This window comes from Sporosarcina sp. P25, from assembly GCF_002743235.1.
GTDB lineage: Bacteria > Bacillota > Bacilli > Bacillales_A > Planococcaceae > Sporosarcina > Sporosarcina ureae_B.
Window position 1 is genome coordinate 1 of record NZ_PDYV01000013.1, and the last position, 57,671, is coordinate 57,671.

General features: G+C 40.9%; 52 protein-coding genes, 5 tRNA genes and 1 pseudogene (1 of these 58 running past the window's edge). 44 read left to right on the forward strand and 14 right to left on the reverse strand.

Features of this window, described 5'->3' with window-relative positions:
• The first annotated feature begins 91 nt into the window (after window positions 1–91).
• Together CSV70_RS11560 and CSV70_RS11565 are read left to right on the forward strand one after the other, a co-directional pair.
• Window positions 92–1,552, forward strand: a pseudogene (locus tag CSV70_RS11560) (IS1182 family transposase).
• Window positions 1,553–1,711: 159 nt separating this feature from the next.
• Window positions 1,712–2,074 (forward strand): DUF3889 domain-containing protein, encoded by a 363-nt coding sequence (locus tag CSV70_RS11565; protein ID WP_099629172.1) that lies wholly within the window; start codon window positions 1,712–1,714, stop codon window positions 2,072–2,074.
• 43 nt (window positions 2,075–2,117) lie between these two features.
• Here the strand turns inward: CSV70_RS11565 and CSV70_RS11570 are convergent, their stop codons facing one another.
• Both CSV70_RS11570 and hpaB read right to left on the reverse strand, forming a co-directional pair.
• The gene (locus CSV70_RS11570) at window positions 2,118–3,215 is read right to left on the reverse strand and encodes a nitric oxide synthase oxygenase (RefSeq protein ID WP_199171621.1); all 1,098 of its coding nucleotides are present in this window, start codon (window positions 3,213–3,215) and stop codon (window positions 2,118–2,120) included.
• Window positions 3,216–3,297: 82 nt separating this feature from the next.
• Window positions 3,298–4,737 (reverse strand): 4-hydroxyphenylacetate 3-monooxygenase, oxygenase component, encoded by a 1,440-nt coding sequence (gene hpaB, locus CSV70_RS11575; protein ID WP_099629174.1) that lies wholly within the window; start codon window positions 4,735–4,737, stop codon window positions 3,298–3,300.
• A 156-nt stretch (window positions 4,738–4,893) separates the two neighbouring features.
• Here hpaB and CSV70_RS11580 point away from each other — a divergent pair, with 156 nt between their 5' ends.
• The 4 genes from CSV70_RS11580 (at window position 4,894) to CSV70_RS11595 (ending at window position 7,916) form a co-directional block, all read left to right on the forward strand.
• Complete coding sequence (locus CSV70_RS11580; RefSeq protein WP_099629175.1) at window positions 4,894–5,484, forward strand: hypothetical protein; 591 nt, start codon at window positions 4,894–4,896, stop codon at window positions 5,482–5,484.
• Between the two features lie 78 nt (window positions 5,485–5,562).
• Window positions 5,563–5,865, forward strand: coding sequence for a rhodanese-like domain-containing protein (locus CSV70_RS11585; RefSeq protein ID WP_085131982.1), 303 nt, complete (start codon window positions 5,563–5,565; stop codon window positions 5,863–5,865).
• Between the two features lie 202 nt (window positions 5,866–6,067).
• On the forward strand, window positions 6,068–6,781 hold the full coding sequence (locus tag CSV70_RS11590) for an N-acetylmuramoyl-L-alanine amidase (protein ID WP_099626734.1): 714 nt from the start codon (window positions 6,068–6,070) through the stop codon (window positions 6,779–6,781).
• 76 nt (window positions 6,782–6,857) lie between these two features.
• On the forward strand, window positions 6,858–7,916 hold the full coding sequence (locus CSV70_RS11595; RefSeq protein WP_085131980.1) for an Mrp/NBP35 family ATP-binding protein: 1,059 nt from the start codon (window positions 6,858–6,860) through the stop codon (window positions 7,914–7,916).
• A gap of 22 nt (window positions 7,917–7,938) precedes the next feature.
• On the opposite strand, the gene gerD is transcribed toward CSV70_RS11595, so the two are convergent.
• Window positions 7,939–8,526, reverse strand: coding sequence for a spore germination lipoprotein GerD (gene gerD / locus CSV70_RS11600; RefSeq protein WP_085131979.1), 588 nt, complete (start codon window positions 8,524–8,526; stop codon window positions 7,939–7,941).
• A 138-nt stretch (window positions 8,527–8,664) separates the two neighbouring features.
• Here gerD and CSV70_RS11605 point away from each other — a divergent pair, with 138 nt between their 5' ends.
• Window positions 8,665–9,354, forward strand: coding sequence for a KinB-signaling pathway activation protein (locus CSV70_RS11605; RefSeq protein ID WP_099629176.1), 690 nt, complete (start codon window positions 8,665–8,667; stop codon window positions 9,352–9,354).
• 26 nt (window positions 9,355–9,380) lie between these two features.
• Here CSV70_RS11605 and CSV70_RS11610 read toward each other — a convergent pair whose 3' ends face one another.
• Window positions 9,381–10,046, reverse strand: a complete 666-nt coding sequence (locus CSV70_RS11610; protein ID WP_099629177.1) for a polysaccharide deacetylase family protein — start codon at window positions 10,044–10,046, stop codon at window positions 9,381–9,383.
• Window positions 10,047–10,220: 174 nt separating this feature from the next.
• Here CSV70_RS11610 and CSV70_RS11615 point away from each other — a divergent pair.
• The 14 genes from CSV70_RS11615 (at window position 10,221) to CSV70_RS11680 (ending at window position 20,833) form a co-directional block, all read left to right on the forward strand.
• Window positions 10,221–10,292: transfer RNA gene (locus CSV70_RS11615), tRNA-Asn, on the forward strand.
• Between the two features lie 12 nt (window positions 10,293–10,304).
• Window positions 10,305–10,380, forward strand: a tRNA-Thr gene (locus CSV70_RS11620).
• Between the two features lie 13 nt (window positions 10,381–10,393).
• Window positions 10,394–10,468 (forward strand) — tRNA-Glu (locus CSV70_RS11625).
• Window positions 10,469–10,507: 39 nt separating this feature from the next.
• Window positions 10,508–10,592: transfer RNA gene (locus tag CSV70_RS11630), tRNA-Tyr, on the forward strand.
• 39 nt (window positions 10,593–10,631) lie between these two features.
• Window positions 10,632–10,706: transfer RNA gene (locus tag CSV70_RS11635), tRNA-Gln, on the forward strand.
• Between the two features lie 201 nt (window positions 10,707–10,907).
• A complete protein-coding gene (locus CSV70_RS11640) occupies window positions 10,908–12,995 on the forward strand; it encodes a sensor domain-containing protein (RefSeq protein WP_099629178.1) in 2,088 nt (695 codons plus the stop codon).
• 48 nt (window positions 12,996–13,043) lie between these two features.
• Window positions 13,044–13,949 (forward strand): arginase, encoded by a 906-nt coding sequence (rocF, locus tag CSV70_RS11645; protein ID WP_085131975.1) that lies wholly within the window; start codon window positions 13,044–13,046, stop codon window positions 13,947–13,949.
• Between the two features lie 182 nt (window positions 13,950–14,131).
• Window positions 14,132–14,695 (forward strand): RNA polymerase sigma factor SigW, encoded by a 564-nt coding sequence (gene sigW, locus CSV70_RS11650; protein WP_085131974.1) that lies wholly within the window; start codon window positions 14,132–14,134, stop codon window positions 14,693–14,695.
• Between the two features lie 12 nt (window positions 14,696–14,707).
• A complete protein-coding gene (locus CSV70_RS11655) occupies window positions 14,708–15,343 on the forward strand; it encodes an anti-sigma factor family protein (RefSeq protein WP_085131973.1) in 636 nt (211 codons plus the stop codon).
• A gap of 154 nt (window positions 15,344–15,497) precedes the next feature.
• Window positions 15,498–16,334 (forward strand): diadenylate cyclase CdaA, encoded by an 837-nt coding sequence (cdaA, locus tag CSV70_RS11660; RefSeq protein ID WP_085131972.1) that lies wholly within the window; start codon window positions 15,498–15,500, stop codon window positions 16,332–16,334.
• The gene (locus CSV70_RS11665; protein ID WP_085131971.1) at window positions 16,327–17,307 is read left to right on the forward strand and encodes a CdaR family protein; all 981 of its coding nucleotides are present in this window, start codon (window positions 16,327–16,329) and stop codon (window positions 17,305–17,307) included. Before cdaA ends, CSV70_RS11665 begins: the two co-directional genes overlap by 8 nt.
• A gap of 49 nt (window positions 17,308–17,356) precedes the next feature.
• Window positions 17,357–18,706, forward strand: coding sequence for a phosphoglucosamine mutase (glmM, locus tag CSV70_RS11670; protein WP_085131970.1), 1,350 nt, complete (start codon window positions 17,357–17,359; stop codon window positions 18,704–18,706).
• A gap of 126 nt (window positions 18,707–18,832) precedes the next feature.
• On the forward strand, window positions 18,833–20,452 hold the full coding sequence (locus CSV70_RS11675) for a diguanylate cyclase (RefSeq protein WP_099629179.1): 1,620 nt from the start codon (window positions 18,833–18,835) through the stop codon (window positions 20,450–20,452).
• Window positions 20,453–20,467: 15 nt separating this feature from the next.
• A complete protein-coding gene (locus CSV70_RS11680) occupies window positions 20,468–20,833 on the forward strand; it encodes a response regulator transcription factor (protein WP_085131968.1) in 366 nt (121 codons plus the stop codon).
• A gap of 53 nt (window positions 20,834–20,886) precedes the next feature.
• Here CSV70_RS11680 and CSV70_RS11685 read toward each other — a convergent pair whose 3' ends face one another.
• The gene (locus tag CSV70_RS11685; protein ID WP_099629181.1) at window positions 20,887–23,718 is read right to left on the reverse strand and encodes an ATP-binding protein; all 2,832 of its coding nucleotides are present in this window, start codon (window positions 23,716–23,718) and stop codon (window positions 20,887–20,889) included.
• A 234-nt stretch (window positions 23,719–23,952) separates the two neighbouring features.
• A complete protein-coding gene (locus CSV70_RS11690) occupies window positions 23,953–24,393 on the reverse strand; it encodes a YtoQ family protein (RefSeq protein ID WP_085131965.1) in 441 nt (146 codons plus the stop codon).
• Window positions 24,394–24,517: 124 nt separating this feature from the next.
• Here CSV70_RS11690 and CSV70_RS11695 point away from each other — a divergent pair, with 124 nt between their 5' ends.
• Window positions 24,518–24,712, forward strand: coding sequence for a YwbE family protein (locus CSV70_RS11695; RefSeq protein ID WP_085131964.1), 195 nt, complete (start codon window positions 24,518–24,520; stop codon window positions 24,710–24,712).
• A gap of 43 nt (window positions 24,713–24,755) precedes the next feature.
• Here CSV70_RS11695 and CSV70_RS11700 read toward each other — a convergent pair whose 3' ends face one another.
• Window positions 24,756–25,079 (reverse strand): YbjQ family protein, encoded by a 324-nt coding sequence (locus CSV70_RS11700; protein WP_085131963.1) that lies wholly within the window; start codon window positions 25,077–25,079, stop codon window positions 24,756–24,758.
• A gap of 227 nt (window positions 25,080–25,306) precedes the next feature.
• Here CSV70_RS11700 and putP point away from each other — a divergent pair, with 227 nt between their 5' ends.
• The gene (gene putP / locus CSV70_RS11705; protein ID WP_099629182.1) at window positions 25,307–26,788 is read left to right on the forward strand and encodes a sodium/proline symporter PutP; all 1,482 of its coding nucleotides are present in this window, start codon (window positions 25,307–25,309) and stop codon (window positions 26,786–26,788) included.
• A gap of 61 nt (window positions 26,789–26,849) precedes the next feature.
• On the opposite strand, the gene CSV70_RS11710 is transcribed toward putP, so the two are convergent.
• Complete coding sequence (locus tag CSV70_RS11710; RefSeq protein WP_158232376.1) at window positions 26,850–29,078, reverse strand: S-layer homology domain-containing protein; 2,229 nt, start codon at window positions 29,076–29,078, stop codon at window positions 26,850–26,852.
• Window positions 29,079–29,224: 146 nt separating this feature from the next.
• Between CSV70_RS11710 and CSV70_RS11715 the strand changes: the two genes are divergently transcribed.
• Window positions 29,225–30,409, forward strand: a complete 1,185-nt coding sequence (locus tag CSV70_RS11715) for a MalY/PatB family protein (RefSeq protein ID WP_085131960.1) — start codon at window positions 29,225–29,227, stop codon at window positions 30,407–30,409.
• A gap of 59 nt (window positions 30,410–30,468) precedes the next feature.
• Here the strand turns inward: CSV70_RS11715 and CSV70_RS11720 are convergent, their stop codons facing one another.
• Together CSV70_RS11720 and nfsA are read right to left on the reverse strand one after the other, a co-directional pair.
• The gene (locus CSV70_RS11720; RefSeq protein ID WP_099626743.1) at window positions 30,469–31,662 is read right to left on the reverse strand and encodes a class I SAM-dependent methyltransferase; all 1,194 of its coding nucleotides are present in this window, start codon (window positions 31,660–31,662) and stop codon (window positions 30,469–30,471) included.
• Window positions 31,663–31,684: 22 nt separating this feature from the next.
• Window positions 31,685–32,416: an oxygen-insensitive NADPH nitroreductase gene (gene nfsA / locus CSV70_RS11725; protein ID WP_099629184.1), complete on the reverse strand. Its 732-nt coding sequence runs from the start codon at window positions 32,414–32,416 to the stop codon at window positions 31,685–31,687.
• Between the two features lie 200 nt (window positions 32,417–32,616).
• Here nfsA and CSV70_RS11730 point away from each other — a divergent pair, with 200 nt between their 5' ends.
• The 12 genes from CSV70_RS11730 to CSV70_RS11785 all read left to right on the forward strand — a co-directional run bounded on the left by CSV70_RS11730 (window position 32,617) and on the right by CSV70_RS11785 (window position 45,502).
• Window positions 32,617–33,321, forward strand: a complete 705-nt coding sequence (locus tag CSV70_RS11730; RefSeq protein ID WP_099629185.1) for a VOC family protein — start codon at window positions 32,617–32,619, stop codon at window positions 33,319–33,321.
• Window positions 33,322–33,372: 51 nt separating this feature from the next.
• A complete protein-coding gene (gene hflX / locus CSV70_RS11735; protein ID WP_099629186.1) occupies window positions 33,373–34,641 on the forward strand; it encodes a GTPase HflX in 1,269 nt (422 codons plus the stop codon).
• A 281-nt stretch (window positions 34,642–34,922) separates the two neighbouring features.
• On the forward strand, window positions 34,923–35,771 hold the full coding sequence (locus CSV70_RS11740) for a DUF6612 family protein (protein WP_099629187.1): 849 nt from the start codon (window positions 34,923–34,925) through the stop codon (window positions 35,769–35,771).
• Window positions 35,772–36,002: 231 nt separating this feature from the next.
• Window positions 36,003–36,953 carry an ABC transporter permease gene (locus CSV70_RS11745; protein ID WP_085131954.1) on the forward strand — a complete coding sequence of 317 codons (951 nt, stop codon included), beginning with the start codon at window positions 36,003–36,005 and terminating at the stop codon, window positions 36,951–36,953.
• The gene (locus CSV70_RS11750) at window positions 36,946–37,896 is read left to right on the forward strand and encodes an iron chelate uptake ABC transporter family permease subunit (RefSeq protein ID WP_085131953.1); all 951 of its coding nucleotides are present in this window, start codon (window positions 36,946–36,948) and stop codon (window positions 37,894–37,896) included. Before CSV70_RS11745 ends, CSV70_RS11750 begins: the two co-directional genes overlap by 8 nt.
• The gene (locus CSV70_RS11755) at window positions 37,893–38,654 is read left to right on the forward strand and encodes an iron ABC transporter ATP-binding protein (RefSeq protein WP_085131952.1); all 762 of its coding nucleotides are present in this window, start codon (window positions 37,893–37,895) and stop codon (window positions 38,652–38,654) included. The genes CSV70_RS11750 and CSV70_RS11755 overlap by 4 nt, the downstream gene beginning before the upstream one ends.
• A 33-nt stretch (window positions 38,655–38,687) precedes the next feature.
• Entirely contained in the window at window positions 38,688–39,650 is a 963-nt protein-coding gene (locus CSV70_RS11760) for a siderophore ABC transporter substrate-binding protein (RefSeq protein ID WP_099626750.1), read from the forward strand.
• Window positions 39,651–40,112: 462 nt separating this feature from the next.
• Complete coding sequence (locus CSV70_RS11765) at window positions 40,113–41,255, forward strand: MFS transporter (RefSeq protein ID WP_198166116.1); 1,143 nt, start codon at window positions 40,113–40,115, stop codon at window positions 41,253–41,255.
• A gap of 108 nt (window positions 41,256–41,363) precedes the next feature.
• A complete protein-coding gene (locus CSV70_RS11770) occupies window positions 41,364–42,026 on the forward strand; it encodes a uracil-DNA glycosylase (RefSeq protein ID WP_099629188.1) in 663 nt (220 codons plus the stop codon).
• Between the two features lie 20 nt (window positions 42,027–42,046).
• Window positions 42,047–43,783, forward strand: a complete 1,737-nt coding sequence (locus CSV70_RS11775) for an ABC transporter ATP-binding protein (protein WP_099629189.1) — start codon at window positions 42,047–42,049, stop codon at window positions 43,781–43,783.
• Between the two features lie 21 nt (window positions 43,784–43,804).
• Window positions 43,805–44,401: a DNA-3-methyladenine glycosylase gene (locus CSV70_RS11780; protein ID WP_085131947.1), complete on the forward strand. Its 597-nt coding sequence runs from the start codon at window positions 43,805–43,807 to the stop codon at window positions 44,399–44,401.
• 51 nt (window positions 44,402–44,452) lie between these two features.
• The gene (locus CSV70_RS11785; protein ID WP_099629190.1) at window positions 44,453–45,502 is read left to right on the forward strand and encodes a YkvI family membrane protein; all 1,050 of its coding nucleotides are present in this window, start codon (window positions 44,453–44,455) and stop codon (window positions 45,500–45,502) included.
• Window positions 45,503–45,545: 43 nt separating this feature from the next.
• Here CSV70_RS11785 and hmpA read toward each other — a convergent pair whose 3' ends face one another.
• Window positions 45,546–46,757, reverse strand: coding sequence for an NO-inducible flavohemoprotein (gene hmpA, locus CSV70_RS11790; protein ID WP_369822359.1), 1,212 nt, complete (start codon window positions 46,755–46,757; stop codon window positions 45,546–45,548).
• A 190-nt stretch (window positions 46,758–46,947) separates the two neighbouring features.
• Here hmpA and CSV70_RS11795 point away from each other — a divergent pair, with 190 nt between their 5' ends.
• The gene (locus CSV70_RS11795) at window positions 46,948–47,394 is read left to right on the forward strand and encodes an RrF2 family transcriptional regulator (RefSeq protein ID WP_085131944.1); all 447 of its coding nucleotides are present in this window, start codon (window positions 46,948–46,950) and stop codon (window positions 47,392–47,394) included.
• Window positions 47,395–47,446: 52 nt separating this feature from the next.
• Window positions 47,447–48,373 carry a manganese-dependent inorganic pyrophosphatase gene (locus CSV70_RS11800; protein ID WP_085131943.1) on the forward strand — a complete coding sequence of 309 codons (927 nt, stop codon included), beginning with the start codon at window positions 47,447–47,449 and terminating at the stop codon, window positions 48,371–48,373.
• A 50-nt stretch (window positions 48,374–48,423) separates the two neighbouring features.
• On the opposite strand, the gene CSV70_RS11805 is transcribed toward CSV70_RS11800, so the two are convergent.
• Window positions 48,424–49,803 (reverse strand): FAD-dependent oxidoreductase, encoded by a 1,380-nt coding sequence (locus tag CSV70_RS11805; protein ID WP_085131942.1) that lies wholly within the window; start codon window positions 49,801–49,803, stop codon window positions 48,424–48,426.
• 98 nt (window positions 49,804–49,901) lie between these two features.
• Between CSV70_RS11805 and CSV70_RS11810 the strand changes: the two genes are divergently transcribed.
• The gene (locus tag CSV70_RS11810) at window positions 49,902–50,612 is read left to right on the forward strand and encodes a DsbA family oxidoreductase (protein ID WP_099626753.1); all 711 of its coding nucleotides are present in this window, start codon (window positions 49,902–49,904) and stop codon (window positions 50,610–50,612) included.
• Window positions 50,613–50,780: 168 nt separating this feature from the next.
• Here CSV70_RS11810 and CSV70_RS11815 read toward each other — a convergent pair whose 3' ends face one another.
• On the reverse strand, window positions 50,781–51,299 hold the full coding sequence (locus CSV70_RS11815) for a YceI family protein (protein WP_099629192.1): 519 nt from the start codon (window positions 51,297–51,299) through the stop codon (window positions 50,781–50,783).
• A gap of 166 nt (window positions 51,300–51,465) precedes the next feature.
• Between CSV70_RS11815 and murB the strand changes: the two genes are divergently transcribed.
• Entirely contained in the window at window positions 51,466–52,386 is a 921-nt protein-coding gene (gene murB, locus CSV70_RS11820) for a UDP-N-acetylmuramate dehydrogenase (protein WP_085131939.1), read from the forward strand.
• Window positions 52,387–52,650: 264 nt separating this feature from the next.
• Here the strand turns inward: murB and CSV70_RS11825 are convergent, their stop codons facing one another.
• Window positions 52,651–53,325, reverse strand: a complete 675-nt coding sequence (locus CSV70_RS11825) for an adenine nucleotide alpha hydrolase family protein (RefSeq protein ID WP_085131938.1) — start codon at window positions 53,323–53,325, stop codon at window positions 52,651–52,653.
• Window positions 53,326–53,620: 295 nt separating this feature from the next.
• Between CSV70_RS11825 and CSV70_RS11830 the strand changes: the two genes are divergently transcribed.
• The 4 genes in view from CSV70_RS11830 to CSV70_RS11845 are tightly spaced (each overlapping or abutting the next) and all read left to right on the forward strand, a layout consistent with a single transcriptional unit that may run on beyond the window.
• The gene (locus CSV70_RS11830; RefSeq protein WP_199171622.1) at window positions 53,621–56,035 is read left to right on the forward strand and encodes a Na+/H+ antiporter subunit A; all 2,415 of its coding nucleotides are present in this window, start codon (window positions 53,621–53,623) and stop codon (window positions 56,033–56,035) included.
• Window positions 56,022–56,447: a Na(+)/H(+) antiporter subunit B gene (locus tag CSV70_RS11835; RefSeq protein WP_085131937.1), complete on the forward strand. Its 426-nt coding sequence runs from the start codon at window positions 56,022–56,024 to the stop codon at window positions 56,445–56,447. The genes CSV70_RS11830 and CSV70_RS11835 overlap by 14 nt, the downstream gene beginning before the upstream one ends.
• Window positions 56,447–56,773, forward strand: coding sequence for a Na(+)/H(+) antiporter subunit C (locus tag CSV70_RS11840; protein ID WP_085131936.1), 327 nt, complete (start codon window positions 56,447–56,449; stop codon window positions 56,771–56,773). The genes CSV70_RS11835 and CSV70_RS11840 overlap by 1 nt, the downstream gene beginning before the upstream one ends.
• Window positions 56,766–57,671 carry the 5' portion of a Na+/H+ antiporter subunit D gene (locus tag CSV70_RS11845; RefSeq protein WP_099629193.1) on the forward strand. 579 nt of this gene lie beyond the right edge of the window, so the window shows 906 of its 1,485 coding nt (coding positions 1–906); its start codon is at window positions 56,766–56,768; its stop codon lies beyond the right edge, outside the window. Before CSV70_RS11840 ends, CSV70_RS11845 begins: the two co-directional genes overlap by 8 nt.

Here is a 57,671-nt window from a genome sequence, read left to right on the forward strand (position 1 = left end):
CGGACGGAAACCCGTTCGTACAGTTGCTTTTTAATTCTTTCTATTCAGTATCTATAGTATAATTGGTAAAACTATCCAAGGCAGTGTGCTTATGATTTCCAAAAGAAAAACACCGAATGGAAGCCCGTATATGGCGCTGTATGACGTACTGATCCCGCAAGACCATCTGCTCCGACAAATCAACGAACTAGTTGACTTTTCATTTGTCCTGGATGAACTTCAAGCGAAATATTGTTTGGATAATGGACGCAACGCCATTCATCCGATTCGTATGTTCAAATACTTACTGCTCAAATCAATCTATGATTTATCAGATGCAGATCTTGTCGAGCGTTCACGATACGACATGTCCTTTAAATACTTTTTAGAAATGGCGCCGGAAGAGGACGTCATCAACTCAAGCTCCCTGACGAAATTCCGCCGGCTTCGCCTACAAGACATGAATCTACTGGACCTTCTCATCAATAAAACGGTGGAAATTGCCGTTGGAAAAGGGCTACTTCTCAGTAAAATGATCATGGTGGACGCCACCCATACGCAAGCACGCTTTACACAGAAATTACCAAAAGAGTTTCTACGGGCAAAGTCGAAAAATGTGCGGAAAGCCGTCTATCAACTGGAAGAAGAAATGGTCGGGAAGTTCCCCGCGAAACCTGCATCAGATGAAATCGAAGAAGAATTACAGTACTGCCGGCAAGTGGTGGAAGCAGTGGAAAGGCAATCAAAGGTCGCACATATCCCGGCCGTACAAGAACGAGTCAATGTGCTGAAAGAAGTCATTGAGGACTATGAGAACCACTGGGGGTATTCTAACGATCCGGACGCACGAGTGGGGCATAAATCGGCGGATTCTGCTTTCTTTGGTTATAAAACGCATATAGCGATGAGCGACTAACGAATTATCACCGCGGCTATCGTGACGACAGGCGAAAAAAGTGACGGGCAGTATCTTCAAGAATTAATTCAGAAAAGTAAAAGAGCCGGCATGGAGGTCGAAACCGTTCTGGGCGACGCGGCCTACTCGGGGAAAGATAATCTAGAGTACGCCAAATCAGAAGAGCTTCAACTTATTTCAAAATTAAATCCTTCCCTAACTGACGTAGACGAACGAAGAACAATCGTATTCGATTACAACAAAGATGCAGAACTGTTCGTGTGCCCGGCCGGACACCTGGCAACGCGAAAAGCACGGACGGGCAAGAAAACTCAGAAAAGGAATCAGAGTACCACGTATTATTTTGATATTGAAAAATGTAAGGTTTGCCCGTTGCGTGAGGGGTGTTATAAAGACGGAGCGAAAAGTAAAACATACAGTGTGACGATTAAGTCGCTTGAACATGAAGAACAAGCCGCCTTTCAAGAGACCGAAGAATTTAAACGACTCGCCAAAAATCGTTATAAAATTGAAGTAAAGAATAGTGAATTGAAACATCCGCATGGCTATAAAACAGCTAAATCCGCGGGCATATTCGGCATGGAGGTACAAGGAGCCACCACCATATTTGCGGTCAACTTGAAACGAATTATCAAGCTCCTGAGTGAAAAAGAATAAAACAGATCAAGAAACAGGGCACATTCCATCAAAAATCAGATGGAACGTGCCCTGTTTTCGTTTGAAAAACCAAGTATCAAAAATAAATGTTAGTTTTTCAGCGGCCTCCTAACATAGTTGGATGTTTTTTATTTAGAATCGAATGGGTAGAAACAGCGCATGCTATTTCCAAAGGAGGTGTGCGCCATCTTAGCGAAAATAGGTTTGGCACTTGGAATATTATGGACAAGTGGGTTGGGTACTAGTGATGCGCCAGCTGCTGCACATAGTAAAGTTGAAGTACCGGCATACGCCAAATGGTCAAGGCTTGCGATCAAGCAAACGATGCTTAAATATCCTCATGCAGATATCAAGGATTACTTGCATATCGCAACCGACTCAAAAAAAGTTACAAACGTGGAAAAATTTCAACTTTGGCTAAAAGAGGAAGAACGGGAATTCGGTGTGATAGTGACTGTCACCTATTCAACTGAAACAGGTAAATTTATTCGCATTGATTTTCAAGAAATACCTGTTCACTAAAAAAACGCCCCTATACCATATAACATGGCACAGGGGCGTTGGTTTATTCGGGATCTTTCTGATAAAAGAAATTGGGTGTCATAATGTCATTGGCAAACCGCTTGTGATAAACATGCGTGGCAGCAGGTGACAGTGGTGGGATGAGCCATACCCAGTTACCTGTCACTCTTCTTCCAACACTCCGCTCTTTCTTTTCGAACGATTTGAATTGTTTCGCTGCGGTATGATGATCAACAAGTGTGACACCTTCCTTCTCGTAGGAATGTAGAACAGCTATATTCAACTCCACAAGTGCTTTGTCTATCCAAAGAGAACGATTGGATTTTGTGTTTAGCCCCATCAGTTTGGCGACAGACGGCAAAAGATTATAACGATCCGCATCTGCAAGATTACGTGCTCCAATTTCTGTGCCCATATACCAGCCGTTAAATGGTGCCATAGGATATTCAATTCCACCGATATCAAGACGCATATTGGAAATGATCGGAACGGCATACCATTTTGTATTCAACTCGGAAATTCCTTTAATTTCGGGATGACTGATAGGTACTTCTTTTACTGATGATTTCGGTAGTTCAAAGAGTCGTGGAGATTTCCCAAACTCTTGAATGACAAGCGGTAATACATCAAAAGGTGTTTTGTTCCCTCGCCATCCCAGACGTTCACACAACTTGGTCATCTCAATGGATGCAGAGTCGCCAATGATTGTAGCTCCATCCTCGTATCCAGCATAACGAACTAATTGATGATTCCAGATCCTCAGAGGGTCTTTGTCTTGTACCCGAGGGGCGAAGACGGTAATCGTTGAACGAATATCTCCATCATTCGTTGCATAATCCACATGATGCTTCAATTTTTCAAATGCATCTTCAGCAGTAGTGACTTGTCGTTCATCAAATACTTCCAACGTTTCCCACAATAATCGTCCGATACAGTGATTACTGTTTCGCCAAGCCATTTTCGCGCCATGTGTCAGTTCGGATTGTGTATGAGTGTACGTTCCCGTTTGGATAATCTCCTCTTCAATTTCTTTGACGCGCATGAGTTGTTCCTCTTGAGAAATTCCTAGTTCATCATAACAACTATGGATAAACTGGATTGCTTCTTGGAAGAGCTCAATACGATTTACAGATAGCACCATAATCATCAACTCCATACACAGAGTGTAGCATGTGAATAATATAATGAGTCGCAATAATTTCGGCGAATTACTGACTTTTCATTTAATAGGAAAGTAAACGGCGTATCATTTCCTGACTTGCGTCTTTCGGATAGGATCGGTATAGGTGACCTGATAAGCGTACCGGATCCCCGAAGAAATACCGCTCATATTGTGTTTGTCTTGTGCCGAACGAACTCATTGTCAAATCCCAAGCTAACCGAAATAGTTGCACACGTTCCAACGCGGTTTTCGTAGCACCTTGTAGGTACTTTTCGAGATCAAGTTGAATAGGAGATTGGAAATCTTTATCGGTAGGTAACGCAATCATCCCACTCGCTCCGATTAGCTGAATGATCTCACTGAAACGCGGGTAGACTTTCGGAAAAATATTGCTAGCTACTTGAAGTGGTATTGCACTTGGACACATATTTCCCCATTGATCGAGTGATGCATCGGCCTCAGATTTATCTCGTAATGCTTTCATTGTTTCGAGTCCAATAATTATCTCAGATAGTTTTTCTTGAATATGGAGATATTCGGCTACATTAATCATTTGGACGAGTTGCTCTGCTAAATTCAGCATGAACTCTGTTTTGACGATCTGTCTCGTAATGACTTGATGTGTGGCGAACGGATGGAATGAACTCATTGAAAAAAATTCTGAAGCTACTTCCTTATTGTGATGAAAGAATACACGCTCCCACGGGACGAGAACATTATCGAAAACAACTACAGCATCCATCTCTTCAAATCGCGAACTCAGTGGGTAATTAAATGTGGAATTCCCCCCTACAAATGATTCCCTACAGAGAAAACGTAAACCTTCTGTACGGGAAGGTATTGAAAAGGCGAAAGCTTCATCAGAATCCCCAAGAAATGAAGGCGTGCTGAATACCAATACCTCATCCGTCACGCCGCCCTGTGTTGCCAGTAGTTTAGCTCCTTTAATGATGAGTCCAGCTGCTGTTTTATCTACAATCTTGGCGGAGATCGGTTCATCTGACGTAGTAAAGGCAGCCTGAGATCGATTGACCTGTGGCGTGATGAAGGTGTGAGTAAAGGATAGATCTTTTTCTCGTGCTCGTTCATAAAGCGCTTGAATATGTTCTGGAAAGCAGTTTTCCTTGCCGAGCAAGTGAGCGGAAGAAGAGGCAAAGCTCATAATCACCGTATTGAGGTAATCGGGACTTCTACCAAGTAAGCCGCAAGAAAGTCTTGCCCATTCCTCTGTCATAACTCTGCGATTGCGCAAATCCGCTTTGGTTTTCGGTTGTAAGTACGAAAGTCCAATGCGCTCATTTGTGACTGGTGAAGCGTATGTCATAAGAGCCTTATGTGAAGGTGACAATTGTAAATCATACAAAGAGGCCTTTGTTTCTATAAGTCCTTTAAATGCCGGATGTTTAGAAATAGGACCTTTCAATTGCTTTCCATCGAGCCAAATCTCCGCGTTCTGCTCATCCATTCTACGCACAAACTCGTTGCCATTTATAGCACCCATACCATTCCTCCTGAATTTTCAAGTTGATATAGTATATTATGACACCTTCAAGGATGATCAAAAAAGTTCTAGGTCAGAACAATAGATGATAATATTGATACAATACAGAAGGAGTACATCGGGAATGTATTCGGATCAGCGAAAGGTGTGCATATGATGGATAAAGAATTGGTAATGAAGTATATTGTAGCGTGCACAAATCTATATGGGATAGTGCCTATTGAAAAAGTTATTGAAATTTACACTAATCAAAACGAAGAAAACATTTCACTGGATGAAGTGGAAAGTTTTTTGCGAAGTAAGCAAGTGAAAGAAAAACTAGAAGAGAGCTTCGTCTATATTCAATCAAACGAATTTGTGGCTGAAGCGACAAGCGAAGAAGCTGAGAAGGAAAACCTAAGACAAACTGCAGCTGGAAAGCCGTATTATATACCTAGAAGAGAAGAATTACTGTGTTTCATTGACGAAGAGTACGTACAAGAAACACCGGAGCAATTAAATTTAAAAAACATGTTGAAAGAAGATTTCGGTGATCAATTGAATGTAGACGTAGAAGTCTCAGAACTAGTATATAATTTGCAAGTAAGTGGTGGTGATTTCATGATGGAACTGTCCTTATTTATATCCCGTCTGGAACTGCCTATTAAAGAATCTGAGCGCTATATCCCTGCGATTGTCGAAATAGCGGACACGACTAGATTATGGGAAAACCGTGGCCATACTATGAAAGAAATACAGCAACGCTAATTAGTTCATTTCAATAGACAATGATTGACCGAGCAAGATAGAATAGGAGTACATTACACACTTTGGAGGATGCCACTCATGACTTTAAAAGAATTAACTGCAAAAGAAGTACAAGAGCAATTGGAAAGCGGTAAAGAATTGAATATCATCGACGTGCGTGAAGATGACGAAGTAGCAGAAGGTATGATTCCAGGTGCAGAACACATTGCCCTCGGCAATCTACCTGTCGAAATGCACGAATTGAATACAGAAACACCTTACATCCTTGTATGCCGTTCAGGCGGTAGAAGCGGACGTGCACAAGAGCTTATGGCAGACGAAGGCTTTGACGTAACCAACATGGTAGGCGGTATGCTCGCATGGGAAGGCGAAACGAAATAACAAGCTAAACCAAAGCTGTCGTAAGAAGTGAAAACTTCTTACGACAGCTTTTTTGTGTACAGAGCGATGATGCTTTCAACCTATCAAATTCTATGTCTTCTCGGCATGCCTCCGTATTCAAACCTCTAATTCATCCATCTGCTACTGCGTAGACATAACCTCAAAAGTCCAAGCGTATAGTGAAAGAAAAAGGGGTGTCTGTATGAAAAAGTGGCTTGTGACAGGGTTGCTAATAATTTTCTCATTAGGTGGAGTGTTATACGGTGTCAAAGCATCTGATCGTGGATTCTTTCTGCCCTCAGAACTCGGTGGTGTAAGCATCTTAATTGATCCTGGGCATGGTGGGGAAGACGGAGGTGCTTCGGCAGGCGAACTCGTTGAAAAAGATATTACGTTAAACATCTCCCATGAAGTAAGTAAACTATTGAAGAAAAAAGGTGCAACCGTAGAAATGACGAGAGAGAAAAGCGGGGATGCAGTAGCGGAACATGCACCATCCGAGACGTTCACTTCGTTGAGAAGCAGAAAGTTCGCAGATTTGAAACTACGTGAAAGCATGGCAGTAGAATCGAAGCCTGACATGTTTATCAGCGTACACGTGAACGCAATTCCAGAAGAACGCTGGAGAGGCGCGCAAGTATTCTATCATCCAGGGGGCCATCCAGAGGGTAAGCAGCTGGCGACGTCCATCCAAAATGAACTGCGCGACCAGTTGAAAAATACAGAGCGGGAAGCTATGAAAATCACAGGGGTCTATTTGTTGAAAAAAGTACCGGTGCCAGCTGTATTGGTAGAAACAGGTTTCCTGTCCAATCCGGAAGAAAGAAAGTTATTATCAAGTAAATCCTATCAGAAAAAAGTGGCGGCAGCGATTGTAGATGGAATCGTAAAATATCAACTCGCTGAAGAGCAATAAAGCATATGACGTTTGAGTGAATAGGGAATATGATATACTAAAAAGGAGTGAATGAATCCAGTAGGGAGTGTCGAATGTGATTAATGAACAACAAGTTCGTGAACTGATTGGCGCATTGGAAGATCCGTTTTTACATAAAACATTGGCAGAAACAAATGGTATTGTGGATGTAACCATCAAACCAGAGAAAGAACATGTCAGTGTTAAAGTCGCGATTGCGAAAGTGAATACCGGAGAGCAATTGACGCTACAATCAAAAGTAGTAGAAGTATTGAAAGAAGCAGGAGCCGATTCGGTAGGTATTAGATTTGAAGAACTGCCTAAAGAAGTATTAGAACAATTTCGTGGTACAGTTACGGAAGCGGAAGCACAAGATATCTTATCGCCAGTATCCAATATTGAGTTTATTTCGATTGCATCTGGAAAAGGCGGCGTAGGGAAATCTACAGTTTCTGTCAACTTAGCAGTGGCTTTAGCCAGACGTGGCAAAAAAGTTGGTTTGATCGATGCAGATATTTATGGATTCAGTGTACCAGATATGATGGGTATTACAGCTATGCCTGAAGTCCGGGAAGATCGTATCATGCCGGTAGAACGTTTTGGCGTAAAAGTGATTTCAATGGGCTTCTTTGTTGAAGATAACGCACCTGTTGTATGGCGTGGACCTATGCTTGGAAAAGTGTTAGATCAATTCTTCCGTGACGTAGACTGGGGCGAGTTGGATTATTTGTTGCTCGACTTACCACCAGGAACAGGGGACGTAGCGCTTGATATTCACCAAATGATTCCAGCATCCAAAGAAATTGTGGTTACTACACCGCACCCAACTGCAGCATTCGTTGCAGCACGTGCGGGGGCGATGGCATTACAGACTGAACATGAGTTGCTCGGTGTTATTGAAAACATGTCTTGGTTTGCATCGGAAGTAACAGGCGAAAAAGAGTATGTCTTTGGTCAAGGCGGTGGTGTTCGTCTATCTGAAGAACTTCGTACAGAATTACTAGGACAAATACCTCTTGGTCAACCTGACTGGAACGAAACGGATTTTGCACCTTCTGTCTATGCAGAAGATCATCCGATCGGGAAAATCTATTTAGACGTTGCCGATACAGTAATCAAAAAAACGGAAAAGTAAAATGTAACAGACGAAGAAAGGATTATTTTCCTTCTTCGTCTGTTTTTTCTCCTTTACCACCATCCTTGGTGGATCCCTCTGCAGCACCTTTTCCTGCTTTCATAATCAATTCTTGCCACTTTGCTTGCATGAGAGGACTATTGATAGTGTCCTGTATAGTCTTTTCCATTTCCTTCTTGAGCGTTGCTGAATTGACGATATTCTCCATTTGTTTCATCATGTCAGGTTGACCGAAAAACTTCTCCATTTCTTTTTGAAAAGAAGCATCTCCCATCAAATCTTTCATGATATCCGCTTGTTGTTTTTTCATGCTTTTTGCGATGGATTCAGTGAATTTAGGATCTTCAAAAGCGGTTTTCCAAAAACGTTCACCTTCTTTAGAAAGCAGTACATTCTCAATGCTCTGCTTGACTTCTGGTTGTTCAAGTACTAATAACTCCCTGAACTCGGGATCAGTCATCAATTTACGGAGTGCCTTTTTTCCGTCTTCCGTCTGGATTGCATCTGTCATCATCTTTTTCATCTCATCATAGCTTGGTGCTGCTTGATGACTTCCGCTGCAACCCGTAAGGAATAGAAGGAATAGAAAAAGAACTGCGAATTTTTTCATTCCACTCAACCTTCCACTTGTATTTTCATTTATTGTTCACAATATATGAAGGAATATGCATGAATCGTTCAATGAAATAGATTTTTTTGTCGATCGTTGATACACTAGGATAGACATGATAAAAAGGGGAACAGTGCTGTGACAATACGAAATTGGGTTAAATTTTTCTTACGCGCAATGGCAATTGGCGGAGCGATTACAGCGGTTGTCGGTCTAATTGTACGTTGGGACTTTTTCTATGGATACTTACAGGTAGGCGAGATATGGCAATTTCTTGGTGCTTTTTTATGGATGATTTTCTTAGGATTTACGATGAGTGTAATTGCGCAGATGGGTTTCTTCGCCTATTTGACCGTTCATCAGTTTGGCGTGAATTTGTTCCGTACACTAACGTTGTGGAACTGGGTTCAAATGTTGATCATAGTAGTCGTGCTGTTTGATTTAGTCTTTTTCCGTTTCCAATTAACGAAAGCAGATATGAGTCGTACAGTTCTGTATATCTTCTTACTGATTACCTTGATTGCAGTATCCGTAGTGACAGCGTACTTCAAAGCACAGTGGACGAAAAAACATGCATTGATTTCTGCATTATTTTTTATGATTGTTATCACGACGCTTGAATGGTTGCCGGCACTTATGGTCACTTCAGGTAACAAAGATGAATGGGTAACTATTCTCTTATTCCCGCTGCTCGCAGTGAATGCGTATCAATTATTAGTATTGCCTAAATACAATAAACAATCCGATATTGATAAAGAAAAGTTGGATAAACGCAGAAATGATAGAAAAAAGACGAAGAAACAAGTAGGCAAATCCCAAAAAAACTGACAGGAGATTTTCTCTTGTCAGTTTTTTTATTGTGGAATTTTTTTTGTTTTTACAGTCGATTGAAATAATAGATCCTCTACGGATTGAAAAGTACGGCTAGCAAGTAGTCGCTGAATATCTGCCATGGCTACGTGTTCATTGCGAGCGTATGGAACAGCGATAATTTCTCCCTTAGTAGCCTTCGGGAGTGTACCACCAGACCACTGAATAGTAGAGCCTAAGGCATTTATTTCTGCTTCACTTAACTCTTGCAATAATGCCAAAGGGAATTCTTCATCTGTCGTACGGAACCAAAGAGGGCGTGTGCTAAACAACTCTTCAAACGTTTGAAGTTGCTCGCTTAAAAGCTTGGGATTGCTTTCATAATGTTGACCTTCAGTACCAAGTAATGCGACAGGCATAGATCGCTGTTTAATCTGTTCTGTAATATGAGGGAAGCGTGAAGCCCAGTCACTATCAATAAACAATAAAGGATAGGGCTGCGATAATTTTCCAAGAAGTTCTTCCACTTCTTTCTCACCAAATGAAATATTAATGGTCAATGCTGAACCTTGTGTACCTTTCACTATCACTGCGGGTTGTTCAGTCAATCGGAAAACTGCCTTCAAGGTTGAAGAAGGCTTGGTCAATTGAGGAATAAAAGCCAAGAATAGTGCAGTCAATACAAAAAGGAAGAGAAGTTTTTTTATCATGCCATTCTCCTTAATTATGTGAAGTCTAAACTATTATATGAAAAACCCTTGACGTCTATGACTAAGCCCACTATAATTAAAAAAGCTTGAGTGATATAAAAAGTATCTGTTGCAAAGAGTCAGCAAGCATGCTATAATGGTTTTTGTCGTCAAGCGTACGAAACATATTATTATTCCGCAGTAGCTCAGTGGTAGAGCAATCGGCTGTTAACCGATCGGTCGTAAGTTCGAGTCTTACCTGCGGAGTCATTTTTTTATGCTTCCATAGCTCAGCAGGTAGAGTGCTTCCATGGTAAGGAAGAGGTCGCCGGTTCGAGCCCGGCTGGAAGCTCCATGAACACTTTCATGGCCCCTTGGTCAAGCGGTTAAGACACCGCCCTTTCACGGCGGTATCACGGGTTCGAATCCCGTAGGGGTCACCATTTACTTTTTAAAAGCAAAGCTTAGCACGATTTTAACACGGTGGGGTAGCGAAGTGGCTAAACGCGGCGGACTGTAAATCCGCTCCCTCCGGGTTCGGCGGTTCGAATCCGTCCCCCACCACCATGTTTATTTTACCTGTAGAAAGTATAACTAGCTATACATTGGGGTATAGCCAAGCGGTAAGGCAACGGACTTTGACTCCGTCACTCGTTGGTTCGAATCCAGCTACCCCAGCCATTTTACTGACGTACTTACAATTCAATAGTTAATATGTTAAATCCTTATTATTTTAAAATAATGAAGGGTTTTTTTGTTGTACAAACACTCAATCATATAGAATAATTGGAATTATCATGTATAATAATTTGTAACACATATAGGTAGTTTATCTTGTATGATTAATGAAAAATAACTAGATATAGGGATTGTGATATAGCAATGCAAGAATTTTTAAACGGTATGGATGTATTTGTTGAGTCTAGTAGTGAAAAGGAATTACAAAAGGTTCTTAGTGATATTTCTTATACACTAGAACAAGCAGCTATCGTCGCAATCACCGACTCAAAAGGAACGATCCAATATGCAAACGAACACTTCGAAAGACTTTCAAAATACTCAAGAAAAGAATTAATTGGTGCTAATCAACGTATTGTAAACTCAGGTCACCATGACGCAGCGTTCTTTAAAGAGATGTGGTCAACGATTGGGATGGGCAATACTTGGCGTGGCGATATATGTAATCGTGCGAAGGATGGTTCAACGTATTGGGTAGACACCACAATCGTCGCATTTTTAAATGATAAAGGAAAACCTTATCAATATATTTCAATCCGCTATGATATTACCGAGAGAAAGAAAATGGAACTAGAAATACGAAAAAATGCAGATCTTTATGAAATTATTACAGACAATGCATCTGACTATATTGCGATTATTGATCGGCAGGGGAAACTTTACTATGTCTCTCCATCATTTCAGAAGCTTCTTGGACATTCAGTGGATGAACTATATTCCAATTCATTCTTTTCCTATATTTCTAAGAAAAATCGCCAACAGGTACAAAAGAAAATTATGCAATTTGGAGGATATCAACGCCAAGCATTTAATATAGAGTACTCTTTTTTAGATAGTAAAAAAGGGTTGCATGTTATGGAAGCGAAAATTAATGAAGTGAAAGAATCAGTTGAATATGAAGATAAATTATTGGTTGTCATGCGAGATGTCACCGAACGTGTGAAATCAGACGAAAAAATCAAATATCTTGTCTACAATGACCAACTAACTTCCTTAATGAACCGAAATTCGTTTAGAGAACAGATGGCACTGGCATTTGAAAGAGCACGTACCCGCAAGCAAGTATTTGCCCTCGTTCATATAAATATTGATCGTCTGCGCTATGCTAACGATTTACTAGGGCATGAAGCAGGGGATTATTTATTGGCGATGGTTGGAGAACGGCTGAAAAAGAGAACAGGTCCTGAAAGCCTATTATCCCGTATTGCGGGAGATGAATTTGCATTCATCATATCCGGTTTGAAAGATGAAGAAGAGTTTTATAATCATGCGGAAGATATTCGTACGTTTTTAGAACAACCAATCCAAGTTGGAAAACAAAACTACACATTGTCCATTAGTTGCGGTATTTCTATGTATCCTGAACACGCCAATCAGCCATCTGATTTGATCACTAAAGCTACGTTGGCATTGGGGAAGGTCAAGTTACATGGTGGCGGGGCTACTGAAATGTACGAGCCGGGTACTTCAAAGATGTCTTTAGAGCGAATTTTGTTGGAAAATGAATTACGTAAAAGTGTGCAACAACAACATTTCTATCTTGAGTACCAGCCGAAAGTATTACTAGATACCGGTGAGTTGACTGGCGTAGAAGCACTTGTGCGTTGGAAACACCCCGATTTAGGTGTTATTCCGCCTAATAAGTTCATTCCACTCGCTGAGGAAACGAAAATCATTGTATCGCTTGGAGAATGGATTTTACGGGAAGTGTGTAAACGCGCACAAATAGAACGGGCAGCTGGTGGAGAATGCCGCTTTGCTGTGAATGTTTCAACAGTTCAAATGAAAGAAGAAGGCTTTGTTGACTCCGTTTTGAATATTATTAAAGAATATCGCGTACCGCCTGAGATGCTAGAGTTGGAACTGACAGAAAGCTCATTTATGGATACGATAGGCATGAAAGAATCCATTCAAAGACTTCGAAGTGAAGGGATTACGATTGCGATTGACGACTTTGGGACAGGTTATAGTACGTTTAGTTATATTAAAGAACTCCCGGCTGATACGTTAAAAATTGATATGGCATTTGTACGGGATATATTGGAGAATGAAAACAGTCAGGCTATTGTCAAAGCGATTGTGACACTTGCTGATACGGCGGGGTTGAACGTAGTGGCGGAAGGAATAGAATTACAGGAGCAGGCCAAAATGCTCTACAACTTAGGATGCCGCGAAGGACAAGGCTATTATTTCGGTCGACCCATGTCACTAGAAGATGCGAAAAGAATATGAAAATACTGTGTTGCTCAAAAATATAAAGATCAGGTGGGAGGATTGGTTATGCGCGAACTAAACATTTCAATAATTGGAGTACCCGTGGATCTTGGTCAGAGCCGCCGTGGAGTGGATATGGGACCCAGTGCGATTCGATATGCAGGAGCGGTAGAGCGTCTGCAGGCATTAGGGCATCACGTAATGGACGAAGGAAATATTTCTGTTTCTCCCATTCGTGATTTATCGTGTAATGAGGTTGGGTTGAAGAACTTAACAGAAGTGACTGAAGCGACTGAAGAGCTTGCTGCGACAGTTTCGGCTATTGTAAAAAACAAGAAGTTTCCACTCGTGCTTGGTGGAGATCATAGTATCGCAATAGGCACACTTGCAGGGTTGGCAGAACACTATAAAAACCTTGGTGTTATTTGGTACGATGCGCATGCAGATATGAATACAAGCGAAACATCTCCGTCGGGAAATATCCACGGTATGCCGCTCGCGGTCAGTATGGGGCTGGGCCATGAACAATTGGTGAATGTGCATAGTGAAGGAGCAAAAATCAAGCCTGAAAATGTAGTGATTATCGGAGCGCGCTCAGTAGATCCTGGTGAACGCCAAATGATTAAAGAAAAAGGCGTAAAAGTATTTACTATGCATGAAATCGACCGTTATGGAATGTCAGTGGTCATACAGCAAACACTTGAATATTTTGCATCAAGACAAGTAGATGGTGTTCATTTGTCATTAGACTTGGACGGTTTGGATCCGTTATATACACCGGGAGTAGGAACACCGGTGCCAGGTGGAATCACATACCGTGAAAGTCATTTGGCTATGGAATTACTTGAAGATGCACATGTCATTACATCCGCGGAATTTGTTGAGGTGAACCCTGTACTTGACGAGTACAATAAGACGGCTGACGTAGCAGTCGGCTTGATGGGATCGTTATTTGGTGAAAAACTATTGTAATTTGTTGAAGTGGTTAAAGCCTACGGGTTTTAATCACTTTTTTCAATTTAAGAAATGACTATCACTGATAGCCAGAATAATGATAAAGTAGAGATGAACGTAATAAATGAAAAAAGTGAAACCAAATGATGTTTCTAACGTATATAGAGGGACAGCCGCATAAGAGCGGAGAGTGAAGCCTATTGGACGAGTTAATTAACAAACGAGTAAAAGAAGTTTTACATGGCAATCAGGAAGCTTTTGAGGAAATCGTAATCCACTTTCAGCACCGGCTATATCAAGTTTGCTACCGAATGTTGAACAATGCAGCAGAGGCAGAAGATATTGCGCAAGAAGCCTTTGTGCGTGCTTATGTAAACTTGGAAACCTATGATCAAAAGAGAAAATTTTCTACTTGGCTGTACCGTATTGCGACCAATTTGTGTATAGACCGCATTCGTAAGAAAAAACCTGATCACTACTTGGATGCTACAATTCCAGGGACGGAAGGCTTGGATATGTATTCACAAATTGCAGCGGTGCAACAATTACCGGAAGAAGAAGTAGAAAAGATGGAAATGAAGGATCGTATTCAATATGAAGTAAACAGGCTGCCCGATAAATACCGCACGATTATTATTTTACGATATATGGAAGACCTACAGTTGCAGGAAATTGCTGACATTTTGGAGATGCCACTCGGCACAGTAAAAACACGAGTACATCGAGGACGAGAAGCACTTCGGCAACAAATGGGGAGTATGTAGGAGGTTAGATTTATGGAAAAATGTCCTAAACATGTTGTCCATTATATGCATGCGTTTTTAGATGGTGAAATCACCAATGAGGAAGAACTAGTTATGAACGAACATTTGAAGTCATGTGAAGAGTGCAGAGAAACATTTGAGGAACTAGAGCAGACCGTTACTTTATTTAAGGGTGTGGATGTAGTGGAAGCACCTCCTGGCTTTGTCAATGGTGTAACTGCAAGATTGCCGAGACGGACAATCAAGAAAGGTCCGAGTAAATGGTTTCGTCAGCATCCATTTATGGTGGCGGCTGCAATGTTTTTATTGCTTATGAGTGCATCTTTCTTCTCAAGTTTTGAAAATGAACAGCAGTTTTCATTTACAAAACAGCCTAACTTGGTTGTAGAGGGGGAAACGGTTGTGGTGCCAGCAGGAGAAACGGTTGTTGGTGATCTTGTCGTGAAGAACGGAGACCTTCGGATTGAAGGAGAAGTTGATGGTGATGTCACGGTTATTAGAGGTTCTAAGTATATGGCTTCAACGGCCGTTATTACGGGATCAAGTGAAGAAATTGATGAGATCTTTGATTGGCTGTGGTATAAGATGAAGTCTTTGGCAAAAGAAATTATCCCTGCATCGAAGGAACAAAAGCTTGAAAATGAATGAGAAAAATAGCTTTTCAAAGTGATGCGGCTTAAGGGCTTCCGCATCACTTTTTTGATTTTCATTCGGATGTACATGACCTTTTAGTTGGGCATGTTAGTTGGGAATTATGTTATACTAAATCTATAAGAACTTTCTTAAAAGGTAGGGGAAGCACATGCCGGGTTTGGAGCAAGCAACAACGTTAGCACCAATAGAAATACTGAAAAATATTGTGGATGTGCTTCTTGTTTGGTTCGTACTCTATAAATTAATTACCATCATTAAAGGAACAAAGGCTGTTCAATTACTAAAAGGTATATTTGTGATTCTAATCGGTCGCTATATTACAGAATGGTTCGGTTTGAAGACGCTTCAATGGATGATGGAAGAAGTACTTCGATTTGGTTTTTTGGCTGCGATCATTATATTCCAGCCTGAACTTCGCAGAGCATTAGAACAATTGGGACGGGGCAAACTCTTTGCACGTACTGCTATGCAGGAGGAAGAAGAACGTGACCGCTTGATTGAAGCATTCGTCAAATCCGTTAGCTATATGGCGAAGCGGCGTATTGGTGCGCTAATTACAATTGAGAAGGAAACAGGTCTTAGTGAATATATCGAAACAGGTACCCCTATGAATTCACATATTACTTCCGAACTTCTTATCAATATTTTTATTCCAAACACACCATTGCATGACGGTGCGGTTATTGTGACGAAGAACCGTATTGCTGCCGCAGGTTGTTATTTACCATTGTCGGAAAGTCCGTTTATTTCCAAAGAGCTCGGTACACGACACCGTGCGGCGCTTGGAATCAGTGAGGTGACTGATTCAGTAACCATCATTGTGTCAGAAGAAACGGGTGCCATAAGTCTGGCTGCAGATGGAGAAATCAATCGGAAATTGGATATTGAGGAATTCGAAAAGCTATTACGTATTTCCTGGTTCGGTAACACAACAGGACAAACAGATACTTCTCTATGGAAGTGGGGGAAGAGAAAAAATGGATAAATTTATGGATAGCCCCTGGTTTCTTCGACTAACTGCTCTATTTTTGGCGATTATGCTGTTTTTATCAGTAAAAGCGGAGGATCAATCAAGTCGTAATACAATAGGCGATGTGTTCGATCTCTTGCAAGACGTACCGGTGGAAGTTTATTACGATACGGAAAATTTAGTAGTAACAGGAGTACCTGACATGGTCAATATGACGATTGAAGGACCGGCCCAAATTGTACAGACTACTAAACTGTTAAAAGATTTTACATTGAAATTAGATTTACAAAACTTGACACTCGGTGAACATACCGTACGTATACAAGCGGAAAATTTGTCAGATAAACTGGATGTTCGACTTGATCCTTCAACAGTTAATATTAATATTGAGGAGAAGGTAACCCAGTCATTTCGTGTTGATCCTGAGATGAATACTAGATTGTTAGCAGAAGGATATGAAGTGAAAAGCATGGGTGTCCACCCCTCTTCGATTAATGTTACAGGTGCGAAAAGTGTTGTGGATGCGATTAGTTTCGTAAAAGTTTCTATTACCAATGACGGTAGCCTAAATAAGTCTTTTGAGCAAAAATCACGCGTTCGCGTATTGGATCGCGACTTGAATAAGCTATCCGTTGAATTGGATCCGGAAGAAGTCACGGTGAAAGTAGATATCCAAGAATATAGTCGTGAAATTCCATTGAAATTGCAACAAAAGGGACAATCTCCAGATGGAATAACTATTGAAAGTGCAGTACCTGATGTTCAATCCATTCGCGTATACGGTCCCAAAAGCATAGTGGACGCAATTAAAGAAATCCCAGTGGAACTGGATATAGATAAAATAAATAAGTCCGGAAAAGTGGAAGTGGATATAAAAAATCCCGAAGGAATTACTAAAGTGACACCTGCTAAATTAAAAATTCAGGTGAAAGTTTCAGGTGATACTTCCGACATATCGAAAAAGACGGATGATAAGAAAGAATCATAAAGCTCGTACCAAACGTGATCTAAGATAAGATCGAAAGGAAGAATACAACATGACACAGTATTTTGGAACAGATGGCGTCAGAGGTATAGCCAACGAGGAACTAACACCTGAATTGGCATTTAAATTAGGCAGGATCGGTGGATATTTATTTACTAAAGATGTGGAAGAGAAAGCCGAAGTGCTAGTAGGAAGAGATACACGAATTTCTGGTTTAATGCTTGAAAATGCTTTAATAGCAGGCTTATTATCTGTTGGTGTGGAAGTTATGAAATTAGGCGTAATTAGTACACCAGGCGTAGCCTATTTAACACGTGTCATGAACGCACAAGCAGGTGTTATGATTTCAGCATCACATAATCCAGTTGAAGATAATGGAATTAAGTTCTTTGGAGAAACCGGCTTTAAATTAACTGACGCACAGGAAGAAGAATTCGAACAACTATTAAATGCAGAAGAAGATACATTGCCTCGTCCTGTTGGTGGAAATGTTGGAACCATAACGGAATACTTTGAAGGCGGTCAAAAGTATATTCAATATCTGAAACAAATTGTCGATGACGATTTCGAGAATATTCATGTAGCACTTGATTGTGCACATGGTGCGACATCAGTCTTGGCAACTCATGTATTTGCAGACTTGGATGCAGACTTGACTACAATGGGTGCTTCTCCAAATGGTTTGAATATTAATGATGGCGTTGGCTCCACACACCCTGAAGCACTTGCAGCACTCGTAGTAGAAAAGAGTGCAGATATCGGTTTAGCATTTGATGGCGATGGAGATCGTCTTATCGCAGTAGATGAAAAAGGAAACATTGTCGATGGCGACCAAATTATGTTTATTGTAGCTCGATATTTACATAGCAAAGGCAGATTAAAATCAGACACTATCGTCTCTACTGTGATGAGCAACCTAGGTTTCTATAAAGCTCTAGAGGAATTTGGCATGAAGAGTGTTCAAACAGCTGTAGGTGATCGGTATGTCGTAGAAGAAATGCGTAAAAATCATTATAATCTTGGTGGTGAGCAATCAGGCCATATTATCTTTATGGATTATAATACAACGGGCGATGGCTTACTGACGGCATTGCAACTTGTGAACATCATGCAGCAAACAGGTAAAAAATTATCTGAATTAGCTAGCGAAATGAAAGTGTATCCACAGAAACTTATTAATATTCGTGTAATGGATAAATATGCGGTCATGGATAATATGCGTATTGTCGGGGTTATTAACGAAGTAGAGAAAGAGATGAACGGACAGGGAAGAGTACTTGTACGTCCTTCAGGGACAGAGCCCCTCGTCCGTGTAATGGTCGAATCTGAAACAGAAGCACAATGTGCAGACTATGCAGATCGGATTTCACAAGTAGTAAAAGAAGAAATGGGTCTAGAGTAAATATGCGTTAGGGCTGGTAATAGGAAATTCTATATTACCAGCTCTTTTTTTTATAGATGTAGAATACCGGGGAATCAGAAGTATAGAACGAAATGGGAATGCTTCCGCTGAACGGAGAGGAAAACAGTGAGTCAAAAAAAATATCAGAATATGCTTGCACAACGTACAGAGAATATCTTTGAAGAGTGGAAAGCGCGTGGTAGTTTAACGGAAAGGGAGTTGTATTATTTTCTTCATAAATTGAAGGGAACATCCGGGACAATCGGATTGCAACAGTTGTCTCTCTTTTGTGCGTCACAATTAGAGATTCTGACGTCTTCTAACGATCAGAAAATACCCGTATCTTCATTAGAAAATTTAAAGAATCGTATTCGTTCGCATTTTGATGATACTATTGCTGTGAAAAAAGAAGAATTTCAATTGCCTGATCGCTACGTTAACCGTCTTGATCAAGAAACGTTTATTTTAATCATTGATCAAGACTTGGAGTTCGTATCCTATTTAAAAGAGTTGCTCGAGAAGCTTGGAGCTCAAGTAATTATTTCATTGAATGGAAAGCGTGGAATTGAACAATTTTACTCTATGAGACCAAGTATTGTAATCATAGATGCAAAGTTGCCTGATATGACAGGCTTTGAAGTATTGGATCAAATTGCAGAACCTGCGCGGCAAAAAAATACGACTTTAGCTATCTCGAGTGAAGAAGTAACGAAAGACATTCTAATTGAAACGTATCGTAGAGGGGCTATGGATTTGCTATCTAAACCTTTTGATATGAATATCTTTTTCCCTTATTTGTTCAATCGTCAATTGCGTCAGCATGCGGTCAGTAGCAGTATGATTACAGATAGTTTGACAGGTGTTGGAAATCGACGCTACTTCGACGAGACCATCAATACATTGGCCAAAAAAGCCGATCAATCTGAAGTGATTTTCTCTCTTGTCATTATCGATTTGGATCACTTTAAACAAGTAAATGACCTGTATGGACACCCAGCAGGCGATGAAGTTCTACGAAAATTTGGCGAAATCATCAAAGAAGAAAAACGTGAAGGCGATTATGTATGCCGATATGGCGGAGAAGAGTTTGCTTTATTATTTGATAATAGTAATGCTGAAGATACCGTGCATGCCGTTGAGAGAATTCGAGCCAAATTCAATGATACGATATTCACATCTGATGAAGAGACATTCCAAGTAACTTTCTCGGCGGGCAGTGCGACGTACGAAGGAAATACTGCCAACATGATATCCGCTGCAGATCAAGCTCTTTATGAAGCCAAGCGTTCAGGGCGAAACCAAACAGTGATTTACGATCAGAGAAAACGGGTAGTAAAACGAAAGTTAATCGTTATTATCGTTGATGATGATTCATTCATCAGACAAATCCTTGAACAAACTTTGCTGGAGTTAAAGTCTTCGTACATTGATATTACAGTAAAGACATATGCTGACGGCCCTTCATTTCTAGAAGAAGACTGGTATAGTCCCGATGCCTATTTCATCGTATTACTTGATGGTGTGATGCCAAAAATGGACGGTCTAGAAGTATTGAGTCAGTTAAAGAGTGACCATTCCAAAACAAACGTCACAGTCTCCATGATGACGGCTAGAAAAAGTGCGAATGATATTAAGGCAGCACTTTGGCTTGGAGCAGATGACTATATAATAAAACCATTTAAACCGTCGGAAGTCCTTGGAAGAATTGATAAATTAGCAAATCGTTTATTTGATAAAAGAGAATAGAAGGAGGTGGCCACTTTGACGCATATAGGAAAAAAGGTCTTAGTTGTAGACGATGAAGATATTTTGCGCATGTTGCTCACGGACACGTTGGAATTTGAAGGGTTTCAAGTAGAAGAAGCAGTGGATGGGGTAGAAGCATTAAGTAAAATCCAAAGCCATCCATATGACGCCATTCTTTTGGATTATATGATGCCACGTATGACAGGTTTAGAATTATTAGAGCATCTACAACCGCTAAAGCTATCAACGCCTATTATTATGCTCACAGCAAAAGCACAGCAAGCAGATCAAGACGCTGCTTTAGCCAAAGGGGCCTCTTACTTCGTACCTAAACCATTTAGCCCGAATGAACTGGCTGAATTAGTTAAATCACTATTTTAATTACAGTATACAAAATAGAAGAACGTCCTTTCCGTAAAGGAAAAGACGTTCTTTTAGTTATTCTCTGGATAAAAAATCAGTCCATCAGATCGTTCTATAGTCTCTATAATAATAGAGGATAAATCGCTGAGAGGATAAGGTTTCGTCAAATATTCACTGATATGAAATTCTTCCATCAATAAAGGTTCTTTTTCCAATGAAGAGGATATAATAATTGGGATCGACTTAGTTTTAGTATGTTCTTTCATTTGGCTAATTAAATCCCAACCATTTTCACCTTCTTCTAATTTTAGATCGACAACGACTGCGGCTGGTTGCATTACTTCTATACATACAAATGCTTCGCCCACTTTGGAATGATGAATTATTGAAAATCCATTGCTTGCTAGTTCTTCTCCCAGTAACAATGAAATATTCACATCATCTTCTACTATAACCACCAAAGGTTTGTCGTAGTCAATTTTTTCATTTGGCAGCTGCTGTTTCAAAGGAAGAGAGAAGAAAATTGTCGTCCCTACATTTTCCTCAGAACTTACCCAAATTCGTCCATGATGATCTTGAATAATCTCCTTACAAATAGATAGACCGAGACCTGTACCACCAATTTTTCTACTGTAACTATTATCAAATCTATAGAATTTCTCAAATAGATGTTTAATCGTATCGGATGGAATGCCAATCCCTTCATCCGCTATAGAAACGACAACTGTGTCCTGTTGATTTAACAGAGTAATATTCACATTTCCGCCGTCGGGTGAAAACTTAATGGCATTGCCAATTAAATTCATGAATACTTGTAAAATACGATCATAGTCCGCTCTGACCATTGATGAATATGTGAGATCCTGCATCTTTATAGTATGATCTGGTGATTGAATCAGTAAATAGTCTACCGCCATTTCAGCTACTTTAGTGATGGATATATCTTCTATCTTATAGGATTGACGCCCTGATTCCATCCGTTGCAAATCTAAGAAGTCATTGATGAGCGTAGTTAATCGATTAGCTTCGCTGTGGATAGTTTCAAGATACCTTTTTTTACGTTGATCATCCATATCTTTATTTAGTAAAAGCTCAGAGAATCCGAGAATGCTCGATAAAGGTGTTCGCAATTCATGACTGACAGTCGACACCAATTCCGTTTTCATTTTATTGACTTCGTGTTCGTGAGTTATATCCCGATGTACGAAGATCGTACCGACTTTTTCTTCTTGAATAATAATCGGCACACTGTATACATTCATGACCCGGGACTTTTCAGAAGGTAATGAAAGTATGTATTTGTTAGTAATAAATTCCGTGGATTCAGACCTGATGGCGTCATCAAAAAATGCTTTATATTGAACAGGGTCATCAATTTGTTTCAGGAAATACTCCGTCCATTCTTCTCGTGGCCAGGCCCTATGTTCTGTTTCAGGTTCCATTCCAAGTAAATTGAATAAGGCTTTATTATACTTATCATTCTCACTTGTATTTGAAACGAAACGAATGCCTTCATTGATGTTATCCAAGATATTCTGATTCAACTGACGTTCATGAATAATGAGTTCATATTGTTCAATCCGATCCACTGCGATTGCAATTCGTTTAAGCAAACCGTATAAATCTTGTTGGTCATCTTCTGTAAATGGCTTACCGATACGCGAGAGGACAGACACGACGCTTAATTCATTAGCAACATTGTAGATACCTGTAACAAAATCATAGACATATGTAATATTGTCAGCTATTCCTTTTTCATATTCCGCTTCTCTTTTGATAATGAAATAGGGCTCTGTTTCAAGTCGGATTTTTATATATTCTATTCGTTCTTGTTTAATTTCATTGAAAAACTCTTCTGAAATCCCCTTTAACGTATGAATTTCACTTTTAGGAAACCAAAGAAAACTTAAGTCGGATTGGTAGATTTGATTTAAATAGCAAGAAGTTTGGTCGCATACTTCTTGCTTATCCAACGAGAACGATAAGATATGACTCAAACCGTTGTATCGTTCTAAACGGACACGGGAAAATCGAGCTTCTGATAAGGCGAATTCCATCTTCGTTTGGCGATTGAATAATTCATCTTGCTGTGTAATCAACTCTTCATTTTGTGAAAGGAGCTCCTGCTCATTCATTTGTATATGTTCCATCATTTTATGAATGGATTGTGAAAGTGCACCGATTTCATTTTCAGTCTGAATAGGTTGGAATAGGACAGTACCTTCTGTTTCATACTGATCTGCCGCGCGCGTGATATCTTCTACCGGCTTGACTACTCGGTTGACGACGCTCCAAAACATATAGATTGGAATACATAAGAAGATGATGCCGAATAGTGTGATGATCAAAAAGAATGATTTGGTTTTTTGCATCGTATTATTATATGCATTTTCCAGCTGATCTTTTGAAGATTTTTCGTATTCGTTAGCATATTGAATGAAACTATTAACGGCTAAGTTCGTACCACTCTTTGCTAAGTCTTGTAAACCAGCATAATCGTCCTTTTTGACATATTGAATAGCTTTTGGAAGAGTAACATTTTCATATTCCATCAAGAAATTATCGATTTCGTCAATGATTCGCTGTTCTTCTGCTGTTAATTGAAGAGACTTAAATTCACTAGAATAAGAATGAATGTCTTCAATTGCTTGATAGGCAAAATTTAGTTCTTCCTCAATTTGAAAAGCATAGTAACCACGAACCCGAAAGAATAGATCTTGGATTGAATCGGATATGTTTTCAATTAATACCGACTTTTCTATTGAGGCTTGCTGTTTATTTTCTAATTCATCCCATGAGCTACTAGCATAGAAATACATGCTAGCCATCCCGATAATCGCAATCACTATGGAAGCGATAAATACTTTTATGTATTGTTGACGAATACCTTTTTTATGCGCCATCCGATTGCCCCTCTCGACTTCCTTATGTATTCCTATTCTACCATTTACACCTATTAATTACAGATAGAATTTTCAGTTGGAAAATAATGTTTGACACGTGGTAGGGTGAATTGAGTGCGTGAAAATAGTAGTCAAAATAAAGTGTGTTTCAAGTAAAGATTAAGGTCATTAGTGGAATTGAGAAAGACAAGCCCATAATTTGATAGGCTTGTCTTCTAGCAAGTAATTAAATATTTACTCGAAAATATATTTTAATGCTAAAACTGCTTGATCTACCGATTCCACCGTAACATGTGCTTTACGGGATAGTTCTTTTAGTGGGTGGTGATGGTTTTCCTGACGAATCAGAATGAGTGGCTTGCCGAAAGCGACTGCTGCGCTGGCATCCATTGCAGTATTCCATTGTTTGTACTGTTCACCAAATAACGCAATGACAATATCTGATTTTTTCATTAAGATTTCCGTTCGTAAGTTGTTAAGGCTTGAAGCTGCAGCATCTTTAAAAATTTTATCCGGTTGTTGTCCTAGAATCTCTTCTCCAATGTTGTCCGAGCGATCATGGTCTTCCATGGGTCCGACAAAGTCTACAGGTAATTGTAGATCTTTTGCTTGTTGTTTGACTTCTTCTCGCCAAGATGTATGAATTTCTCCAGCCAGGTATACTGTTAATCGCATGAATACACCTCCTAGTTTGATAGTCTTTATTGTACCATGCATCCTGTCTTCGTTCATCCGATGTACTAGAAGAGAAAGAGTTCATGAATATGGTACACTGAATAAAAAGAGGAGAGATGAATATATGAATGGACAAAATCGGTCAGATGTAAAACCTGGGTTACGGGTAGCGGTTATTTTAAAGAAAGATCAGCGAAGTGGCGTGAAAACAGAAGGTGTTGTCAAAGATTTATTGACTAATTCTAGCTTCCATCCACATGGGATTAAAGTGCGACTTGAAGACGGACAAGTTGGACGTGTGGCAGAAATATTAACGTAATACAAAAAGAGAGGGGGGAACCCCTCTCTTTTTGTATAAATGATTACTCTCCATCCCGATACGTAACAGCTGTACCGGTTGCGATACACATCATCATGCCTTCACGTACCATTTCGAAATCTAAGTCGACTCCAATGACAGCGTTCGCCCCCATAGCACTTGCTTTATGAGACATTTCATCAATTGCTGTTTGTCGTGCTTCGGTTAATTTGCTTTCATAAGCAGCACTGCGTCCACCTACAATATCGGTGACAGATGCAAAAATATCCCGAACGATATTTGCCCCCATGATTGTTTCCCCTGATACAATTCCGTGATACATTTCAATTGTACGGCCTTGCAACATGTTAGTTGTCGTGTGTAACATTCGATCTCCCCCTTTTTTTATATACGTTACAATAGATAGAATGGTTTCAATATATGCGTAGAATATGCAAAGTAAGTTACTTTAAGTTGCTGTGTCAAATGGTGTAATTTCCCGGGGAATACTGCCTGAAAAAATAGTTCTATTCTACGAATCACCAAATAAAGGTTCAAAGTGTACTATCCATAAGGTAGTATAGGTATATTGATAGTAAGGAAGGAGATGATTATATGACGGAGCAAATGTACCAACTTGTTTCTATTGTCGTCTATATGATAGCCATGCTGCTAATCGGTTGGTATGCATTCAAACGCACATCGAATCTAACGGATTATATGTTAGGTGGACGGTCGCTCGGACCAGCAGTTACCGCATTAAGTGCCGGAGCTTCCGATATGTCGGGTTGGCTATTGATGGGATTGCCGGGTGCTATTTACTTGAGTGGACTGGGTGAAGCGTGGATTGCGATAGGTTTGACATTAGGTGCCTATCTAAACTGGTTATATGTTGCACCACGTTTACGTGCATATACGCAAGTTTCAAATAACTCCATCACGATTCCGAGTTTCTTGGATAACAGGTTAAAAGATACATCCCGCTTATTGAGAGTGGCTTCAGGCATTATTATTTTAGTGTTCTTCACATTCTACGTATCTTCAGGTATGGTAGCGGGCGGGAAATTCTTCCAGAGCTCATTTGGGCTAGAGTATCATACGGGTCTGATTATTGTATCGGTGGTAGTTCTGGCATATACATTGTTCGGTGGATTCTTAGCAGTTAGTTATACCGATTTTGTACAAGGTTTGATTATGTTTCTGGCACTGATTTTAGTTCCGGCGTTCGGAATTTTTATTACAGGTGGCTTCTCTGAAACGGCAGCGAGTATACGTGAAGTAGATCCCGCACTGTTTAACCTGGTGTCAGGTGTCAGTGTTGTCACAATAATCTCTTCGCTCGCATGGGGTCTAGGTTATTTTGGGCAGCCGCATATCATCGTCCGTTTCATGGCGATCAAGTCGGTGAAAGAGACGAAGAGTGCAAGACGGATTGGTATTGGTTGGATGATACTGAGTTTGTTTGGTGCGATTGCTACTGCATTAATTGGTATCGCGTATTTTCAACAAAACAACGTGGACTTGGCGGATCCAGAAACGGTCTTTATCGTTCTCGGACAGATTATTTTCCATCCGCTGATTGCAGGTATTATGCTAGCAGCGGTATTGGCAGCTATTATGAGTACGATATCGTCGCAATTGATTGTGACATCGTCTGCTTTGATTGAAGACTTATATAAAGCGGTTTTCAAAACAAACGCTACAGATAGTCACTATGTATTTTTAGGGCGTTTGGCTGTTCTGGTCGTGACGATCATCGCAATGATACTCGCTTGGCCGAATAAAGAATCCGTATTGAAATTGGTTTCATTCGCTTGGGCAGGTTTCGGCGGAGCATTTGGTCCTATTATTCTCTTATCATTATACTGGAGAAAGCTAACGGCTAAAGGGGCATTGTTCGGTATGATTATCGGTGCTGTAACGGTAGGTGTTTGGGGAAGTATCGATGTCTTGCACGATGCATTGTATGAGATTGTTCCTGGATTTGCGCTTTGCCTTATTGTTGCGGTATTAGTAAGTAAGGCAACGTATAAACGCGATACTGTTATTGAAAGAGAATACGATGACACATTGGAATTACTCAAAGAAGAAATGTGAAAAAAAGAGCTAACATTGCGCAATACGCAATGGATAGCTCTTTTTTCTCTGTCAATATAATTTATAACGCGTCCGTCACTTCGTCGCCATCAGGCAAATACTCGTATAGCCCAATTTCTTTAAGTCCTTTTTTAATCTTCGTCGTATAGCCAAGTTTTTCATTCGATAAGAAAGTGGCCTTAGAAATAATGAGTTGCTTTAACGTAGGCAAGTAGCTTGAATCGATTTGTTGCCAAAGTTGATAGGAGTCGATTAGGTCTTCTAGCGTCAAATGTTTATAATCATCACCTTCAAAATTAGATTCCGGTGAAACCTTATACCATATATCTCCATTATCGCGAATCCATTTATCTTTTTGATAGACAATGGCTCTCTGGATATTGCGTGCGGTTTGAAGATATCGCGAATCTCCAAACTCTTGGTAAGACATGAGCAAAATATTCATACCACCAAGTGCATGATTCATGGATGTATGGGTAGTGACTTTCTGTTTTATTGGGAAGTAGTCTGCAATATAGTATGCATCACTGGCTACTCGATTAATATTGCCTTTTCGTTGCTGGGAAACGAGAAGGTCCGCATAATCTCGCAGTGGTTCATTCGCAGAAGGAATTCCGAACTCATCACCGATATTATAATAGAATAAAGCGATTTGTTCATTGAAACGCGTATCAATAAATGGTGCGTGAATATCATATAAGTTTTTTAGATACGTACTTGTTACTTCTGTTTCCCAGTAGTCTTTATCCTGTTTGAAGTTTTTCAAATTGACGAAGGAATTATAGACCAGATTCTCATAGTAACGTCCTTTATTTTCATGATAAAGCGTCAATGCGCGATCTTCTTTTAGCATCAATAAATTACGACCGTAGTTTTGACCTGTAACGGGCATTGGTTCTGTCGAGTCAGCCAATTTATTATACGAGCCTTCAGCTGTGTACCACTTATTGCGCTTCTTGTGATTCTGACTTGTTTCTCTCATCCACTTGAATAGGTCGTCTTTTGAATTAAACAATTGCTCATCGGAATCTACATACCAGTGGTCCACTATTTCTCCTGTATTAGCATGTAGTTTATAGGAAGATAATAGCGTTTTTCCGGCTAACGTATAGGAGAAATTCTCTTGTTCTCCAATGAGTTCACGAGAGACACTTTGTTCAGCATTATCGTAGCGAAGGGATAATTGTTTGGATTGGTAGGCCTGTCCAATCATCCGTTCTTCTACAGTGCCGTCCGTCTTGATGAAGCGCAGTAAGCCTGTCGGATAAGTGGTCATATCCGCATCCGCCAAATCTATATTCTCACGCATGAGTGGATAACGATCATAGCGGTATAGATCAAACTGTGCGATATCTTGTTCTTTTTGAAGTACTTCTACCGTTATAGACCTGTCAGTAGGGTTAGTTAGTTCTGAAAATACAAATACATCTTTGTTAGGCAATTCTCGAACAGTCAATTTGATTTCAGCGCCTTCTTTTCCGACAGCATATGTATAAGCACTATCGCGTGAAAATCCATAATTGGTTTGTGTAAAGTCTTTATATTCAAATGCTTCCTCAGAGCGCAAATAAAGGGGATGAGTACTAAACGGTACACTTCCTAAATTAGTCTCAGGCACACTTTTACTATAGTGAATAGACTCTTCCGGATTGGAGAGTGTAAATTGTTTCGGTTGTTTAATACGATTGGTTTCCACTAGTATCCTGTGCAATGCTTTTGAAAAGTATGCCCTTGATACGATCGAGTCGCCGTAATGAAGAAACTCCTCCACTTGAGGAAACGTATAGACAGGAATGTTTTTTAATGTAGCTCTATCCGAACTGGAAGGCCAGCTAGTCGATAACACTTTACCGAGGTCCTCTTCCATGTCAAAAGCCGTAATCAATGCGTCCCATAGCTCTGTCTTCGTCAATGGTTCATCAAAGCCGAAAACTCCCTGTTTGCTTGGTTGGATCCATCCATTCTCGACAGCGGTCAAGGCAAAACGTCCTTTATCTGATCCCCATACAATATCTGAAAAACCGTAAGACTTATCAATGAATTTCGATCCGAAGATTTTAGATAAAGAAACAGCAGCTTGCCCCTTTGTTAGTGGAGTTTCGGGATGGAACTGCATATCGAAATTGCCCGTGATGATTTTCATTTCATCCAGCTGCATGATTTCATTTTTTGCCCAGTGATCATTGGCGACGTCTATATATTTTACATCTGTCGTTTGTGCGCTGACAGACTGAATGGAACAAATGAAAAGTAGTGCTAGTAAAACTATTGCGGTATTCCATTTTCTCACTTTCATGACCTCCAACTAAATGTCGCTTCAATACTCTAGTATACCCCAAAATAAATCATAACAACAACGGAGGAAGCAAAAGGGGACATATGTTACAATCGGAATAGAAAGATTACTATGAAAATATGAGCCGAGGAGGTTTCTACATGAATAAAGAAGAATTTTTAGAACGTTATGCAATTGATCGAAAGGGTACGAACTCGCTGAAATGGGATAAACTTGAGGAACGATTTGGTGATGCGAATTTACTTGCGGCTTGGGTAGCGGATATGGAGTTTAAGGCACCAGAGCAAGTAATAGAGGCAATGAAAGAAAAAGTGGACTTCGGAGTATTTGGTTATACATATGCGCCTGAATCTTATTATAAAGCGTTTATTAATTGGGAACGTGAACGCCATGGCTATGAAGTGAAAGAGGAATGGATGCGTTTTTCAACAGGGGTTGTGACTGCGTTATACTGGTTCGTTAATGCATTTACGAAACCAAAAGAAGCAGTGATCATTCTGTCACCAGTTTATTATCCATTTGCCAACGCAGTGAAAGATACAGGTCGTACGCTCATAAGCAGTGAACTCATTAATACAGAGGGCGTCTACACGATCGATTTTGAAGACTTTGAAAAGCAAATAGTTGATAATGACGTGAAATTATTTATTCATTGTACACCGCATAATCCTGTAGGCCGTGTCTGGACAGCAGAGGAAGCGGAAAAACTCTTATCAATCTGTGACAAGCATGACGTCTTGGTGGTATCGGATGAAATCCATCACGATATGACGTTTGGCGATCATACACATATTCCATCTGCGATTGTGGCTGGAGGAAGGTTCTCTAAACGTGTTGTTACAGTAACCGCTGCTTCGAAAACATTCAACTTGGCAGGCTTATTGACATCACAAATCATCATTGAAAATGAAGCGTTGCTGGAGCAATTCGATACGTTTGTGAAAACAGTTAATCAAACCGAAGTCAATATGCTAGGTATGACGGCCGCAGAAGCTGCTTATAATCATGGTGCAGACTGGCTTGAAGGACTACGAGAAGTCGTTAAATCAAATGAACGCTATGCGGTCGAACAATTCGCAGAGCATGCCCCTAAGTTAATCGTTACACCGTTGGAAGGAACTTACTTATTATGGATTGATTTGCGTGCACATATCCAGCCAGACGGTGTAAAAGAATTCGTTCAAGATACGTGTAGGCTAGCAATTGACTACGGAGAGTGGTTTGGGGAAAACTCGAAAGGCTTCATTCGTTTAAATCTTGGGACAAAACCTCACTATATTAAGCAAGCAGTAGATAGTATCATCGAGCATTTGCCACAATCTTAAGATATATATAAAGATCGCCGCAGTGTCAAAATATGACGCTGCGGCGATCTTTTTCGTGATTATATGGTCTGGTCGCCATGTGCTGGTAGAAAATCGAGCAAAGGCTTCAGTTCATTCTCAAGGAAAGGTTTCGCTTGCAACATATTCCTAAATGCTGCATAACGATCGATTTGTTCCAGTGTTGGTTGTTTAGTAGTACGGTAGGCACGTATTAAAATGTTCTTTGGTGTATGCTCCATATCGATGAACTCCACAAGTTGTGATTCGTAGCCAACCAATGTCAGCAACTCTGCACGGATGGAGTCCGTTGCGAGTGCAGCAAAACGTTCTTTCACTAAACCGTGCTGCAACATGATGTCGAGTGCAGGAGCTTGAACTTGTGAAAACAGCTCATGCTGACAGCAAGGGACAGATAGGATGACGGAAGCTCCCCAGTTGACTGCTTTCGCTAATGCCATATCCGTTGCCACATCACATGCGTGAAGCGTGACGACCATATCGACTGCGGTATCTCCATCATATTCATTGATATCGCCTACTAGAAATTCTAGCTGATCGTATTGCAGATCACGTGCAATTTCCTGGCATTCTTCAATGACTTCTTTTTTTAGATCTAACCCCGTTACACGAATGTCGAGGCCTTTTTCAATTCGCAAGTAATGATACAGTGCGAACGTCAAATACGATTTCCCCGAACCAAAATCCAGTATGCGAATCGGACGGTCTTTCGGCAAGTGGGAAAGCGTGTCATCAATCAGTTCGACGAAACGATTAATCTGGCGGAACTTATCATGTTTTTGATTTTTAACCTTACCTTCAGGTGTTTGAACGCCGAGACGAATGAGAAATGGGTAAGGGGTCCCTTCATGTAAAGCATAATTCTTAATACGATTATGCGAATAGTCGACCGTCTTTTCGGTATTGAGGAAAATTCGTTTAATCGAAACTTTCATCTTCTTGGATATTTGGATCTGCATCGTTTCATCTGATAAATCAATATGGAATTGCTTAAAGTTTTGCAATGCATCCTGCAAAGGTTGCTTCACGTTTTCAAGTGCCACATTATCATGCTTAAGAACACGTTCATGTTGATATTCAAATTGAATGTAAAATTCACCTTTTAGTTCAAGCGGCTTTAATTTAATTCGCTTTACATCATTGGATTTCATTCGTGGCCCACTAATTGTAGCACGGATGAATGTTCCATCTTTCATGCGTCGCTGGAGTAGTTCCAGCACGTCGTCTACTGACATCGTTTGACACTCCTGTCTATCTTCAGTTCAATAGGAATCCTTGCTTTTGTAAGAATGCCTCGAGATCCGTTCTTCTTGGTGACTCAAGGAAATCTGCCATTTCTTTTGTCCACATCGCATCACGTTGATTGGAGTCACGGCTTGCATAGTATTCTTTCATGATTTCGTCATATGCTGGCAAAAGATCATGATACTTTTCTTCGTTATATGTGTTTTCATGTAGTACGGCTTCTATAGGCAAACGCGGTTTGACTTCATTGGATTCATTTGGAACACCGATGGACAATCCAAATAGAGGCACAACGCCTTTTGGCAATTCCAGTACTTGTGAAATTTCTTCCATCGCATTTCGTACACCGCCGATATAGCAAATGCCGTAGCCTTTTGATTCGGCTGCAATGACAACATTTTGCGAGAACAGAGCGACGTCGATTGCACCGACTAGCACATTCTCTGCTACTGTATAATCAATTTCCTGACCGTGTAAACGGGCAGCGTGAGATAATCGGTTATAGTCCATACAAAATACTAATACTGCGCCAGCTGTATAGAATTGACGACGATTCTTAGATAGTTCAGCCAACTGACCCCGTTTTTCAGTGTCTGTTACATACATCACAGTACATGCTTGCACGAAGTGAGAACTGGCGGCGTGTTGACCTGCTTTAATTAGTTCTATAACGGTTTCTCTTGAAATCGGTTCATCTTTATAACGTCGAACCGATGAATGAGATGTTAATAAATCGATTACCATACAATCCCTCCGCATTCGTTTTTATCAGGACATATCTCTTCCTGAAACTCTTCTTTTATCCTACACTATTCTGACCTTTCGGGAAACACTGAAGCGTGTTTTGACTGTAGTGGATCTCATACTAAGAAAGGTAGGGATCCCCGATTGATAGGCCAGGTTTGATATGATAGAAGGAAATCATCTATTTAGGAGGGATACGTATGATGAAACTCGACCACCTTATCTATTTCACTCAGGATACTGTACAAAGCATTGTCATGGAACAACGTGCAAAAGGTAATCAGGCAGTAGCTGGCGGGCGGCATGAAAACTGGGGAACAGCCAATGCATTATTGTATGCTGACAATGTATATATCGAATGGCTGACAGTAGAAGACGAAGACAAAGCGAGAGTAGCGGCAACGGATCTTCCACTTATTGCACACTATTTTCATGATCAGCAATATGGAGATGGCTGGGCGAATGTATGCTTTTCTGTCGAAGATATGGAACAATGGAAAGATGAACTCGATAACAAAGGATTCACCACAACAAAAATTATCAATGCATCAAGAAAAACAGAAGATGGTGAGTTGGTTCGTTGGAAGATGTTGTTTATTGAACAAGACGTCTCCAATGAATTGCCATATCCATTCTTTATCGAATGGGATGAATCGGAAGCGGAGCGACAATCTCGTCTCGCTAAGACGGGTGCACGAACGATATTCCATCAACAACAAAAAGTTTCAGAATGTATTTTCCATGTGGAAGACCCATTACAAGAAGCAGGCGAATGGGCAATACTATTATCACAGAAAGTCGGCGATGTACATGATATTCGAATTGGGAACGTTATATTGCGCTTTATAGAAAAACAAGAAAAAGTACAGCGGTTGGCAGAGATTCATTTCACATCGAGCGATTAGGCAACAGAACGAAGGGTAAACTATATATAAAGATGTCGGGGGGATGCTAGCATGGATGTGTTAATTGAAAAAGCCATAATAGTTGGCGTACATGAACAGAAGGATTTGCACTTTGAATATGCGATGGAAGAACTAAAGAATTTGGCGGAAGCAATCAATGTGGAAGTTCTAGGTGAAGTGACACAGAATTTAGAACGGAAAAATCCATCCACTTATATTGGAAAAGGTAAGATTGATGAAATCCGTGATGTATATGAGGAATCTGAAGCAAATTTACTAATCTTCAATGATGAATTATCGCCTTCCCAGTTGAGAAACTTGGAGAGAGATCTAGAATGTAAAATTATTGACCGTACTATGCTTATATTGGATATTTTTGCAAGGCGGGCACGCAATCGAGAGGCGCAGATGCAAGTTGAATTAGCACAACTGCAATATACATTGCCGAGACTTGTTGGACTTCGAGCTTCACTTAGCAGGCAAGGTGGCGGAACAGGAGGCGGCTTACAGAATAAAGGAGCCGGTGAAACGAAGCTTGAGCTCGATCGTCGGAAAATCGAAGATCAGATCGCTAAACTTCGCCGAGAACTCGAGCATGTAAGTGATCAACGTGAAACACAGCGAAAACAGCGTGTCAGAAGCGGCATACCTGTTGTATCCATTGTAGGTTACACAAACGCTGGGAAATCCACGTTGATGAATCGATTGCTACAATATACGGATGTAGATGAATCCAAAGAAGTTAGTGAAAAAGACATGCTATTCGCAACGCTCGAAACTGCCGTAAGGAAAATCAAACTACAAGATAAAAAAGAATTTATTTTAACAGATACTGTAGGGTTCGTTTCTAAACTCCCTCACCATCTTGTCCAAGCATTTCGTTCGACATTAGAAGAAGCCAAGAATGCAGACTTACTGTTGCATGTTGTGGATGTTTCCGACGAAGAACATGGTCATATGATGGATGTTACCAATGAAACATTAGGAGATATTGGTGTGAAAAGTATCCCTACTATCAATATATATAACAAATCGGACTTGACCGAAATCGTCTATCCGCGTGTAAAAGATCAGAGTATTTGGATGTCCGCCGGCGAAAATAAAGGGATCCCTGAATTGTTAAATTTGATCCAACAAAACTTATTCAGGCAATATATCACGTGTAAATTAATGATCCCATACGACCGTGGAGAAATCGTTTCCCATCTCAACGAAAATGCTTCGATCAAAGATACGGCTTACGAAGAAGAAGGCACATTGATGACTGTGGAAATGCCCGAAAGTGAATGTGAACGTCTACAAGAATTTATTCTGAAGTGATTAAATAAAAAAGGGCTACATGCACAATGCATGTAGCCAAATCCTTTTATCTTTATAAGAAGAGAAAGGGGGTGGGATGCTTCTAGTTTGCCCGATTTACAAAATTCTAAACCTCTTGATGGAATTCAAAGAAAAATACTTGGTACACTCACTTGAAGTATTCAAATTTTTTTATGCTTCTATAAAAATGGGGTTTGTCAATTGCCAGTGTGGATCTGAAGGTTTTTCTTTAATCAATCGTACAACTAAGCGGCAACAATATATAAGGAGTGATGGACTGTATGAAAAAATGGACAACAATTCTTACAGCAGGAACACTAGCAGTTGTTTTAAGTGCCTGTGGTCAAACTGCTGAACCTCAAAAAAATCCTATTACAGATGAAGAAGAAGTGGTCGTAAATAGTGAACTGACAGCCGGTGAAGTAATGGAAAAAGCGAATGCTACAGCTGAAACGCAGCAAAGTATGCATTCGGATATGGAAATTATGCAAACGTTGGAAATGGGTGATGAGAAGCAAGACATTCATTCGACGATTGATATGGATATGATTCTTGAACCACTTGCTATGCGCCAAACGATGAATATGCAAGTAGGCGATGAAGAAATGGCAATAGAACAATATATGACAGAAGAAGGCTTCTTCATGAAAGACCCACAATCAGGTGGTTGGATAAAATTACCGGATGAATTGTATAAAGAAGCTGCCGGTCAAATGATGGGAGTGACTGAATCACCAGTGGACTTCACTATGTATAAGGATTACACAGAAGATTTTACATTTGAAGAGACCGACGATGAATACGTTCTGACATTGGTAGGTTCCGGTGAAAAGTTTAGTGAGCTCATGAAAGAATTGTTAGAGAAGAACATGCCACCAGAAGCAGATGAAGCCATGTTGGAAGAAACAGATATGAAAGTTGAAAAAGTGGACCTACAATTCACTATAGATAAAAAGACATTCTTCACAAAAGACTTTGACATGGATATGACTATGACAATGGATGAGCAAGGTCAGCAAGTTAAAGTCACACAGAATATTAAAGGTACGATGACAAAGATCAATGAGATTGATGAAATCAAAGTCCCGAAAGAAATAATAGATAGTGCCCAAGAAATGGATCAGCAGTAAATGAAAAAGCCGTTTTCCGTGTTATACGGAAAACGGCTTTTTCGTATGAATTCATAAGATTGAATAAGAGGTTAACAGATTCTGTAATGAGTAGAATTTCAAAAGTATTGATAACGATTTTCATTTAGATATTGACATCATATGTTAAACGCGGTAATGTTGTTCTTGAGCGAATGATAATCATTTTCATTTAAGTGAGAGATGCTCAAATATTCGATATCGGAGTTCTTCATGAAGAAACGTTACTTAATTACAGCAGTTATACTTTTATCATTTCTTTCGCTGTTTGTCGGCGCAAGCCGAATCACACCAGCGGACCTATTGGACTGGCGTTCAGAAGCAACAGAAATATTCTTGATTAGTCGAGTTCCTCGATTAGTCGCGATATTACTCGCTGGCGCAGGGATGAGTATTGCAGGTTTGATTATGCAACAACTGAGCCGCAATAAATTTGTATCTCCCACCACAGCAGGAACGTTGGATGCGACTAAACTGGGAATCTTGGTATCTATGTTGATATTTACCAACGCAACATTATTAGAAAAAATGGCGGTTTCGTTCACATTCGCCTTGCTTGGCACTTTCTTGTTTATGCAAATTCTCGACCGTATTAAATTTAAAGACGCGATCTTCATTCCGCTTGTTGGATTGATGTTCGGAAATATTTTATCTTCCATCGCCACATTTTTTGCATATAAAGCAAACGTGATCCAGAATATGTCTGCTTGGCTTCAAGGAGATTTTTCCATGATCATGAAAGGCCGTTATGAGCTTTTGTATATTAGTATACCTGTGTTGATCATTACATATTTATATGCGAATCGATTTACAGTGGCGGGTATGGGGGAAGACTTTTCCAAGAACTTAGGACTCGCTTATAAGAGTATCGTCAATATTGGGTTGATCTTAGTTGCGCTAATTACGACAACCGTTGTATTGACAGTGGGACTGATTCCTTTCCTAGGGTTAATCATTCCGAACATTGTCTCGATTTTTAAAGGAGACCATCTACAAAAGACGTTGCCGCATACTGCATTGCTAGGCGCAATCTTCCTTCTTATCTGTGACATTCTAGGCAGGGTTATTATCTTCCCTTATGAAATCTCGATCAGTTTAATGGTCGGTGTCATCGGAAGCGCAATCTTCCTGTTCTTGTTGTTTAGGGGGAAAGCCTATGCGTAACTCAACGAAGCTACTAATTTTATTAGCATTTTCATTAGTATTTTGCGGCTTGTATCTATTTGAAGGTTTGAACGGTAGCTATGACTATGCACTTCCTAGAAGAGCGGTCAAAGTGGTGGCGATGATTTTAACAGGTGTGGCAGTGGCATATTCCACGGTTATTTTCCAGACGATCACGCATAACCGCATTTTAACACCAAGCATCATGGGATTGGATTCACTCTATATCTTGCTGCAAACCGTTCTTATTTTCTTTTTCGGTTCGACTTCATTTGTACTGATCAACCAGCAATTTAACTTCATGCTGTCGGTCGGTGCGATGATAATATTCGCTTTGTTGCTCTATCACTTCTTATTCGGTAAAGGGAACCGACCAATCTATTTCTTATTGCTAGTCGGTATCATTGTCGGTACATTCTTCGGAAGTATTTCGACATTCCTGCAAGTGATGATTGATCCGAATGAATTTTTGCGTGTGCAAGATAAGATGTTTGCGAGTTTCAACAATATCAACGGGGATCTCGTGTGGTGGGCATTAGCGATATTGGTTATCACACTTCTTATTGGTTGGCGCTATATCAATGAACTCGATGTTTTATCATTGGGACGGGATACGGCAATCAATCTGGGTGTGCCGTATCAGTCGGTCGTCAAGATCATGTTGATTTTATCGGCAGTACTGATTGCGGTGTCCACGGCACTTGTAGGTCCGATTACATTCTTCGGATTGATCGTAGCCAATTTGTCTTACCAATTCTTCAACACGTTTAAGCATTCGGTGTTAATTGCCGGTGCTGCATTGATGAGTGTTATTGCATTAGTTGGTGGACAATGGATCGTTGAACGTCTATTTTCTTTCTCGACCACACTCAGTGTGATCATTAACTTTGTCGGTGGCATTTACTTTATCTACTTATTATTAAAGGAGAGTCGATCTTCATGATCCAAGTTCGTGAGTTAACGAAGTTTTATGGGAAAAAAGCAGTCGTCGAAAAGGTCAGTGTAAATATTCACCGTGGAAAAATCACGTCATTCATTGGACCGAACGGGGCTGGTAAATCTACTCTTCTCTCGATGGTAAGTCGATTAATGGATGCTGACACGGGCGAAGTATTGCTCGATAAAAGCAAAGTGAAAGATATGAAATCCAATGACTTCGCTAAGCGCGTCGCGATTTTAAAGCAATCCAACTTCATGAATGTCAAACTTACCATCCGTGAACTTGTTTCATTCGGCCGTTTCCCGCACTGTAAGGGCCGTCTTCAGGAAGAAGATGACCGGATGGTGGATCAGGCGTTGGAGTATATGGGCCTGACTGACATGCAAGAAGCGTATTTGGATGAATTATCTGGCGGTCAGCGTCAGCGGGCTTTCATTGCAATGACGATTGCACAAGACACCGATTATATTTTACTCGATGAGCCACTGAATAACCTGGACATGAAACACTCTGTGCAAATCATGAAAATCTTGCGTCAGCTTGTCAATGATCTCGGCAAAACTGTGGTCATCGTCTTGCATGACATCAACTTTGCCTCTGTCTATTCAGACCGAATTGTTGCGTTGAAAAACGGAAGAATCGTCAAAGACGGAGTAACGAACGATATTATTACCTCTGAGTCATTACGCGAAATTTATGACATGGAAATTCCGATTCAACAAATGAAAGATTGCCGAATTTGTGTGTATTTTAACTCTTAAAATAAACTTTAAAAAGTGAGGAATTATACTGAAATGAAGAAACTTACCCTATCCTTATTCGCATTGATCTTAATGTTAGCACTGGCTGCTTGTGGCGGCGCAAAAGACGAAGAAAAACCTGCAGACAATGCTACACCTGAAGATAAGCCAGCTGAAGAAAGCACAGAAGTAACCATTACACATGAACTTGGTGAAACAACACTTGAAAAGAACCCTGAAAAGGTAGTAGTTTTTGACTTCGGAACATTAGATACATTGGATGAACTAGGAATTGAAGTAGCAGGACTTCCACAATCAAACGTACCTGGTTATCTTTCTAAATATGAAGACAAAAAGTATGAGAATCTAGGTAGTTTGAAAGAGCCAGACTTTGAAGCAATCAATGCAATGAAGCCAGATGTGATCTTCATCTCTGGACGTCAAACAGACTTATATGATCAGCTATCTGAAATTGCCCCAACAATCTACATGGGCGTTGATACGTCTAACTACATGGAATCTTTCAAAGAGAACATGGGTAAAATTGCTACAATCTTCGATAAAGAAGATGAAATGAAAACTGAATTAGCAGACGTAGATGCAAGCATTGAAGAAATCAAAACTAAAACTGAAGGTATCGACAGCAAAGCATTGATCATCCTAGCAACTGAAGGAAAAGTCAGTGCATACGGCCCAAGCTCACGATTTGGACTAGTTCATGACGTATTCGGATTTGAACCTGCTGACGAGAACATCGAAGTTTCTACTCATGGACAAAATATCACGTTTGAATATATCTTAGAGACAAACCCAGACATTCTCTTCATCATCGACCGCGACGCAGCAATTGGTAACGGCGCAACAGCGAAAGATTCTGTCGAAAACGATCTTGTAAAGAAAACAAACGCATTCAAGAATGACAAAATGGTTTATTTGAACGGTGAATATTGGTACCTATCTGGTGGCGGTCTTCAATCAATCAAAGAAATGATCAAAGAAGTAGAGGTTGGACTATAAGAATGAATGAAATCCCAGGAGACTCTGTCTTCTGGGGTTTTTTCTCTTCATGATCATCTTTTTAGCCGTAATTTATCAGCCGCGCTCATTAAACTATGACAAGCGCTCAATCGCGTTCGCTATAAGCTCATACCCGCAGCCGTCGCGCTCAATCGCGTTCGCTACCCGCTCAAAGCCGGATTCGTCGCGCTCAATCGCGTTCGCTATCCGCTCAAAGCCGGATTCGTCGCGCTCAATCGCGTTCGCTATCCGCTCATACCCACAGCCGTCCCGCTCTATAACTACCCACAGCCAATCACATCCAGAAATCCCCAGAAAACAAAACTAGTCAAATACAAACAAAAAGTGCTATAATGACACCTGTAAAGACATATAAAGATTGCACAATAGAAAGGTAGAAGACCTGTGAAAAAGAAGGAAATCTCACGAAATAAATTACTGGGTATCGCAGGTACTGGTTGGATGTTCGATGCGATGGACGTTGGAATCCTATCATTCGTCATTGCTGCACTAGCCGTAGAGTGGAATCTAACTTCGACTGAGATGGGCTGGATAGGTAGCATTAATTCCATCGGTATGGCGATAGGTGCATTCGGATTCGGTTTATTAGCCGATCGGATTGGACGTAAGCAAGTATTTATGATGACATTGGTTTTGTTTTCAGTTGCGAGCGGCTTATCCGCTTTGACGACAACGTTATGGGCGTTCTTAGCTTTACGTTTCTTAGTAGGAGCTGGGTTAGGTGGGGAGTTGCCTGTTGCTTCTACATTAGTTTCGGAAAGCGTATCCGCAAAAGAGCGGGGACGTGTAGTGGTGTTGCTTGAAAGTTTTTGGGCAGCGGGTTGGCTCTTAGCGGCTTTAATAGCCTATTTCATTATTCCGGAGTTCGGTTGGAGAGTGGCACTGATCATCACGGCACTACCGGCATTTTATGCGATTTACTTACGACGTAACTTACCCGACTCTAAGAAGTTTGAAGAGCAAGGAAAGATATCGCAAACGACAGGACAGAAACTAAAGCAATTACTGGCACCGGCATTTAGAAGACGGACGCTTATGCTGTGGATCGTATGGTTTGCCGTGGTCTTCTCGTATTACGGTATGTTCCTTTGGCTACCAAGCGTCATGGTGATCAAAGGCTTCAGTTTAATCAAAAGCTTTGGCTATGTATTATTGATGACCCTGGCACAGTTACCAGGTTACTTCAGTGCCGCGTGGCTAATTGAACGCATGGGGCGCAAGTTCGTCCTTGCTACTTATTTATTCGGAACGGCACTCAGTGCTTTAGCTTTCGGTAATGCGGAGACATTGACTACGTTGATGGTTGCTGGTGCGTTTCTATCCTTCTTTAACTTGGGTGCATGGGGAGCTCTTTATGCATATTCACCGGAACAATATCCTACCGCTATTCGAGCGACAGGCTCTGGGGTTGCAGCGGCAGTTGGGCGTGTGGGAGGTATTTTCGGACCACTTCTCGTTGGATCACTGTTAACAGCTGGATATGGCTTCGGAATCATCTTTGGTATTTTCTGCGCAGCAATTATGATAGGTGTATTAGCTGTTATTTTCCTAGGAACAGAAACAAAACAAACTGAGTTAACATAGTATAAGATAAGTCGTTTTCATTTTACATAAATGGGAGCGGCTTTTTCGATGGTTAACATTTTTTATTCGGTAGCGAAACCTTTATAATTGTAGAAAGGAGTGAATGCAATGTTTCGTGTACCAGATGAAATTGCGCGTATAGCTTTAGAACGCAGCGAAGGATTTCCAGTAGAAGGCTTTGTCCACGGAGAAGGTCCGCAATCACCAACACTCTTACTAATTGGTGAAGCACCGGGTGAACACGAAGCGATTCATGGTGTTCCGTTCATTGGTCGTGCAGGTGATGAATTGATGAAATCTCTTGCATCAATCGGGTTAACACGTGAAGATGTCTATATGACGAGTTCGTTCCGCAGTAGACCTTACAAATGGGGGACGAGGAAAGAACGGGATGGTAGTTTGACGGAACGTAAGTATAATCGTCCACCCACACAAAAGGAGCAATTGGCTCATGCACGAGTCCTTGATTTTGAAGTTGCCAATCTTCAACCAAAGCTCATTGTCACACTGGGGAATATTGGCTTGCAGCGATTGCTAGGTAAACATGCGAAGGTCACGGTTCTTCATGGACAAGTACTGACGCAACCAGTGCAATATTTAGCAAAATTAGAAGATAAACAATATAGCCTAACAGATGAATCGTACACTATAATACCGACATTCCATCCGGCTTCAGTGTTTTATCGCCCATCCCTTAGACCTGAACTGGAAGCCGATTGGCGTCGCATTGGTGAATATCTTCAAGGGGAAATGAACTATCCGTTTGAATGAAGTAGAAAAGAGGATACATCATGAATGCACAAGTAAAACCTAAAGGATCCGTTAAAAACTTTATGAGTCTAGTCAAGACATTGCATTGGCCAGTAGCCGTAACCATCGTTGCCCTAGTGCTATCTCTCGTTGAAACGGCTGCAGGACTTGCTGTGCCATTAATAACCAAAGATTTAGTAGACTCATTCACCAGTGAGCTATTGAACTGGAAGACCGGCATTTTCCTGCTCGTTTTATTCGTGGTACAAGCAATTGCCGGAGGTTTCTCCTACTATATGCTTGCCTTTATTGGCGAGACAGTAGTTGCGGACTTGCGTAATCAGTTATGGCAAAAAGTACTGCGTTTACCTGTGCCGTATTTTGATCAAAATGAAACGGGCGAAACGATGAGTCGGATTACACAAGATACAACCATATTAAAATCACTTGTCTCAGAGCACTTAGTCTCGTTCATCTCGGGTATGATCTCGATTATCGGAGCGGTCATTATTTTACTGGTGCTCGATTGGAAAATGACGATCATCATGTTGATCAGTGTGCCTGTTAGTATGGCAATTTTATTTCCGCTTGGACGCTTAATGCACAAAGTAGCAAAAGCGACACAGGCTGAAATGGCAAAGTTTTCGGGACATCTCGGCCGTGTGCTTGGGGATATTCGGTTAGTGAAAGCATACCGCGCGGAACCTATTGAAGGAGAGAAAGGCAAAAATGCAATTCAATCCCTATTTCGTTATGGGTTGAAAGAAGCGAAAATCCAAGCTGTTATTTCACCTATCATGATGTTGACGATGATGGGCATCCTAGTAGTGATTCTCGGGTATGGAGGAGCGCAAGTTGCAAAAGGAGCATTATCAGCTGGAACATTGGTTGCAATTATTTTCTTGCTGTTTCAGATTATCATTCCGTTCGCACGAATGGCTCAATTTTTCACTTCATTCCAAAAGGCGATAGGGGCGACAGAAAGAATTCAAGGGATTCTACGAATGGATTCAGAACCGGCAGATGGTGTACGTACATCGAAAATGGAAGGTGCCATTACATTTTCAAATGTTCATTTTTCATATGAAGATGGAAAAGGTGTAGTGAACGGAATTTCATTCACTGCAGAGCGAGGAACAGTAACGGCATTCGTCGGACCAAGCGGTGGAGGGAAGACGACGATTTTTTCATTGATGGAGAGATTCTATCAACCGACTTCGGGGGAAATACGGCTTGGAGAAGATCCGATCCAAACGATTCCGTTATCCGACTGGCGTCGGCGTATAGGCTATGTGTCGCAGGAAAGCCCTTTATTAAGCGGAACTATCTTAGATAACATTGCGTATGGTCTTGAAAAGAGACCGCCTCTTGAACAAGTCATTGAAGCTGCAAAAGCTGCCAATGCGTATACATTCATAAAAGGTATGCCGGATCAATTCGATACGATGGTTGGGGAGCGCGGTATGAAGTTGTCTGGCGGTCAGCGCCAACGCATTGCAATCGCGCGCGCTTTATTGCATAACCCTGAGATTCTATTGTTGGATGAAGCTACGTCGAATTTAGATAGCGGTTCGGAAACACATGTACAAGAAGCGTTGCACCATTTGATGCAAGGTAGAACTACGCTTATTATTGCACATCGGTTGGCTACCGTACTGCATGCAAACCAGTTACTGTTTTTAGAGAATGGCCAGATTACAGGTAGAGGAAATCATGCAGAACTATTGGAAACACATGAGCTCTATCGTGAATTCGCAGAAGGACAAGGATTGGCATAAGAACTGAAAGGAGAAGGTCATATGTATGAACCAATTGATTCATCTTTCTTCAATGTACCTGTACTAGAGCTTGCCCGTAATCTAGTCGGACAATATATTGTACATGAGCAACCCGAAGGACTGTCAGTGGTCAGAATTGTGGAAACTGAAGCGTATCACGGAGCTGAAGACCGTGCTGCGCATAGTTATGGTAACCGTAGAACGAAGCGAACGGAAGTCATGTTCGGTAAGCCGGGATCCGTATATACATATCAGATGCATACCCACACGCTAATGAATGTCGTCTGTGCTCAAGAGGGGACACCGCATGCCGTGTTACTACGGGCAGGTGAACCAATAGAAGGAGTAAGTCATATGCAACAACGCCGTGGCATACACATTAAGAGAGAAACCGATCTTACAAATGGACCCGGGAAACTTTCCAAGGCTCTCGGGGTGACGATGTCATACTACGGACATCATTGGACACAGAAGCCACTCTACATAGCTGAAGGCTTTCCTCAGGCTGAAATAGAAGCAGGTCCGCGGGTAGGGATTGGCAACACGGGTGAAGCCGTGCATTACCCTTGGCGTTTCTATGAAAAGGACAACCCGTTCGTCTCAAAGTATAGAAAATAAATTAATGAACATCTCGAATATATTTGGTTACAGAGAAGAATAGGGGAAATTATGAAAAAAATATTGAGAATGGGCAGTGCATTTATTGGAATTATCGTAGGGGCGGGATTTGCTTCCGGTAATGAAATCATGACGTATTTTACGAGTTTCGGTTATTTAGGTATGATTGGCGCAGTGATTTGTACGGCACTCTTCGCTTACTTAGGAATGACATTAACGCGTCTTGGAAGTCGATTGCGAACAACTTCACATAAAGACGTGATCTACAAAATCAGTGGACGCTATTTAGGTGTAATAGTAGATGGTATTATCATCTTTACACTATTTGGCGTAGGTGTAGTTATGCTAGCGGGTGCGGGTGCTAATTTACATCAGCAATTTGGCTTGCCGACATTTGTAGGTAGTTTGCTTATGATAGTTTTGGTGTTCTTGACGATATTATTAAACGTAGATAAAGTAGTCGCTGTAATCGGCAGTGTAACACCGTTTTTAATTATTATGGTAGTTGTTGTCTCTGTTTACAGTATCATCACGATGGATACAACCTTCGCAGTTCTTGATCCTGTTGCCAAAGCATTGCCGACGACATTGCCTAACTGGTTCATATCTGCAATTAACTATGTGTCATTTAATATTGCGGTTGGTGCTTCGATGGCTATTGTCATGGGAGGTGCGGAAGAGAATGAAAAGATTGCGGCGCGAGGTGGATTTGTAGGTGGTCTTGGATTAGGTATTTTAATTCTGTTAAGTCATTTGGCACTTTTTTCACAAGTGGAAAACGTGGCGGGGGCAGATTTACCGATGCTTGCCATCATCAATAATATTTCACCGATCTTTGCAATTTTCATGGCGGTTATTTTATACGGTATGATCTTTAATACAGCAGTCAGTATGTTTTATGCGTTTGGTGCTCGATTCATCCAAAGTGGTACGATGAAGTTTAAGCTATTCGTAGCCTGTTCATTAGTAATTGGCTATGCACTGAGTTTTTTTGGATTCACAAATTTGGTCAGTACACTGTATCCGGTTGTCGGCTATTTAGGTCTGTTTTTAGTAGTTGCACTCATTATGGCTTCGATCCGTATGCCGAATAAAATATAAAAACAACCCCCGCGAATTTAAAATTCGTGGGGGTTGTTTCTGCTTAAACAGATTGTAACTGAAGGGCTACAGCTGGGCCGAAGAACTCGAAGTGAATTTTCTCTTCTGGAATACCCATTGCATGAAGTTGTTGAAGTACGAACTCCATGAAGCCAGTTGGTCCGCATACATAGATATCACTGCCTGCAATCACGTTGTCTTCTAAGAATTCACGTGTGAACATGCCGTCTCCCTCTTCTGAATAAAGCGTTTTGTACGTAGAGTTTGGCAATTTAGCATTTAATTGCTCTAGTTTATTCGCAAATGCTTGTTGGCTGCGTGTACGTGCAGAGTGCAAGAATGCCACTTCACGTTCAGGAGACAAGTCTGCAATAGTTGAATACATAGCTTTCATTGGTGTAATACCCACTCCACCGCTGATTAATGTGACAGGTGCTGTACCAGTAGGATCCAAATAGAAGTCGCCTGCTGGTGCGCTGACTTCGACGATGTCGCCTACACTTGCATTTTCATGCAAGTAGCAAGATACTACGCCATTAGGTGATAATGTATCTTCACGTTTAACCGAGATACGGAAAGTCTCATCGTTTGATTTTTGAGACAAGCTGTACTGACGGTTGACAATATTTTTCGCGCCAGGGATTTCCAATCGAATCGTAATGTATTGTCCTGGTAAATAGTATGGCAACTTTTTGCCGTCAACAGGTTTTAAGTAAAATGAAGTAATGACGTCACTTTCTTCTATCTTGTCGACAATTTCGAAGTCTTTAAATAAATGCCATCCGCCATCAGCTTTTTCTGTATTCTCATACATATCTTTTTCTACGCCGATGAAAGCGCCAGCGATTACGCCATAAGCAGCTTCCCATGCATCCATAATTTCAGGTGTTGCTGCATCGCCAAGCACTTCTTTAATAGCTTTCAATAAATACTCTCCGACAATTGGATAATGTTCTGGCAAAATTCCTAGAGATACGTGCTTGTGCGCGATTTGGACAACCACCGGTAGAATGGCTTCTAGGTTATCGATATGTTGCGCTGCTGCGTATACTGTGTTTGCAAGAGCTGTCTGTTGACGACCTTGAGATTGGTTAGCATGGTTAAATATATCTAGTAATTCGGGATGAGCCACAAACATGTTTTTATAAAAAGCCGTAGTAATCGCGGTGCCGTGCTCTTCTAATACTGGTACTGTGGATTTGATAACGTCGATAGTTTTTTGATCTAACATTGATAATGCACAACCTCTCCGTATTTGATATCTCTATCATAAATCATTTAGAATTCAAAAGCTATATATTAAATACATGTTTAAAAATATAATGTGAATATTGTCACATTCTATTCAAAAATTAGTTATTCTTTTACGTGTAACGCCTGGTGTCAATCCATGATTTTTCAATTGAAAATGGTATAATGATGAAAGAGTAGAAAGTGGTGATATTATGCGTTTAACGATGTATACAGATTATTCGCTGCGTGTTCTGATTTTTTTAGCTTCCAAGCAATCGGATGAACTGTCCACAGTTCAAGAAATCTCGGATGCTTATCAAATATCGAAAAATCACCTCACCAAGATAGTCCATGAGTTAGGAAAACTGGAACTCATCGAAACCACTCGTGGGCGGGGTGGCGGAATCCGTCTCAGTGTAAATCCAAATAGCATTAATGTAGGCGAACTAGTTCGAAAAACAGAAGATGATTTCCACTTAGTCGAATGTTTTGATCCCAGTAAAAATATGTGCGTATTGTCTCAAGCCTGTCAGCTAAGGGGTGTCTTATACGAAGCACTTCAAGCTTACTTTGCTGTGCTAGATCGTTACACGATTGCAGATTTCCTTCATAACAAGGAAGAAATACAATCTTTACTATTTCCTACTAGTCAATCCTGAATAGTGTGATAGAATATAGTTAGTAAACATAGTGAAATAGGAGGAATTAAACATGTCAAAAGTGTTAGTCATTGGACATAAAAACCCGGATACAGATTCCATCGCATCAGCGATTACGTATGCATATCTTAAACAACAAATCGGTATGGACGCAGAAGCTGTTCGTCTAGGGACTATTACGAAAGAAACAGCGTATGCGCTTGAAACTTTCGGTTTTGAAGCACCACGCTTAATTGAAAGAGCAGCACCTGAAACATCTCAAGTCATCTTAGTCGATCATAACGAAAGACAACAAAGTGTCGATGACTTGGATGAAGTACAAGTGTTAGAAGTAATTGATCATCACCGTATTGCGAACTTCCAGACAAACGATCCATTGTATTATCGCGCAGAGCCAGTAGGCTGTACGGCAACTATATTGAATAAATTATTCAAAGAGCATGGCGTTGAAATTCCGAAGAACATTGCAGGCTTAATGCTTTCTGCGATCGTATCGGATTCGTTATTATTCAAATCGCCAACATTCACAGATCAAGATCAGGTAGCAGCCAAAGAACTAGCTGCCATTGCAGAAGTAGATGCTGCTGTTTACGGTTTGGACATGTTGAAAGCTGGAGCAGACTTAAGCTCTGTACCTGTAAAGGATTTGGCTAGTCTGGATTCGAAAGAATTTATATTCGGCGATGTGAAAATGGAAATCGCACAAGTAAATGCAGTAGACTTGCAAGATATTCTTGGTCGACAAGATGAACTGGAAGCGGAATTAAATGAAGTAATCGAACAAAAAGGGCTAGATTTATTCCTGTTTGTTGTGACGGATATCATCAATAGCGATTCCGTAATCATTGCGCTAGGAAAAGAAGCCGAACGTGCAGGTTCTGCATTTAATGTAGCATTCAATAATAATACGGCTTTGTTAAAAGGTATCGTTTCACGTAAGAAGCAAATTGTACCTGTATTGACTGAAGCACTTTCATAATAACCAGACTGTCATGGAAATCGGTAGCCCGATCTTCCGTGACAGTTTTTTTATCCTAAATCGAGGGGCTGTGTGGCAGGACCTTCCAATACGGTTCCATCCGCACGAAAACGTGATCCGTGACATGGACAGTCCCACGTTTGGTCTCCTTTATTCCAACGGGTACGACATCCCATATGCGTACAAATTGGGGAGTCAGTCCGGGCGATATGTCCACCGGCAAATTCCTTTACGGTACGCCCGGCTAATAGTAAAGCCCGGCTGGATAAAGAGCCGAAATCGGTTCTACTAGGAGAAAATAATTCGCTTGCGGCATTCGGTCGACCGATAATCGCATCCGAGATAATTTCTGCACAGGCTAAGGAATTAGATAATCCCCATTTTCGATAGCCTGTACTAATGTAGACATCCGGCGAAGAGTTTGAAATAGCTCCTGCATAAGGCACTAAATCAGGTGTGGACGGATCCTGAGCCGACCATTTGTAGACAACTTCAGGATGCCCCAATGTCGTTTTTATATCCTCTGTCAAGCTGTCATAATGTAGTTGGGTTTCTTTTTCCGAACCAGCAGGATGAGATTGAGCGGCTAGCAACAAGTAAGACTGGTCATCGATCGTCACTGTCCGTATCGAGCGTTTCGGCTCATCTACCGAGATATATTGATGATCAAATACAGTATCGGTTTTAGCCGCAGCAATATAGGAACGCTGGACGTCCAGTTTAAGAATTTGCATGCCTTCGAGTGCTTCAATGGGATAATGTGAGCAGATAACTAGTTGTCGATAACTCACTATTTTAGATGAAGAGAGTTTGACGAAATGACGATCAGTATCCAGAGCGGCTACTTGTGCATGTTCAAAAATTCGTGCACCTTCTTTTACAGCGAGCTCTGCCAATTGTTGTCCAAAACGCACTGGATGAATTTGTGCTTCGTCTTCAATCAGTAAAGTGTGAGCTGTTTCAAAAGGTAAGTAGGGTGCATTGCTCGCAAGTATAAATGGAATCCCAATCGCTTCATACGCTTTCTTCTCCGCAAGTAATCGTTCCGTACCTTCAGTTGTTTGAGAATATAGTACGGAGTGTGCATTTTGCAGTTGATCTGCTTCCGCAATGGATCGCGCAAAATCAACAGCTTGTTCATTTGCATTAAAATATTGTTTTGCGCTTTCCACACCAAACTGTTCAATCATGTCTGCATAGACTACATCATGTTGTGCGGTTAGTTTACCTGTAGAATTTCCCGTTGCCCCATGCAGCAAACTGTTTTTTTCGAGCAACACAACGTCCTTTCCTTGCTTAGACAAAAAATAGGCATTTGCTATGCCGCTCAGTCCGCCTCCGATGATTAACACATCACAAGTTAAATCATCATCTACAGTTGGATAGGTAGATTTCGGATAAGCAGTGGCGAGCCATAAAGATTGATTCATTCTGACACCTCATTCTGTAAAATTATATAACCCAAGCATTAACATTGTTGCCAACTTTACTTGAATCTAAAATAGAGAATAGAAAGGTGGGGGAAAAAATGAAAATTGAAGTATGGTCAGATTATGTTTGTCCGTTTTGCTATATTGGAAAAAGACGTTTGGAGCATGCATTGAAGCAATTAGGGCTCGAGGGGGAATCGGAAGTTGTATTCAAGGCGTTTCAATTAGATCCGAATACACCCGTGGCTTCAGAGCAATCATTATTGGACGGATTAGCTAGTAAATTTAAAGTCACCAAACAAGAAGCAGAAAACATGATGAGTAATATAGAAGAGCAAGCAAAAACCGTTGATCTTCACTATCAAGTAGATCGAATGAAAACATCTAACACGCTTGATGCACACCGTTTAGTGAAATTTGCAGAGAAGCACAATGTAGAGAAGGAAGTGACAGAGCGTCTCATGCACGGTTATTTCGTGGAAGGGGAGCGTATCGATACGGAAGAAGTACTCGTAGGGATTGCAACAGAAGCTGGATTGGACGCAAAGGAAACCAAAGACATGCTTCATAGTAATGATTACGAAGATGAAGTAAAAAAAGATATCGAAGAAGCGCGGGAAATTGGTGTTCAAGGTGTACCATTCTTTGTAATTAATCGTAAATTTGCTATAAGTGGAGCGCAGCCTACTGAAGCATTTGTCGAAGCGTTTAAAAAGATTGTTGAGGAAGAGAAGGGTACAAAACCTAAGTTGCAAGTACTTGGCACAGATAATGGCGGGCAGTGTGATGATGGAGCTTGTGACATCTGAAGAAAAGTTAAATAACTGAATGGTTTTTCAGACTGAAGAAAACTCTAGAAAATTAAGAGGAGTTTTGTCTTCAGTCTTTTTTGATAGGTTTCTAGTCCGTTTGAAGTAGTGCAATAGTTGAATGAAAATGGAATGGGTTCCAGTGAAATATCAATCAATGGTGCTTTTCTATTGTCTTTTTTCCTTGCAAATTACAACGGACATCTTGATATCAATAATATCGCCAACCATTACACCACCAGCTTCAATTGCACGGTTCCACATTAATCCGAAATCTTTTCGTTTGATTTTACCCTCGACGAGATACGTAGCACCGAAGACGGTGACTTCTTGGGGAGTGATGCAGAATAAGGCTCTTTTGGTCGTGTTTTTAACAGTCAAGTCACCGGACATTTGATATCTACCATCTGTATCGTTGTAAATTGTGCGGGAAGAGAATGTCATTTCGGGGAAAGTTTCGGCATTAAAAAAGTCCGCGGAGCATAGATGTAGATCACGGTCTCTATTCTTCGTCTGGATTGAAGAAACGATTACTTGAAAACTAATCTTTGTTTTAGTCAAGTCCGCAATGTTTCCTTGTAATTCTCCTGAAAACTCTTCAAACGTTCCTGTGACAGTTGATACCATCATATGTGGAACAGAAAAGCCAACAGTGGACGCCGTAGGATCTACCTTCCAAGTATTCACTTTCACTCCTCCTTACGGATATTTAGTTAGCTAAACTGTAATTGAAAAAACATAAAAAGTCAAAATGAAAAACCTTGTCAAAAGGACTGATTGCAAGCATACTAATAGATGGATAAGATTGTTTCCGTAAAACTGGAGACACGTATAGTGAAAGGACTTGATGTAGATGTCAAAACATCGATGGTTTGAAGATCTTCAAAATAACATAAAAAGCGGTTGGTTATTACTTGATGAGCCATTAAACAAATATACGAAAACACGTCTAGGTGGTAAAGCGGATGTCTTCGCGGCACCTGGCACAATAGAAGAAGTGCAAGCGGTTGTTAGCTATGCTTATCAGCATGAAATTCCTATTTTGTTGCTAGGAAACGGTTCTAATATGGTCGTTCGTGACGGTGGTGTTCGTGGAATCGTAATGTATATGGCAAACCTAAACCATATTGAGATTGTTGGTACTCGAATGATTGCGGAAGCTGGAGCAAATATTATCGATGCCTCTAAAGAAGCAGCGATAGCTTGTTTAACAGGTCTGGAGTTTGCTTGTGGAATACCGGGTTCAATCGGTGGTGCAATGGCAATGAATGCAGGCGCATACGGTGGAGAAATCAAAGATATTATTCATCAAGCGACTGTAATGGATGACAAAGGAAGAATTTTCGTGCTTTCAAAAGATGAGTTGGAGCTAGGGTATCGTAAAAGCATCATTACTACAGAAGGCTATTACGTCCTATCAGCAGAGTTCTGGCTCACACAAGGTGAACAGTGTGAAATTGATGCGGCAGTTGCCGACTTAACGTTTCAACGTGAATCAAAACAACCGCTTGAATATCCATCAGCAGGAAGTGTGTTCAAGCGTCCACCCGGTTACTTCGCTGGAAAGTTGATCCAAGATAGCGGCTTGCAAGGTAAAGGTTTTGGTGGAGCGGAAGTGTCTACTAAACACGCGGGGTTCATCGTCAATAAAAGTAATGCCACTGCGGCAGATTATATTCAGACGATTGAGATGGTCAAAGCGGAAGTGAAGAAGAACTTCGGGATTGATCTGGAAATGGAAGTGAAGATCGTAGGGGAAGAACTTTCTGAATAATAGAAGTTACAGGAGCTGTCCGCGAAATCATTATTTAATGACTACTCGGGATAGCTCTATTTTGATGTGAAAAGTAAGAGAGAAAATCCGCAGGGTGTCGGGGTGTAGATAGGTACTACGGTGATTACGCTTTCCTAAAGAGGCTGCCAGTTCGAAAGCGTCTCCTTTTACTTATTCCTTACCCCCACTGAAACCATTCTTAGATCTTGAACTTACTATCCATGTAAAAAAGAGAGGCCCCATTCTGGGACATCTCTTGTGATATTAATTTTGTATCTTGCACTGGATCTTGCTTGAGTCGAGTACTTGGTCATCTTCTATCTGTACCTGGCATATCTTGCTGTTTTGCATGAACTTAAAAATTCCGTTGTTAAAATCGGTCCCAATTTCCTTAAAGAAGATTCCCTCGTACTGCGCATGCTTGGTAAGCGTGAAATTGATGCGGAAGTTGTCGCCATCGGGAATCAAATACGCCCGTACGCCTTTTTCAAACGACCCTTCTATCTCACTTTTAATCGCACGATCAACCGACACGACATGGAAATCAACAAATGGAATTTCTCTTAACAAGACGTTCATGAAAGAGCCTTTTGTGATTTCCTCCCAGCGGCTTTGCGCGGTCTGTCCGATGATGATTTGTGTAATGCCAAATTGGTGAGCCACTTCTTTAATGACTTTTGCAGTTGGGCGCTTCTCATCGTCGCGGATAATGAATGCTTCAACATCCAATTCGTCTGCAAGTTCTTTCCAACGATCTATATACTCGGACTTCTCGACATCAAAATCATCTAGTGGTGCAGGGTCGACTGTCAGGATATAAAGCGGACAGTCCATGATTGTTGCAATTTTATATCCTCTATTAATGAGACGTTCACCATTTGGACCGTAATACACACAAACGAGAATACTCTCGTCCATACGGCTTTTCATTTTGCCCATAATGACTCATCACCTCTTCGAATTCTATAAGCTAATTGTAACTGGTTCACACTTTAGGGGATTGCTTTCCGTTGCAACTCCGCCAGAGAACCTCATCCTGTATAGGATTACGAACGTGGACTTACTGTATACTGACCGCGCTTTTTATGCGGTTTTCGATAAAGTAGTGTATACTTTCGAGTAGAGATTGTACACTTTGCTTAGAGTCCCATTATGCATAACGTACAGTGTTCAGTCAAGAGTCTCTGAGCATTCTATTGACACTAACAATCGATTAATTCTGGGAGGTGTTAGATTGATTACCGTCTTACTGGCAATATTCATTCCATTTATCGCAGCAGGTTTGGTTCCATTTATACATAAATTTTTGACCGGAAGTCGGATCGGTTGGTTTGTAATCACCATTCCATTGTTCTTGTTTGCCTTACTAATTCGTCTTGTTCCCTCGCTTTCGGAAGGGGCGTCATATTTATACACGTTGCCATGGATACCTTCTGCAGATGTCTACTTTTCCACGCATTTAGATGGGCTAAGTATGATCTTTGCTTTATTGATTACGGGAATTGGTAGTCTGGTTGTATTGTATTCCATTTACTATCTTTCTGAACGGGAAGCGATTGGTCGCTTTTATACATATTTGCTATTGTTCATGGGAGCTATGCTAGGTGTCGTGTTATCCGATAACCTGATTGTTCTGTATGTGTTTTGGGAATTGACGAGTATTTCTTCCTTCTTATTAATTGCTTTCTGGTATCACCGAAAACAGTCAAGGTACGGAGCAAAGAAATCCATGCTGATTACTGTCACAGGTGGTATTTTCATGTTGGTTGGATTTTTAATGCTTTATACGATTACAGGAACGTTCAATTTGCAAGAATTAGTCGCTATGCGAGAAGTGATTGCAGCAGACTCATTGTTCATCCCTGCTATGTTGCTTGTTTTAGTTGGTGCGTTCACTAAGTCCGCACAGTTTCCATTTCATATCTGGCTCCCTGACGCAATGGAAGCCCCTACGCCTGTTAGTGCTTACCTACACTCCGCTACCATGGTTAAAGCGGGTATTTATTTAGTAGCCCGGTTCACTCCAGTCTTCGCAGGAGACACGACGTGGTTCTTCGTCGTATCTTGTGTTGGATTATTGACGATGTTGTGGGGATCTGTCAATGCGGTGAAGCAAACGGATCTGAAAGCGTTACTCGCGTTTTCAACAGTGAGTCAGCTGGGTATGATCATGAGTTTGCTTGGTATCGGCTCATTGGCATTCGCTTCCTCTGAAAGCACGCACATCGCGTTATTTACCGCTGCTACATTCGCTGCATTATTCCATATGATTAATCATTCCACCTTTAAAGGATCTTTATTTATGGTCGTCGGAATTTTAGATCACGAGCTGGGAACACGTAATATTCAACGGCTTGGTGGCTTGGCAACGATCATGCCCATTACTTTTACCATTGCATTGATTGGTAGTTTTTCCATGGCAGGACTTCCTCCATTTAACGGCTTCTTAAGTAAAGAATTATTTTTTGAAGCGACGCTGTCATTGAAAGAAGCGAATCTATTATCAATGGATTCGTTGGTTTTATTGTTCCCAATCGTTGCATGGGTCGGCAGTATATTTACATTTATTTATTGTATGATCATAGTATTTCAGACGTTTTTCGGCAAAGTACATGCACCGGTTCCCGGACAAAGACCTGCCCATGAAGCACCGATCCAGATGTTGATTTCACCTATGGTACTTGGCAGTCTGGTCGTACTCATTTTCATATTCCCGAATCTGCTCGGTACGTATATTTTAGGGCCAGCAATGAATGCGGTCTATCCACAATTTGTGGGGATGCCTGGTCTAGTACCAGAAATAAAAGTGTGGCATGGTTGGGGAATGCCGATTTACATGACGATCGGCGTGGTGATCACGGGTGTTTTATTGTATTGTTTCTTGCGTTACTGGAAAGGGATTTACAGTTTAGGCTTTTTACAATGGACGCTTGATCGCTCATATAATGCGTTATTACAACGGATTGAACGAGTGGCTTCTGTGGTGACGAAAACGTATATGACCGGATCGGTACGGGATTACGTTGCATATATCATGTTGTTTTTCATTGCACTTGTCGGTATAGGTTTGCTAGGTTTTCAGCAATTCATTTTCGACTTTTCAAATGATGCTGTGATTGAAATTAATGAAAGCATTATTATTTTCGTTATGATGTGTTCAAGTGTAGCGATTTTATTTGCTAAATCCAGAATTACTGCCATTATTCTTAACGGTGTGCTGGGCTATTCCATCGCCATTCTATTTGTAGTATTCCGCGCGCCAGATCTGGCATTGACACAAATAATAGTCGAGACGGTTACAACGGTGCTGTTCTTACTGTGCTTCTATTATCTACCGGAATGGAAAAATGAGCATAAGTCGATCTCCATGCGAGTACGTAATGGATTGATCGCGGTTGCATCCGGAGTTGTGGTTACCGTTATCGCTTTGCTCGTGCAAGGCCATTCCTTGTATCCGTCTATTTCCGTTTACTATGAAACGGCATCACGGCTTGCAGGTGGTTTGAATGTAGTGAATACGATACTCGGTGACTTCCGCGCATTCGATACGATGTTGGAAGTATTGGTATTATTCATCGCAGGTCTTGGTGTCTATTCATTAGTCAAGTTGCGTCGCAAGAAGGGAGTGGATCACCCTGAAAAAAAATGATGTGATCTTACAAACAGTGACGAAGATCGTATTTTTTATCATCTTGACGTTTGGTGTGGAACTTTTTTTATCAGGACATAATAATCCGGGGGGCGGCTTCATTGGCGGACTGGTGCTCTCTTCTGCGTTTGTATTATTGTATTTAGTTTATGACATAGAAACGGTTCACCGAGGCACGCCATTTGATTTTAAGCGAGTGGCGGCGCTTGGTGTGTTGCTTGCGGTAGGTACGGGAATGTTCTCGTTAGTGTTTGGCGAGCCCTTCCTATCACAGAAGACATGGCTTGTAGACTTACCGGTTTTTGGTGAGACAGAACTTGGAACGATGACGATTTTCGAAGCAGGAGTCGCACTGACTGTCCTCGGTGTTGTCGTGACGATTATTTTGGGAATCAGTGAGGATGTGGAGTAATGGAGACATTAATTACCCTTCTGGTAGGTGTGCTAGTGGCAGTAGGCGTTTATTTACTTTTATCAAAAGAGATGTTGCGAATTATTTTAGGGACAGCAATTCTGTCGCATGCCATCCATTTATTATTATTGACAATGGGCGGTTTAAAAAAGGGCGATGTTCCTTTGCTGACAGAGACAGCTGCTGAATATACAGATGCACTGCCGCAAGCGTTGATTCTGACGGCGATTGTTATCAGTTTCGCGGTGACAGCATTTTTACTCGTATTGTCTTACCGTGTGTATCAAGAGTCTGGACCTGGATTGCGAGGGCAAGAAGATGAATAATATATTGGTATTGCCTATGATTTTGCCTATTTTGGTAGGTGTGATTTTAGTATTCTTACGTCCTTATATTCGTGTACAACGTGTACTTAGTGTACTGACGACGATCGCTTCTGCTGCTGTGGCGGCCTATTGTCTCCAACAAATTCATTTGAACGGCATCATGCGTTTGGACTTTGGAGATTGGTTACCACCGCATGGTATTTTGTTTGTGGGCGATTCATTCGCCATGTTATTAGTATTGGTTGCGTGCATCGTTTCCAGTATTATTTTGCTGTATGCATTCGCTACGACAGGGATTGAGACAGAGGCGATGTTTTTCTATCCATTCTTCCTGTTTTTAGTGGCGGGAGTCAATGGCTCATTTCTGACTGGCGATTTATTTAATCTGTTTGTTTGTTTTGAAGTAATGTTACTGGCTTCCTATGTGTTGCTGACACTTGGCGGGCGTAAAACACAGTTAAAGGAAGGTATTACTTATGTATTGATCAATGTGCTGGCTTCTTGGTTTTTCTTGTTGGGCATTGCGTATTTATATGGTGTACTGGGTACGTTAAACATGGCACATATCGCTGCGCGCGTAGCAGAAACGGGACAAGGACCTCTACTGACATTGATCGCAATTATTTTCTTGATAGTCTTTAGTTTGAAAGCGGGTTTGCTACTTTATTTCTGGCTGCCGGGTTCTTATTCCGCACCCCCTACTGCGGTCGCGGCACTGTTTGGTGCATTACTGACAAAGGTCGGTATTTATGCGCTATACCGCATGTTCACATTAATCTTCATACATGATCCAATTATTTATAAAATCATTGGCGGGCTAGCCATTGTCACAATGGTTGCGGGTTGTCTCGGAGCGATTGCCTATTCAGATATACGTCAGATCGTTTCGTATAACGTC

Excerpts from the sequence above, each read along its gene's own strand:
- CSV70_RS11565 (WP_099629172.1), top strand. The coding sequence starts at position 1,712 with ATGCTATTTCCAAAGGAGGTGTGCGCCATCTTAGCGAAAATAGGTTTG.
- CSV70_RS11695 (WP_085131964.1), top strand. The coding sequence starts at position 24,518 with ATGAATGGACAAAATCGGTCAGATGTAAAACCTGGGTTACGGGTAGCG.
- murB (WP_085131939.1), top strand. The coding sequence starts at position 51,466 with ATGTCAAAACATCGATGGTTTGAAGATCTTCAAAATAACATAAAAAGC.
- CSV70_RS11585 (WP_085131982.1), top strand. The coding sequence starts at position 5,563 with ATGACTTTAAAAGAATTAACTGCAAAAGAAGTACAAGAGCAATTGGAA.
- hflX (WP_099629186.1), top strand. The coding sequence starts at position 33,373 with ATGGATGTGTTAATTGAAAAAGCCATAATAGTTGGCGTACATGAACAG.
- CSV70_RS11840 (WP_085131936.1), top strand. The coding sequence starts at position 56,447 with ATGGAGACATTAATTACCCTTCTGGTAGGTGTGCTAGTGGCAGTAGGC.
- hpaB (WP_099629174.1), bottom strand. The coding sequence starts at position 4,737 with ATGGGTGCTATAAATGGCAACGAGTTTGTGCGTAGAATGGATGAGCAG.
- glmM (WP_085131970.1), top strand. The coding sequence starts at position 17,357 with ATGACACAGTATTTTGGAACAGATGGCGTCAGAGGTATAGCCAACGAG.
- nfsA (WP_099629184.1), bottom strand. The coding sequence starts at position 32,416 with ATGGTAATCGATTTATTAACATCTCATTCATCGGTTCGACGTTATAAA.
- CSV70_RS11570 (WP_199171621.1), bottom strand. The coding sequence starts at position 3,215 with ATGGTGCTATCTGTAAATCGTATTGAGCTCTTCCAAGAAGCAATCCAG.
- CSV70_RS11640 (WP_099629178.1), top strand. The coding sequence starts at position 10,908 with ATGCAAGAATTTTTAAACGGTATGGATGTATTTGTTGAGTCTAGTAGT.
- CSV70_RS11765 (WP_198166116.1), top strand. The coding sequence starts at position 40,113 with ATGTTCGATGCGATGGACGTTGGAATCCTATCATTCGTCATTGCTGCA.
- CSV70_RS11780 (WP_085131947.1), top strand. The coding sequence starts at position 43,805 with ATGTATGAACCAATTGATTCATCTTTCTTCAATGTACCTGTACTAGAG.
- CSV70_RS11785 (WP_099629190.1), top strand. The coding sequence starts at position 44,453 with ATGAAAAAAATATTGAGAATGGGCAGTGCATTTATTGGAATTATCGTA.
- CSV70_RS11755 (WP_085131952.1), top strand. The coding sequence starts at position 37,893 with ATGATCCAAGTTCGTGAGTTAACGAAGTTTTATGGGAAAAAAGCAGTC.
- CSV70_RS11715 (WP_085131960.1), top strand. The coding sequence starts at position 29,225 with ATGAATAAAGAAGAATTTTTAGAACGTTATGCAATTGATCGAAAGGGT.
- CSV70_RS11760 (WP_099626750.1), top strand. The coding sequence starts at position 38,688 with ATGAAGAAACTTACCCTATCCTTATTCGCATTGATCTTAATGTTAGCA.
- gerD (WP_085131979.1), bottom strand. The coding sequence starts at position 8,526 with ATGAAAAAATTCGCAGTTCTTTTTCTATTCCTTCTATTCCTTACGGGT.
- CSV70_RS11805 (WP_085131942.1), bottom strand. The coding sequence starts at position 49,803 with ATGAATCAATCTTTATGGCTCGCCACTGCTTATCCGAAATCTACCTAT.
- CSV70_RS11775 (WP_099629189.1), top strand. The coding sequence starts at position 42,047 with ATGAATGCACAAGTAAAACCTAAAGGATCCGTTAAAAACTTTATGAGT.
- CSV70_RS11580 (WP_099629175.1), top strand. The coding sequence starts at position 4,894 with ATGGATAAAGAATTGGTAATGAAGTATATTGTAGCGTGCACAAATCTA.
- CSV70_RS11795 (WP_085131944.1), top strand. The coding sequence starts at position 46,948 with ATGCGTTTAACGATGTATACAGATTATTCGCTGCGTGTTCTGATTTTT.
- CSV70_RS11700 (WP_085131963.1), bottom strand. The coding sequence starts at position 25,079 with ATGTTACACACGACAACTAACATGTTGCAAGGCCGTACAATTGAAATG.
- CSV70_RS11825 (WP_085131938.1), bottom strand. The coding sequence starts at position 53,325 with ATGGGCAAAATGAAAAGCCGTATGGACGAGAGTATTCTCGTTTGTGTG.
- putP (WP_099629182.1), top strand. The coding sequence starts at position 25,307 with ATGACGGAGCAAATGTACCAACTTGTTTCTATTGTCGTCTATATGATA.
- cdaA (WP_085131972.1), top strand. The coding sequence starts at position 15,498 with ATGCCGGGTTTGGAGCAAGCAACAACGTTAGCACCAATAGAAATACTG.
- CSV70_RS11770 (WP_099629188.1), top strand. The coding sequence starts at position 41,364 with ATGTTTCGTGTACCAGATGAAATTGCGCGTATAGCTTTAGAACGCAGC.
- CSV70_RS11655 (WP_085131973.1), top strand. The coding sequence starts at position 14,708 with ATGGAAAAATGTCCTAAACATGTTGTCCATTATATGCATGCGTTTTTA.
- CSV70_RS11740 (WP_099629187.1), top strand. The coding sequence starts at position 34,923 with ATGAAAAAATGGACAACAATTCTTACAGCAGGAACACTAGCAGTTGTT.
- CSV70_RS11750 (WP_085131953.1), top strand. The coding sequence starts at position 36,946 with ATGCGTAACTCAACGAAGCTACTAATTTTATTAGCATTTTCATTAGTA.
- CSV70_RS11810 (WP_099626753.1), top strand. The coding sequence starts at position 49,902 with ATGAAAATTGAAGTATGGTCAGATTATGTTTGTCCGTTTTGCTATATT.
- CSV70_RS11800 (WP_085131943.1), top strand. The coding sequence starts at position 47,447 with ATGTCAAAAGTGTTAGTCATTGGACATAAAAACCCGGATACAGATTCC.
- CSV70_RS11685 (WP_099629181.1), bottom strand. The coding sequence starts at position 23,718 with ATGGCGCATAAAAAAGGTATTCGTCAACAATACATAAAAGTATTTATC.
- CSV70_RS11745 (WP_085131954.1), top strand. The coding sequence starts at position 36,003 with ATGAAGAAACGTTACTTAATTACAGCAGTTATACTTTTATCATTTCTT.
- CSV70_RS11690 (WP_085131965.1), bottom strand. The coding sequence starts at position 24,393 with ATGCGATTAACAGTATACCTGGCTGGAGAAATTCATACATCTTGGCGA.
- CSV70_RS11665 (WP_085131971.1), top strand. The coding sequence starts at position 16,327 with ATGGATAAATTTATGGATAGCCCCTGGTTTCTTCGACTAACTGCTCTA.
- CSV70_RS11730 (WP_099629185.1), top strand. The coding sequence starts at position 32,617 with ATGATGAAACTCGACCACCTTATCTATTTCACTCAGGATACTGTACAA.
- CSV70_RS11610 (WP_099629177.1), bottom strand. The coding sequence starts at position 10,046 with ATGATAAAAAAACTTCTCTTCCTTTTTGTATTGACTGCACTATTCTTG.
- rocF (WP_085131975.1), top strand. The coding sequence starts at position 13,044 with ATGCGCGAACTAAACATTTCAATAATTGGAGTACCCGTGGATCTTGGT.
- CSV70_RS11590 (WP_099626734.1), top strand. The coding sequence starts at position 6,068 with ATGAAAAAGTGGCTTGTGACAGGGTTGCTAATAATTTTCTCATTAGGT.
- CSV70_RS11720 (WP_099626743.1), bottom strand. The coding sequence starts at position 31,662 with ATGTCAGTAGACGACGTGCTGGAACTACTCCAGCGACGCATGAAAGAT.